We start from the raw sequence: 57,671 nt of genomic DNA on the forward strand, positions 1-57,671 counted from the left end.
TAATCCGGTTCACATGAATCCTTGATAAAAACCAACTAAGCAGAAAGGAAACAACCAGAGCAATAATAATGGTGTACAAGATAAATTGATTGACGCGATGAACCATGGCACTCGAGCCGCTAATCGGCGAGGTTAATAGAATTCCGCCAATAAAGGTGCCGTTATTAAGATACGGTAAAACAACAAAGGTAACCCCTTCTTGACCGAACCTTTTAAAATCACTATTTACCACAAGAGTTCTACCTTTAGAAATCCGGTCCCAATCCTTGTCAGACAAACCTCCAATAGCTGGACCCTGTTTTCCAACAGCATATAGTTTTCCATCTTGATCAAACATACTAAAACTCATTTTTCTTGTTGAAAGCACTGAACTATAGCGATTAATAATTTCCCCAGAAGCCTGTGGAGTTTCATCAATTTCGGAGAGAATCGCCTTCCCATAGGATATAAGTTCGTTTGCTTTATTCTCATAGACCAAATTCTCTACATAATGAGCAAACAAAAGACTTAATACTAAAAACGCCACAATAATAATACTGATATGACTGAAAAACTGTTGATAAATGTATCTAAACTTCATCCGTTTTGATTGACTCATCAAACTTATACCCTACTCCCCATATAGTATGGAAGAATGGCTGTGCGGTTGTTTCAACTTTTTTCCGTAGACGTTTAATATGAACATCTACAGTCCGTTCGTCCCCATAAAACTGATAGCCCCACACCCTTTCCAGCAATTGCTCCCTTGAGAATACTTGGCGGGGATGTTCAACCATATAGTAAAGTAAATCAAACTCTTTCGGTGTTAAGTTTGTGACTGGGGAACCGTCGACAATCACTTCACGAGTATTTTTACTAATTTTAAAATGTTCAGTCTGAAGGAAATCGTCACTTTCCTTTGGTACTTGGGGTTGGAACCGCCGTGTTACTGCCTTAATTCTTGCCATCAATGTTAACGGACTGAATGGCTTGGTCACATAATCATCCGCACCCATTTCGAGACCAAGCACCTGGTCGGACTCACTGTCTTTGGCTGTTAACATGATGATTGGAACTGTGTAATTTTCTTGGCGAATTTTACGGCAGATGGTTACCCCGTCCATACTAGGGAGCATCCAATCGATAATTAACGCATCCCAAGTTCCTTCTTTAATACGGTTGTAGCCTTCGAGACCGTCATTCACAAACTCTCCTTCTATCCCTTCTTTGGCAAAAAACATTTCAATCATGGAGCAGACACTTTTATTATCTTCGATCACTAATATTCTCAAAATAATTCAACTCCTACTGATACCTAAAGTGTTCTTTTTATTAAGTTTATCTCAAATTTTAAGCATATCAACAATAAATACAATTCTTCTTTACTAATTAATAGTTTGTTCATAGTTTATTAATATATTTCTCCACAAAAAAGAGGCTTGAATTAAATTCAAGTCCTCTTCATTGTTTTAGTTCACTTTAACAGGTTCGCCCGCGAATAATGAGATGGCGTTCACACCAAGCATTTTGTCGATTTGCTTTTCGGTGATACCATTTTCACGCAACGTTGGTAAGATGTTTTTAAAAATATGGGCGGGATGCCAGTTTTCCATGATTTGTGTGACTTGCTCGTTCATGACTGGAGGCCTGCCCAGCCAAATATTGACCGAATCATGGGCTAATAAAATTTGATTTTCATAACCCTCATCAATTAAGGTCATCAAGGTCGCTACTCTTTCTTGGTCAAAAGGAGCACCGACCAAAACCTGAATCCCAAAACGGTCAAAACCAATTCTTACGCCTTGTCCCAAGACTTCTTTATGATAGTCAGGATTGGTGTTACCGCACATATGGCCAATGATAATTTTGCTAGGGTCGGCACCTTGCTCAATTAACAGCTTCGCCTGCTCAGGTCCCATCGTTCCCTCCTGGGTATGTGTCAGAATAACAATCCCTGTTTCCTTCTGGACTCTAGCGGCAGAACGGAAGAACATTTTCTCGTATTCAGAAATCTCATCCTTACTGGAAGCTAGTTTAATAATTCCCGGTTTAATTCCCGTTCCAGCAATCCCTTCGGTAATCTCTATTTTAAACATTTCATAGATTTCCTCTTCTGCAGAACCTAAGCCCTGTCTCATCTTGAAGTATGGAGGGGCTCCTTCACCTTCATAGTAATATCCAGTGGCACAAATAATCTGCAACCCTGTGGCTTCGGAAATTTTCTTTAAAAATAATGGATTCCTGCCGCACTCGTTTGGAGTCGGGTCAACCACCGTCTCTACACCATAACTTTGCATGAGGCGGGCTACACCAATGGCTGCTTCAAGTGCTTCTTCTTCATTGAACGGACCAAGAGTAACATCCCCTTGGTATCCTGGATAACCAAAAATAAAGTGTTCATGAATAAGTGTTTTCCCTAATTGTTCAACTGGAATTGGACCTGTTACTGTTTCAACTGTTTTCATCATTTGTTCACCCTTTCAAATTGTTAACTAAAATTTGAAAATGAGTTGCCCAGGTGCAATTTCACGAGTTGATTTTCAGCTATTTATGGTTCAAGAATTAACTTCCCATGTGTTTTCCGGGATTGCAGAAGGGTATGAACCTTTGCAGCCTCCTCTAAAGGGAATACCCCGCCAATGGTGAGCTTTAATTGTCCCGCACCGAGGTATGTAAGTAACTCCACTAAACTTGGCTGCAACAATTCTTGCTTTCTCATAATCTGTGGCAAGAAAAAGCCAATCACTGATTGATTTCTAGCCATCAGTGATGACGGATAAAATTTGCTTTGTTCACCGCTTGCAGCTCCAAACACAACAAGACGTCCAAAAGTGGCAAGGCATTTCACTGTTTTATTAAAAACATCTCCTCCCACCATTTCAAGGGCAACATTTACCCCTTTCCCGCCTGTTGCTTCCAGAACCTGCTGTTCCCAATCCGGCTCTGTATAGTTAATTAGGACATCTGCACCCATTTCCTCTGCCAACGCTAACTTATCATCTGAACTTGCTGTAGCAATGACCTTACCAGCACCAAACAACTTGGCGAGTTGGACAGCAATTGTTCCTACTCCGCCTGCAGCTGCATGCACCAGCACGCTTTCACCTTTTTCCAACCTGCCCATTGTTTTTAAAATATGGTAAGCACTCAAGCCTTGAAGCGGCAGAGCAACAGCGGTATGGAAATCTAATTGTTCTGGCAGTGGAATCAGTGCCCGCTCATCGGCTAATGCATAATCAGCATAGCCTCCTGATTCAATTAATGTCACAATTCTTGTCCCTGGTTTCACTTTCGTCACTTGCTCACCTACGGCAGCAACAACTCCAGCAATTTCTGCTCCTGGAATGAAAGGCAGCGGTGTTTTAACAACATACTGCCCCTCTCTCCTTGCCGTATCAGCATAGTTGACACCTATTGCTTTGATTTCAATTAAAACTTCATGACCAGCTGGGACTGGCTTTTCAATATCGACTACATGTAATACTTCGGGTCCACCAAATTCTGTTAATCGGATTGCTTTCATGACTGTCATCTCCTATTTTCCTTTAAAAGCTGGTTTTCTTTTTTCTTTAAAAGCGGTAATTCCTTCTTTGTGGTCATCGGTTTGCACCATTATTGTCTGGATCAAGCGCTCTTGCTCAAGGATATCCTCAAGTGAAGAGGTAAAAGATTGGTCAATTAATTTCTTTTGTTTTCCGTAAGCTTTTCCAGGACCATGGGCCAATTTTAGCGCAAACTTTGTTGTTTCTTCCTGAAGGTTTTCTAATGGAACTAAATAATTTATCACTCCTAGTTGATAGAGTCGCTCTGCAGGAATCGGCTCTGCCGTAAAGAAGAATTGTTTTGCTAAATACGGGCCAATTAATCTTGGAAGTAAATAAGAGCCACCACCATCGGAGATTAAACCTACTTGGGAAAAGCTAAGGGCGAACTTGCTATCTTCCGCAGCAACGATTAAGTCACAGGCTAAGACTAAATTAAACCCTGCCCCGGCAGCAAATCCGTGGACAGCGGCGATAATCGGCTTTTCTATGTCTTTCATTAACAGAATGAGTTCATTTAGTTTTCCGATATGGTCATAAACTTGGCCAGAATCGGCTTGCCCCATGGTTTTCACGTCACCACCAGCACTAAAGGACCGGCCGGCTCCTGATAACACAATTACTTGAATGTCTTCATCTGTTTGGGCATTAGTAAGCGCATCCTTTAATCCAATAATCATCTCAGGGCTAAACGCATTAAGACTTTCTGGACGGTTTAATGTCAAAGACAAGACCGGACCTAATTTTTCAACTAACAAATGTCCTTGGCTCATATTCATCTTCCTTTCAACTTAACTTTCATAATCGATTTACACAGAAATTGTTTCGACCACAACTTTTCCATCTTTTAAAATAGGGACAATCTCAGTTATGCCTTTGGAAGCAGCAATCCTAATATCCTGCTGCTGTTCATATTTAGCAAGCAGTTTGCCAACATAGGAATCTAGTAAAATTTCATATGCATCTGTTTGGCCCCGGTAGAAGTATAGGGCCGTTTTAGCCGCATCTGTCAATTCATATACATTATTTTTCACTAAACAATCAATTAAGTGTCCTGCCCCATAAAAGTCTTCTAAACTGGTTTCTCCTGAATTACCAGAGCATATGATCAGAATGGTCTGTTCCGACGTTACTTTTTGAATAGCGGCGGCAATCGCTGGATTATTAAGCATGGAGGCAACGTAAACCTTATTCGCTGCAGATGATTTTCTTAATGCAACTGTACCATTCGTCGTCGATAAAATTAATGTTTTACCGTTAATCGATTCCCGGATTAACGTGGGACTAGGATAAACAAATCCGTCAATTGGTTTGGCGTCCAGTTCTCCAGCCAGAATAAATTCACCCTGTTGGTACAATTTTGCCTGTTCTATGGCTTCATTGCTGTGCAAGACCGGAATCACTTCTTTTGCACCATCTTTTAAAGCCGAAACGATTGTCGTAGTAGCCAGTAGAATATCTAAGACCACCGCTATTTTATTTCCATCCGCCATTTTCTCTTCGCAGACTTCCTCTTTCTTCATGAGAAGGTGAATCTTCGTCATTCACACCCAGCTCCCTTTTAAAACCTCTTATCTGCAACATTTGCTGCATGCTGAATTAAATTTTTCACGAAATAATTAAAATTGGCAAAACGGATGTCAGTTGTTTGACCTTTCTTATAGCGATAATAGATTTGTTGACCGATAACTGCCAATTTAAAATAAGCAAACGTTAAGTAAAAATTGAGATTAGTAACATCCCTGCCGCTCTTTTTCGCATAAAGTTCGATGAATTCTTTCCTTGTAAAAAATCCTTCATGGACGGCCGTAACCGGTGCCTGCCCTAACCCATTTATTAACAATTCCGAATCATCGCTTTGATTCCAATACCCCATCGCTACACCAAGGTCTGCAAGAGGGTCGCCGACGGTGGTCATTTCCCAATCAAACAAACCAACCATTTCCGTTAGGTTTTGATTAAACATGGCATTGTTGAATTTATAATCGTAATGAATAATTGTAGACTCATGGATTTTGGGTGTATGATCCACCAGCCATTTCTTCAATGGTTCAAGACAATCGATTTCATCCGTTTTTGCCCGTTCATAGCGCCCTATCCAGCCATGTACCTGTCTTTCCATAAACCCTTCCGGCTTGCTGATTGCAGCCAGGCCCGTCTGCTTGTAATCAATTGCATGTAATTCTACTAGCTGTTCGACCATTACTTCCGATAACCTTCTACAGATATCATCCGATACAGTAATCCCCTCAGGAAAGGATGTATCGATTACGATTCCATTTTTTCTTTCCATTAAGAAAAATGGGCTTCCAACAATTTTTTCATTATTACAAAACAAATAGGGATTTGGAGCAACGGGAAAGATCGGGTGCAAATCAGATAGAATTTTATATTCCCTCTCCATATCGTGCGCTTTTGGTGCTACAGGACCTAGAGGCGGACGTCGTAATACCGCTTCCCACTTTCCTTTTTTTATTTGATATGTCAGATTAGAATGACCGGCGGAAAACTGTAATATTTCAAGTGGTCCACCGGGTAAATTTTCGATGGTTTCTTGTAAATACGTATCAAGAACAGACAGGTTTAATTCCTCCCCTTGACGGACAGGGATGGTATCTTTACTCATTTGATGGGGCACCGTATTCCTCCTCTCACATTAAAAAATCCGAAACCATACTAACCGGTTAGTATCTACACTTAATAAAAGGGGAACTAATAATCCAAAATCCCCCTCTATACCTTTTTTCTTCAATTGTCTTGAATTCCCTTTAAGATCATTTCGACAAAAATCTCCGCAACTTCCTCGTCAGTGCATTTTCCATTTGGATTAAACCATTGGTAACTCCAATTGGTAATACCAAGAATCCCCATGGTGATAATCGGGGCATTTAAATCGGGCCGCAGCTCCCCTTTTTCTATTCCAGAGCGAATTAGTCCTTCAATGTTAAGTCGGAATTGGTCTCTTTTTTGTTCAATTAATTTAAGATGCTCGGGACTTAAATTATTCATTTCCCGAAAGAAAATTTTAGCAGCTGCACCTTGGGTTGTTATGTTCGTAATTAACATATAAACATTCGCAGATAATTTTTCCTTGAATGATTTTGAAGTGTCATTTAATATATGTTCCTGGTTATAGAGTAATTCATCGATATAACCAAGGTGGATATCCATTAGCAATTCTTCCTTACTCGAAAAGTAATAGTAGAATGTACCCTTTGTTACACCAAGTGAATCAACAACGTCTTGAATGGACGTTTCAGTAAAACCCTTTTTTTCAAATAGGCTGATGCTTTGTGCTGTAATTTTTTCCTTCACATTATGTCCTCGCATTCTCTAATATGTCTAATGAGAATTATATCATATTCTATAATGCCCCTTTAAGCACTTACGAGGATTTCGACCATCTAAATTGTTTTCCGTAATCATTCTCAACGAACGAAAAGACCTTACATATTTTTTACTTCATCCCTTAAAGCACGGCGGAGAATTTTTCCTACATTGGTTTTCGGGAGCTGATCGCGGAATTCCACGAGTCGCGGAACTTTATAGGCTGCCAGGCTTTGTCTGCAATATTGGATGATTTCATCATCTGTAACTGTATTGGCTGCTTTAAGGACTATTACTGCTTTAATATCTTCCCCTCTATAAGGATCTGGAACTCCAATACAAACTGCCTCTTGAACAGCTGGATGTTCGTACAGCACCTCTTCAATATCACGCGGATAAACATTAAAGCCACTTGCAATAATTAAATCTTTTTTCCGGTCAACGATATACAAATAACCATCCTCGTCCACCTTAGCAATATCGCCTGTAAATAACCATCCGTCACGGAGAGTATTGGCCGTTTCTTCCGGCATATTCCAATATCCTTTCATTATCTGCGGTCCTTTAATGATGACCTCCCCTAATTCACCAACAGGTACTTCTATCGTCCCTGTTGCGATGTCTACAATTTTGTATTCAGTCGAAGGGACGCCAATCCCTACACTTCCCGGTTTCCGTTCTGAAAATGGCGGGTTGCAATGAGTGGTTGGGGAGGCTTCTGATAACCCATAACCTTCTAATATCATTGAACCAGTTTTCTTTTCAAAGCTGCGGAGCAGTTCTAGCGGCATCGGCGCACTGCCGCTGTTGCATGTTTTAATACTATTAATCCCGTATTCTTCCGCACGAGGATGATTAGTGATGGCAACATACATCGTTGGAACACCCGGAAAAACAGTTGGTTGTTCGTTTTTAATCGTGCTTAATACTTCCTCCAATTCAAATCGAGGCAGCATAATAGACTCAGAAGCTGTATAAATCGAGAGATTCATACAAGAACTCATCCCGAAAACATGGAAGAGTGGAATGACTGTTAAATAACGTTCTTTCCCAATTTCCATTTCTTCTTTAAAGAATTCATAACTCTGAATGACGTTTGCTAATACATTTCGATGCGTTAGCATCGCTCCTTTCGATCTTCCGGTGGTGCCACCCGTATATTGCAGGACGGCTACATCGTGCTCAGGGTCTATCTCGATTGGAAGGACATTTCCGCTGCTTTCAGATAAGAAACCTTCAAAACTTCGATCCGGTGCAAATTCATTTTCTGAGGGCTGCAGGCTGACGACAATAATATTCCTTAGCTTGGTCATTGCTTGAACACTTTTCACCCTTGGATATAAGGCATCGAGAACAACAATGGTTTCCGCACCGGAGTCATTCAGAATATATTCTAGTTCTCGTTCCACTGACATCGGGTTCACCTGGGTCACAATTGCTCCAGCTGTTAGAATTCCGTAATAGGAAACGACGTATTGAGGACAGTTAGGAAGCATGATTGCCACACGGTCACCTCTTTGAACTTGATTACGCTGCAGGGCAGAGGTAAAGGTTTGGACCAGTGCGTTTAATTGTTGATAACTAAACTTTCTTCCATAGAACGAGAGCGCAGAATTGTTAGGATATTTATCAGTCGTTTCTTGAAGGATTTGACTTAATGGTTTATTTGGAATGGTAACATTTGTATTAATATTATCCGGATAATGAGCCAACCAGGCTTTCATTTCACTCATCAATTTTCCTCCCAAAATGTTTGATAAAACTAGATACGTCTAAAAAGTTAAGCCGCCGCCATCGACAGATAGAGTTGTACCGGTAATAAATGAAGCCTCATCGGATGCTAAAAATAATACTGCATTGGCGACCTCGTCCGGTGTTCCTATTCTCCCAAGGGCATTTGCTCGCGAAATAATTGGCCATTTCCGCTCATTTTGTTTCCAATGATCAATAATCGGGGTGTCAATCACTCCCGGTGCAATCGCATTGACCCTTATGTTGAATTTCCCGTATTCAAGTGCCGCATTTTGTGTCAGTGTAACAACCCCTGCTTTAGAGGCATTATAGGCAGACGTATATTTTTGCCCTTTTAATCCTAGTAAACTGGAAGTGTTAATAATGGCTCCACCTCCTGCTTTAATTAATTCTGGTATGGCATATTTTATGCCAAGGAAAACACCCTTCAAATTAATATCAATGACTCGATCCCATTCTTCTTCAGCCAAATCAATACTTCGTACTTCGGAATTTCCCACGCCAGCATTGTTGAACAAAATATGTAAAGCACCAAACGTGCTTGTCGTGGTGTCGATTAAAGCTTTTAATTGCTCTGAATCAGTTACGTCTGTTTTTATAAAAATCGCTTCGCCGCCATCTCTTTTTATTAAACTAACGGTTTCTTCACCAATAACTGCGTCAATATCTGCTACAGCAACCTTTGCTCCTTCTTTCGCAAATCGGATAGCAGTCGAACGGCCAATACCACCTCCACCCCCGGTAATAATCGCTGTTTTTCCTTCTAATTTCATATTTCCTCCACAGCCCTTCATCACTGTCTTGATTCTATTGATACTTCCTCAATTCAAGTCTAGCTAACTGTGCACGGTGTACTTCATCAGGTCCATCAGCTAATCGTAATGTTCTTGCATTTGCCCATTGTGCCGCGAGTGTAAAGTCGTTAGATACTCCAGCGGCCCCAAAAGCTTGAATGGCCCGGTCAATAACTCGTAATGCCATTGAAGGAGCAACGACCTTAATCATCGCGATCTCTGTCTTTGCTTCCTTATTTCCAACTGTATCCATCATATAGGCAGCCTTTAAGGTGAGCAGTCTTGCTTGCTCAATTTCAATTCTGGAATCAGCAATCCATTCTTGTATGACTCCTTGGCTTGCTAATGTTTTTCCAAATGCCGTCCGACTCTGAACACGCTTACATAATTCTTCTAAAGCTCGTTCTGCAGCACCTATCAATCTCATGCAATGATGTATTCTTCCCGGGCCTAACCTGCCTTGGGCGATCGCGAACCCTCTTCCTTCTCCCCATAGAATGTTTTCAGCAGGTACGCGTACATTTTCATACGTAATTTCTCCATGTCCATGCGGGGCATGATCATATCCAAAAACCGGGAGCATTCGGTCGATTTTCACACCTGGAGAATCTAGTGGAACGAGGATCATGGATTGCTGTTCATGACGGTTCGCCGAAGGATCTGTTTTTCCCATAACAATCGCTATCTTACATCGAGGATCACCTGCACCTGATGACCACCACTTCCGACCATTAATGATGTATTCGTCCCCATCTCTTTCAATTCTGGCTTCTATATTGGTCGCATCGGCAGAAGCCACAGCAGGTTCGGTCATCGAAAAACACGAACGAATCTCACCAGCTAATAAAGGCTTTAACCATTGTTCTTTATGTCTTTCTGTCCCATAGCGGACGATAACTTCCATATTACCGGTATCAGGGGCACTACAATTAAATACCTCTGGTCCTATTAACGACCTTCCCATGATTTCACATAATGGGGCATATTCTTGATTCGTTAACCCTGCCCCGTATTCACTTTCTGGTAAAAATAAATTCCAGAGACCTTCTGCTTTTGCCTTTTCTTTGAGTTCCTCCATGATGGGTGGAACGGCACTCCAACGGCTTTCTTGTTCGTTTAATTGTTGCTCGTAAATACGCTCATTAGGATAAACATTTGCTTCCATAAAGGCAGTTAATTTTTCCTGCAACTCTTTCACTCTTTGAGAATATGAAAAATCCACTATTTCCACTCCCTTTCTCATACTAACCAGTTGGTATGTTATTCACCTAATTATACCTGTAAATATTAAATATTCAAATCAAATTCTAAATATTCTTTTAATTATTTGTTGATTGGGATTTAAAATGTTGGTGGATTATAAGAAGAGGGGGGCTGGCCAGAAAGGTTCATTCGTTTCCATCATGCTGATAACTAACAATTCCTGGCCTTAGAAGTTAAAACCTTTTTGTAAAGGATCGCTTTTGCTTGTTCATTACTTCATATGACTTTTCAATGATATCTGTTAGTACATCTCCTTTATAAATTCGGCCGAGCTTCAATCCTTGTTGGTAATATTCGACAATTTCATCTAGCAACTTCGAGGTTTCTTTTGTAATCCTTACATTTAATTGGATTCTTTCGTTTTCAGACATGTTATTCACTCCTATGTATTCATTAGCAATTTGCTAGCACTTTTCTATCCTTCTGTTATCATCTATTAATATACTATATTTCAACAAATTTTTCAGTAGAATCAAAAAAAATGGTCATCAAATTGACGACCATTTAAGACTGTCGACAAATCCGAAGGATTTCGGGTTTAAAATCGACAATCTTTTTTGTTTGTCTACATTAAAATAGTTTGTTGATTTCCGTTCCAGGCGGCTTCGCTTTCCGCGGGCGGTTCGGGGAGACCCCGCTGGAGTCTTCACCGCCTGGAACGATGGTCAACTTGTACCTACTGATCATTTTTCCGAACTTTTCTTTCTCTCAGGAATCACGATTGTAGCTACTGTCCTTCTCCTCCTCCCCTCTTTTGGTTCGTTATTTATTACTTTTAAATAAACAGCTGAAAGTTCGTTTATAAATTCTACATACTCCTCTTCATTTAAGTGGATGGATGCCTGTCGGAACGTGACACCATCCGAAACTAGATCGATTCTGTCCTGATCTAGATATCGATCATATTCTCCCATTAAATTTGCCATAAATTTAATAAAAAGGCTCATATGTTCATCCCTTGAAAGTTTATTTAAGTCTTCGGGACTAAAGGTTACCTTGTTTGGATTATGGATGGAATAGACTTTTTCGACAGTTCCTCTGATTGGAATTTCATCAACAATATGAATGACTCCAGTTTCAACTAATTTTTTTAGGTTGCGATACAATGAAGCTTGTGGGATATCTGGAAGAAATTCTTTTAATTGCTGCGCTGTAAGTTGTTGATTAATTAAATACTGGATGATTCTCATACGAACGGGATGTAATATAACGTCCACGGCTGATTCATTTATCATTTTAATATTAGCTCCTAATTTTATTATCATTCTCAATAACGAGAATATTATATTCTTTGATTATTGTAAAGAAAAAAACTGGAAATTACTTTTATTATTTTTCAAAAATGTATGAATCTGTTTTATGGTTACATGAATTAGCCTACTTCTACCAATATTATAGTGAGGGGGTTGCTGAGTATGATTTTATCTTTGTTAATGGGATATTTCCTTTTAACCCAACCGGTGACTGCAGTGCCAGATCGTTTAACTATTACAAAGGATGGCCATACAGTTACCACCATTAATCGTGATGATTTTACCATTTCCCAAACGGGCCTGCCCTTATTAAATTCTAAAAAGTACTATGAATTTTTAGATAACTTAGATAAACAATTTTCAATTGCACCGGAAAATGCCCACTTGGATCAAAATGGTGGTATTATTCCAGAAAAGGCAGGGTCCCAAATCCATCGTCAAACATTTACAGAGCAATTCTATGCCTATATTTTTAGTACTAGACAAACGAAGGTCATGGAATTACCTTTCCTTACAGTTTATCCAAAGGTGGATAGTGAATTACTAAGTGATATTCGCAGTATGAGAATTGGACGTTATGTTACGTCTTTTAATCCAAGTAATAAAAAAAGATCTACCAATATAGAACTGGCAACAAAAGCAATTAACAATCAGGTGGTTTTTCCGGGTGAAACATTCTCTTTTAACAGAGTAGTCGGTAAACGGACAGCTGCGAAGGGGTATTTACGTGCCAAAGTCATCGTGAGAGGGGAATTCTCAGAAGACATTGGCGGCGGAATTTGCCAAGTATCCTCAACCCTTTATAATGCCGTTGACAATGCAGGCATCAAGATTGTGGAACGTTTTTCTCATTCAAGAAAGGTTCCTTATATTCCACCAGGCAGAGACGCAACGGTTAGTTGGTATGGGCCCGATTTTGAGTTTAAGAATACCTATAATCAACCAGTATTAATTAGAGCAAGAACATTAGGCCATTTGTTAATTATAAGTGTTTACTCTTCTGAAAATATTAATTACATACCGAAAAAAGTCCCAACTCCACCATATTAAAAAGTCCGCAGCCAATGTGCGGACTTTTTTCTTATTGTTTTTTATTATTTAGTGCACTCATTAATAGTTCCTCTGAAAACTCGGTTAATGCAGCATTATCCATTAGACTAAGATTTGTTTTAGGTGTAAAATTTTTCATCATATTTTGAATAGGAAGTGCAAGGTCCCTACGTTTTCCCTTTGTCACTCCAAAAACAGCAGCACTTAAACCAATGCCTAATAGAGACGCCCACATGGCTCCTCTACTTTTACGTTTTCTTGCAAACATTTTGAGAAACGGTTGAGCTTTAACTTTTTTCATCCAAAGCACTCCTTCAAATTGAAATGGAAAGGATTCTTCCTTCCATTTCTTTATTTTCTCTCTTTAGACAGAGGATATAGCAAGAAAATAAGAACTTAATTAGTTATTTACTGGTATGTTAGATCCTTTACCGTTTACATAATAAATTTAATTACACCGCCCTAATCAAGACGAATTCGAACGCACCACTTACCTATATTTCACATAAACTGCTACAAGATAATTGAGGTGGTGTCTTTATTTATGGGAGGTTTAACTTATTTTGACTTCTTAGCCAAATTTGGTGTGGGTGGAGCACATCCCGGTGGAATTCCATTAACAAAATACATTTTGTCGAATGAAGATATAACAAATAAATCACGTATTCTAGATGCTGGATGCGGCACTGGCCAAACAGCTGCATTTTTATATCAGCATTATTTTGCAAAAGTAGTTGGCGTGGAGATTAACCCTATCATGATTGAAAAAGCAAAAAAGCGATTTCAGGCATTAAATTTACCAATCAAGTTGGTTCAAGGGTCGATTGAGAAACTGCCCTTTAACGATGCTACTTTTGATTTTATTTTGTCTGAATCTGTTTTAGCCTTTGTTAACAAACCCGCTGCCATTAGTGAATTTTTTCGAGTCTTAAAAAAAGGCGGACGTCTAATAGCCAACGAAATGACCATTAACTCCAAACTTAGTCCGATCGAAGAATCCGAAATAATGAAGTTTTATGCTCTGGATTCTTTATTGTTGGAAGAAGATTGGCGAAATTTATTTAATCAGGCAGGATTCCAAGATATTGTTTTAAAAACAGAAAATACGAATATAAGTCATGGCAATCATTCCACTGATTTTCATTTCTCGAACAATTTCGAACCTGAGTTATTTCAAATTTTAAATGAACATGGGAATATCGTCTTAAAGTATCAAGATATTTTAAGTTACCGAATAATAACCTGCACCAAACAGTAATACGATAGGGCCTCTCTCCTCAATAGGTGAAGTGGCTTTTTTCTTTTTATACTTTTTTCCGATGAATATAAATAAGGTTTGGCCCCAAAAATATTAAATGAAAGGAGTGTTGAAACAATGGATAAGACGTTGGGTTACTTAAGAGAAATCTTGTCAAATTATACAGATGATCATTCTGAAGGCGGTCATATATACCGTAAATTATCGGAAGGCCACTATACCTCTGAAGGGTCCTTTGTTCGAGATTTAAACCAAAAAGAAATCAATTTTCTAAATAAAATACTCCCGAAAGAAATTAATTATGCTAAAGAGGAGCAGGATGAAAAAAGAGCGAATGAATTGAACGAGGTTTTCGAGCTTTTATTCTAAAACAAGAAAGAAAGCGCTTTCCAAACGAAAAGATGGCAGATATTCTGCCATCTTTTCTGGAAATAATTCATATTTTGTAATTTTATTTCCTAGGTAAGCGCAAGGTACGACAAATTGCCATCTAACCGTCCCGTTGATTCCACATTAACCGACATGTTTCCAAAAGATACTACATGCATCGTCACAAATAAGTCCTCATAACGATAAAATATTTCTTTATTCTTTATTCCATTGATTATTCTAACTAATGGATATCTTTTTTCTTAAATCTTCCACCACGGACCTCCGCAATATCTGCTACAGCTAAAAAGGCACTGTCATCATTTTCAGTCACAATTTCCTTTAATTTTGCTTCCTCAAGACGATTGATCACGCAAAAGATAACTTTTTTATCATCTCCTGAATATGCACCCTCACCATTTATATAAGTGACGCCACGACCGAGACGATTCATAATTGCATCACCGATCTGCTTTGCATTATCACTAATAATCCACACCGATTTGGATTCATCAAGCCCTGTAATGGTAATATCAATCGTTTTGTAAGCTACAAAATAGGCAATAAGCGAATACATCGCACGGTCCCAAGTGAATACAAAACCTGCACACGCTAGAATAAAGAGGTTAAAAAACATTATGATTTCCCCAACAGAAAAAGGAAGCTTTTTATTAAAAAGAATAGCTAGAATCTCGGTACCATCCAATGAGCCACCATACCGAATGACTAAACCGACTCCGATCCCAAGAACAATACCCCCAAATACCGTTGCAAGGAGAATATCTTGTGTAAAAGCTGGCACTGGATGCAGTAAGGTGGTTCCAATCGAAAGTATAATGATTCCATAGAGAGTGGATAAGGCGAAGGTTTTCCCTATTTGTTTATAACCAATAAAGAAAAAAGGTATATTTAGAATAAAGAGGAACATCCCTAATTTCCAGCCTGTTACGTACGAAAGCATAATAGAAATTCCTGTGATACCACCATCAATAACATTATTAGGGACAAGGAATATTTCTAGTCCTACAGCCATTAAGGCTGCACCTAGTGTTATTAATAGAATTCTTTGAAGGATTTTTCTCTTCGTTAATCTACGATGCTGAATCTTCGCCATAATTTCTGCCTGCTGTTCGATTAAAGTCAATTCTTGCGTTCCTGACATTATCTGGCCCCTTTCAAAAATAATTTCCTAATTATATTATATCGGATTCATCCTGCTTATTATAATCAAATGCTTTTATTTCCTTACAAAAAAGTAAAAAGGAGCTACCTCAGTGTATGAAGTAACTCCTTAGTTTTATTTACATCTTAGGAGACCCAACCATGCATTAGCCTATCGTGTTTCAACTATCAATCCCCCTAGCCTTTTTCAAACTTAAAATGGAGGTGTTCATTGAACAATGAGCTAATGTGTGTTTGTTCCGTTGAAGGAATTAATTCACATGGAATTAATGGAATTCAAATTCCTAAAAGAAACAAATTTTTCGGTATTACCGATAGAGACTCATTACTTCACCATTTGGGTTCTTCAGCTTCTTGGCAATTATCCTTTTTGGTTGGCTTCAATCTAATTCACATTGATAAATCTTAAACATTTTCCTTTGATATGGTTTTCTATGGATAACATAGGTACCAATAATAAAAGGATTTTGTTTTTCGATTTCGCCTTTCCATAGAGGGAAAACAATCGCTCCACTTGCCAAATGATTGTTAAGGATTGACCTTACTACTCGTTCACAAAACGGAACGAACACGTATGGTTGAGCCTCCTAAGAGGTTAATGTTTATTCCATCTTTTACAATTAAATTATAACACGGAATTTTTTGAATTTACGGACTGTATGTGTCAAATATGTGAATTATTGGATATTTAAGTGCTTGTAGAGAGGGGTAAATTATCTTTAAGTATGATGGAAAGGATGCGTAACATCTTATGCTTAAAGCTATTAATAAATACGCGAAGCCTTTTAACACAACTGATGATCTCGATCCATTAATCGATGCAATTGGTGATGCAAAATATGTGCTCCTAGGGGAATCTTCTCACGGAACCTCAGAGTTTTATTCACTCCGAGCAGAGCTATCCAAAAGATTAATTAAAGAAAAAGGATTCTCTTTTATTGCAGTTGAGGGTGATTGGCCCTCATGCCAGAGTATCAATCAATACATTAAGGGCTTTAACCATTCGACGAACGACGTTCGGAGAGTATTGGAAAGCTTTAATCGCTGGCCTACTTGGATGTGGGCAAACCAAGAAATGATCGGACTTATTGAGTGGCTGAAGGATTATAATCAACAAACTAATCTTTCTCAAACAGTTGGTTTTTATGGTTTGGATGTCTATAGTCTTTGGGAAAGTATGGATGAAATAATTCGCTATTTAGAAAAAACGAATTCCAGGAGTCTTCAAGCCGCGAAAAAAGCTTTTTCGTGTTTTGAACCCTTCAACCGCAATCATGAATCATACGCTGTTTCGGCTGGATATCTCTCTGAAGACTGTACGAGAGAAGCACTCGAACTTCTAGCCTCCATCCAGAAAAATAAATGGAAGTTTGCAGACAATCAGGAAAGCAGCCTGAATATGGAGGTAAACGCCCTTGTCACCGCAAATGCTGAAGAATATTACAGGACAATGGTTAAAAGTGACTCGAAATCATGGAATGTCCGTGACCACCACATGGTTGAAGCCCTCAACTCCGTGATGAATTTTTATGGAGATCATGCGAAAGCAATCATCTGGGAGCATAATACCCATGTCGGTGATGCCAGAGCAACCGACATGAAAGAAGAAGGAATGGTAAATGTCGGCCAGATTATTAGAGAACAAAATGGTATGGAAAATGTATTTATCGTCGGATTCGGGACCTATACTGGTACGGTGGTTGCATCTTCTGAATGGGGTAAAGACGTTCAAATCATGCAGGTACCTCCTGCTCAATTCGGCAGTTGGGAATCCCTAATGCATAAGACCAGTCCGACTAATAAATATTTACTTTTTACCGATCAGAACCGTGATGAGTTTTCGACCACCATTGGTCATCGTGCAATAGGTGTGGTTTATAGGCCAGAATATGAACATTTCGGTAATTATGTTCCCTCAAAGATGGGTCAGCGGTACGACAGTTTTATCTTCTTTGATCAAACAAAAGCATTGCAGCCACTTATTTTAGAACATGTACTTACATGAAAAAAAGTCTTCCTTCAGAGGTTTTGAAGGAAGACTTTTTTATTAATCCACTATTGGATCTTTAAAATTATCAGTAGTAGGAATTTTGTTTTCTTTTATTTTATTTTCCACTCGCCATTTATGTTCAACCAATTTATCATTACTAGGAATCGTTATTTCACTGCCATCTGGCATCTCAAATCGATATTGATAAAAACTGGTTGTACCTTGGTGGTTTCTGTATAGAATATATACTTTTGAAATATGATCCCATCTATATTCCTTTTCTTTTAGGCTTTTCAATGTATTATAATGAATACCCTCGTTATCCAAATAATAATAGTTGGTAACGCTTAAGATAAACGCGGGGATACTAGCTAGAATCATTACCCCCAAAACCACTTTAAACCAAATACCTTCCCATTGCTGTCTAAAAATTAGGTAGAGAGTTAAAATGACTGCGATATAAATCATCCCACCCATAAAAGTGATATATGCAGAAAATGGCGTCGAAAAAAACCATTGCGATCGAGAATAATAAACCATACTTTGGTATGATGGCACCACAATAAATGGCACAAAAATGCTGCATATGTACAAAATAATCGTATACGCAATCAGTTTTACATGATTGTCCTCAGTCGACTCTTTTTTCTTTATTAATAGCAATAATATCCCTCCATGAGTCCCCAGTATACATTTGACGAAGACTACAAAAAAAGGTTTCTCGAATATTCGGAATTTTCCTTACCTTAATATCTTGATAATTGGGATTTTTATCCGATTGTTTTAATACATAACCACCGAAAATATCCGCATACTATTTTTGTATTTCAAATATATAACGAAAGAAGGATTACTTATGACAGTTGGAACACAAGTAAAACAAGCATTGGCAGGACTAAAAAGTGCTCAGGCAAGTTTTGAAACCTTTGCACTAGCAACTGATAACCAAAATGCAAAGCAACTTTATCAACAAGCGGCACAACAGACTCAATCTGTTCTTGATAGCCTTGAACCGCGCCTTCAAGAAATTCTCAATGAAGAGCCTCAATATAATCAATAAAATGCAGTTTTAGGTTGGCATTTTTGCCAACCCCTTTTTGATATATAGATTCCCTTATGAAAGGAAGTTTACTTGTGACCATCGCTTCAAATGTTAAGCAATGTCTAGCTACTATGAAAGGAATCGAAGCACAACTGGCTTCCTTCGCGCTAAACTCTTTAGACACTGAAGCACAAGCTACATTTAATCAAGCCATGTTAACGGTTGGAGAAGTAAAGAAGGATCTCCAGTACCGTGTATTAGAACTTGAACGACATGAACCCCAATACAAAGGGTCATAAATCTTGAGGTGAGAAATGATGCCAGATTGGGTTTTTATAATAGTCCGTTCGTTAGTCTTCTTGGTACTCTTATTTATTACCACCAAAGTACTAGGTAAGAAACAAATATCTGAACTGTCATTCTTTGAATATGTTGCAGGTATTACCATTGGAAGTATTGCCGGAGAAGTCGTAACGGGTTTGGAAGGTAATATGTTCCATGGTGCACTGGCACTTATTGTTTTTGGATTCGTAACTTTTCTAGTGAATTTTTTAGCTATAAAAAGTAAAAAGTTTAGTGATTTTGCTGAGGGAAAAAGTACTGTCGTTATTAAGGACGGAAAAATTTTAGAAGAAAACTTAAAAAAAGAAAAATATACCATCGATGAATTATCGGCTCTTCTTAGACAGAAGAATATTTTTAAATTTGCTGATGTAGAATTCGCAGTGTTGGAACCGCGAGGAAATTTAAGTGCATTATTAAAAAAAGAAAACCAACCACTTACGCCCAAAGATTTAAAAATGAAAATGCCGAATGAGAAAGAACCACAAACGGTTATCATGGATGGAAATATTGTTGATGAATCGTTAAGATGTGCAGGACAAGGCAGAGGCTGGTTATATTCAGAGTTAGAAAAACTAGATGTAACACTTGATAATGTATTCCTAGGACAAGTGGATTCATACGGAGAACTCACGGTAGATCTATATGATGATAAAATTCAAGTTCCAGCTCCCGCACAACGTCCACTACTACTTGCTACCTTAAAAAAAATTCAGGCTGATTTAGAGATCTTTTCGCTTGAGACCGATTGTGAAAAATCAAAAGCAATGTATAAGCGTAATGCAGAGAAGATTCAAGAAACCATAGATGTCTTAAGTCCTTATTTAAACGGTTAATTTCACTAAAAGCAGCAATATAAAATCCTTATCAAGCTTATTTGATAAGGATTAATCATTTCTAACTATTCATTTTTAGCGATTGTTCATTCTGAATATTTTTCTGGTTACTTTTATGTGAAAAAAAGCTGTGCAGGATCATACCAACCATGACCAATCCCATACCCCACCAAGATAGAAGCGTCGGGAAGGTGCTGTTTAGTAATAATATTTCTCCAAGAACTGCAAATAATACCTCCACAGATTGTGTCGCCTCAACGGCCGCAAGTTTCTGCATATTTCCTCTAACAAGATCGGTTGCTTTAAAAAATAAAATGGTGGCAACGACTCCTGAGGTTACAGCAACAAGTCCGGATTGGATTATTTGCCCTTTGCTTGGTGTGCCAATCGTAAATAGCCCATAAATCGATAAAACAATCCATAATGGAAGACTAGCTAAGGTCATCCCTAATACACGTTGGAAGACATCCAGCCGTCCGCCACATATATCCATCATTTTTCGGTTTCCTAGTGGATAAGCAAATGAAGCAATCAGCACAGGAAGAACACCCAGGGAAATCGCACCAATTGATATTTGATTGGCCTGTTCCATTTGGATCAAGATAATTCCTAATAGGATTATCACTGACATCCCCAAGCCCTTAAATGGGATTTTTCCCTTTTGCTGGATTGGACCTTTTTCAGTCATAACCCGTTCGTAAAAAAATGGCGCCAGCAAAGACCCTGAGATAATCGTTACCTGCCAAGTAGCTGCAATGAGCCACCCTGGGGCATATGCTGCAGAAAAACAAATAGGGCCATAAAATAATCCAAAACCAACCGAACTCCATAATAGCCAACTACCTGGATTTTTTTTCATATCCCAAAGCAAGGGTTTAAGATTTTTTCTTCCAATGACAATAATAAGTAAAAAAGGGACCATAAAGAAATACCTTAAAGATGCACTCCAAATCCAGCTGCCCCCTGCCTGGTCCATCGATCTGTTGAGGATAAATGTAAATGCAAAAAAGAAAGCCGCTAAGATACCTAAAATAATCGGCCGCAATAATCTCTACTCCTTCTATTACATTTTTAATATGTATATAGTGTATTTTCCATTATAATAGGGGAACTATCAAGTTGTAATTTTTATTGAGTTCATATGTATACAAACTTTTTTTACGCATAAAGTTTTTTGGATACAGATGAAACTTTCTTATCCCCCATTCGTAAAAAGAAAAGATTACTAAAAAAAGTGAGGTTGAGATCCATGTTTGGAAAAGTAGCTGCCGATATTTTAGGTTTAAGTGATGTGGGTGCTGTTATTAAACCAGAGAATTATGACAAGGTAGACGCAGACGATTATGTCATGCATGAAGACAATGAAAAAATTTATTTTCTTATCAAATCCAAATCAGATGAATATTGCTTTACCAACAATGCTCTTATCCATTTAAATGGAACAAGTGCAACCAGCAAAAAGCGGATGCTCCATCGTTATAGTTATGCTACCAACCGAATCTCAGACGTTTATCTTGAAACAGCTGGAACAGTTGACCTTGACGTCGAAATTAAATTTAAAATTGGTTCTGTACCTTTCTCCATTGATGTACATAAAAAACATATTGAGGAAATTAAGGATTTATATAAAGCCCTAATTAAAATTTCAGAAATATCACATGAAAATGAAATTTCCCTTCAGTTTGCTAAACAAAGCTTAGATGTTGCCTCCACTACTTTAGGTCGTGTTACAAGTGCAGACAGTAATTTGGTTGTACAATTCAAAATGCTTAATCAAGCAGCTTTTCAATGGTTAGAAGACAGTAAAAAGCAATATATAGTCAAAGACTTCGGCTATGTATTCGAAAAGTATATTAACAACTAATAAACAAAAAGGCTTGCATCTATTTAATAGATGCAAGCCTTTTTTATGGACTTGGCCGATGAAACAGCCCCATCACTTCAATCGTTTCTGTAATATTAACAAAGGCACGTGAATCGACTTCCGTGATTAAGTTTTTCACTTCATTCAGTTCATATCTGGAAATGACTGTTATCAATACATTCCGCTGGCTATTTGAGTATCCGCCAACACCGTCCAAAACAGTTAAGCCTCGATACAAATTTTTTAGTAAATGATTCCTCATCTCTTCACCTTTATCAGTAATGATCATTAGAGTTAATTTTGCATGATCCGTATAGATTGCATCGACTACTTTACCGGTCACAAAAATAGATACTAAGGTATAAAGTGCAGAATCCCAATCGAACAAAAATCCACTGATCATAATAACTACCGCATTCATGCCTGAAAGTAACGTACCAATTGGAAAATCCCTTTTTCTGGCTACGATCATGCCAATAATGTCAAATCCCCCAGTCGATCCGGAACAACGGAAAACTATTCCTACACCTAAGCCCGTTAACGCACCACCAAAAATAGATGAAAGAATTCTATCATCTGCGATAGCAAATACGGGAATTACATACAGTCCTATCGAGATAACAATAACCGAAAAGATCGAATTCACGATAAATCTTTTTCCTAACATTTTATATCCAATAATTAACAAAGGAAAATTTAGCAGGAAATTTGCCACTCCAGTATTCACCGGTGAGATCATCCCTAATATCATTGAAATTCCACTTAATCCACTGCTCAATACTTCATGTGGGATTAAGAAAAGGTTAAACGCAACCACAATAATTAGAGATCCCAACATCATTCCAACAATCTGCATGGTAAAAATCCTCCTAATACGAACAGGCGTCAATTCTAATTCAAAATAATACCGATACTCTCACTTAAAGTAAAATAAAAAAATTAATTTAAAAAAAACAAATTATCTGATAAATACTGATTAGAAAATTACATATTGACAATTCTATAAAAACTCATTTACTATATTAATATATTTAATTTCATATAATAAATCCTCATCAAACCGATGAGGTAGAGGTCGCGGTTTTTATTAGTAAAGTGGACGAGATGTGAGAGACATTCATGACTCTACTTAAAAGGAAAAACTGCCGAAGTGTGCTTTTACTCTTCAAAAAGCATGCTGGGTCTGTCTTCAAATAGGAACAGAACTGTCACGATTATTTCTACCAGCTAATCGTGTTGAGCTATCTTTCGGAAGGTATGATGCGGGGTATTGACAATGCCATCGATTATTCCTCGATGGCATTTTTTGTATTCCAAACTCCTTCTCGAAAAAAAGAAGAAAAGAGGAGTCAAGACTATGCAAACTGCTAGAGTATTAAAAGAGTCTGAATATACAAGTGATTTAACAATACAAAAAGCTCCATCGGAATTAAAAAGAGGGTTAAAATCTCGTCACCTCACTATGATTTCCCTTGGCGGAACGATTGGAACAGGACTTTTTCTTGCCAGCGGCGGCGCCATCCATAGTGCAGGACCTGGCGGAGCCATTCTATCCTATCTTGTTATTGGTGTCATGGTTTTCTTTTTGATGCAAGGTTTAGCTGAAATGGGTGCCTATATGCCCGTTGCAGGAAGCTTTAGTACGTATGCCACCAAATTTGTCGACCCATCCCTTGGCTTTGCACTAGGCTGGAACTATTGGTATAACTGGGCCATTACCATTGCTGCAGAATTAGCTGCTGTAACGATGATCATGAAATTTTGGTTTCCAGATACACCGTCATTTATTTGGAGTGGTATCTTTTTAGTGATTATGTTTCTCTTAAACTACCTTTCTGTCAAAGGTTTTGGAGAGGCAGAATATTGGTTTTCCTTAATCAAAGTGGTAACAGTTATTATTTTTGTTGTTACTGGGACGTTAATGATTATTGGTATCATGGGTAACGAAGCACCTGGCTTCAAAAACTTCACGATTGGTGATGCACCGTTCCACGGTGGGTTTTTGTCGATGCTAGGCATCTTTATGGCTGCAGGCTTTTCCTTTCAAGGAACAGAACTTTTGGGTGTGGCAGCAGGTGAAACAGAGGATCCAAAGAAAGCCATCCCACGTGCAGTAAAACAAGTGTTTTGGCGTATTTTATTATTTTATATATTGGCGATTTTGGTCATCGGTCTTCTTATACCTTATACAAACGACAATTTAGCAAATGGCGATGTTACTGTGAGCCCATTTACTTTGGTTTTCCAAAAGGCAGGAATCGCTTTCGCTGCATCAATCATGAATGCAGTAATCTTAACTGCCGTTTTATCAGCAGGAAATTCAGGCATGTATGCATCAACCCGTATGCTTTGGGATTTAGCCCGTCAAGGTAAAGCCCCAAAATTCCTTGGTAAATTAAACAAAAGAGGCGTTCCAGTTAACGCCTTAATCGCAACAACTTTAGTGGGCACACTCGCTTTCCTTGCATCATTCTTTGGTGACGGAACAGTATATGTCTGGTTATTAAATGCATCAGGGATGTCTGGCTTTATTGCTTGGCTTGGGATTGCTGTATGTCATTATCGTTTCCGAAAGGCATTTATTGCCCAAGGTAAAGATTTAAGCTTATTACCATATAAATCCAAACTCTTCCCATTTGGTCCAATCTTTGCTTTTCTTGTATGTGGATTTGTTGTCTTAGGACAAAACTATTCAGCATTTATGGGTGATCAAATTGATTGGAATGGAGTATTAGTCTCGTATATCGGCCTGCCATTATTCTTACTTGTATGGTTAGGATATAAATTCACTAAAAAAACCAAAGTAATTCCTTTAAAGGAATGTGACTTAAACCAATAATTCTAATTGAAATAGTACGCAAAAATGCGTACTATTTTTTTCAAAGAAAAAACAGACTCTATGTTTGAGTCTGTTTTTATGCTTCTATGCTTTCTTCTCCTCTGAAGACCAAATATATAAATCTTCAATGCGGCAATTCAATTCTTTGGAAATGGTCATCGCAGTATTTAAGCTCATTACTTTCTTTGACAAGTAGTCGTTGAGTTGAGTTTGTGGAATATTTGTATTCCTTTCCAAACTTTCCAAGTCCATACCGTTTTTGGATAGTAATTCTTTGAGGTTACTTTTTCTTGCCTTATAATTTGTCAATATGACACCTCACTTTCTTTAAAGCATAACACATTACGTTTTGTTTTGAAAGGAAGTGGGCTTTAAGAATTCCATTTGGGTTTAATTATCCAATAAGATAGCAATGGGTTAAGGATTTTATGATATACTAACTAAGGAATAGGTAAAGGGGTGTTAAAGTGAAAAACTCAACCAATCTATACAAAAACGGACAATCTGTAAATATTATTGAAACTGGCGAAGTCGTCACCATTCTAAAATCACAATATGTAAAAAACATGAAAAGATATTCTTATATCGTTAAAGAACACCCAGAAACATTCTTTTTCGAAGAGGAATTAAAGGACCAATAATATCAAAAAAGAGAAGACCAGTTTTTAAACTGGTCTTCTCTTTTAAATTGGCTGTGTTAAACTTGTCTGTTGATTTCCGTTCCAGGCACTTCGCTTTCCGCGGGCGTGCCGGGGAGCCTCCTCGTCGCTTTGCTCCTGCGGGGTCTCCCCTGCCCCGTACTCCCGCAGGAGTCTTCGTGCCTGAAACGAAGAGCAACAGAGTGCTAAAAACAACATTAACCTTTAACACAGCCTTTTAATTAAAACTCAGCATTCCCTGTTGTTCTTGGGAACGGAATAACGTCTCTAATATTAGTCATTCCTGTTAGATACATAATTAAACGCTCAAAACCAATACCATAACCTGAATGTTTTGTGCCGCCATACTTCCTTAATTCCAGGTACCACCAGTAATCTTCTTCAGTCATGCCAAGTTCATTTATTTTACCTGCTAAGATTTCTTCACGTTCTTCACGCTGACTGCCGCCTATCAATTCACCAATTCCTGGTACTAATAAATCTGTTGCCGCAACTGTTTTGTTGTCTTCATTTAGTCTCATATAGAAAGCTTTGATTTCTTTTGGATAATCAGTAACAAATACAGGTCGTTTAAATACCTTTTCGCTTAAATAGCGTTCATGCTCGGTTTGCAAGTCAAGGCCCCATTCAACTGGATACGCAAACGTTTCACCGGACTCCCGTAAAATATCAATAGCTTCCGTATAGGTCACACGGCCAAAGTCCGCCGTATAGGCATTATTTAAACGGTCTAGTAAACCTTTTTCAATAAAGCTGTTAAAGAAATTCATTTCTTCAGGAGCCTGTTCTAATACATAGCCAATTACGTATTTCACCATTTCTTCAGCTAAATCCATAATATCTGGCAGTTCAGCAAAGGCAACTTCAGGCTCAACCATCCAAAATTCTGCCGCATGTCTTGCAGTATTAGAGTTTTCTGCTCTAAATGTTGGGCCAAAGGTATAGACATTCCGGAATGCCAAAGCAAACGCCTCAGCCGACAACTGCCCGCTTACGGTCAAATTGGTTTCTTTATTAAAGAAATCCTTGCTAAGATCTGTTTTGCCCTCTTCATTTTTTGGAAGATTGTCCATATCTAAGGTAGTTACTCGGAACATTTCCCCCGCACCTTCAGTGTCACTGCCGGTAATGATTGGTGAATGAACGTACACAAACCCTTTATCTTGGAAAAATTTATGAAGCGCATAGGATGCAAGCGATCTTACACGAAAAACGGCTGAAAACGTATTTGTCCTTGGTCGTAAATGAGCAATTGTTCGTAAGTATTCAAACGAATGCTTTTTCTTTTGCAATGGATAATCCACATTAGACGTACCTTCAATCACAATGTCAGTTGCTTTAATTTCAAAAGGCTGCTTTGCTTGTGGAGTATGAATAAAATCCCCTTTCACCCTAATAGAGGAGCTGATTGGGAGTTTGGCAATTTCCTTAAAGTTCGCTAACTGTTCATCAAATACAATTTGTACACCTTTAAAAAAGCTGCCATCATTTAATTCAATGAACCCAAAAGTTTTGGAATCACGAATGGTACGAATCCAGCCGGATAATTCTACCTTTTGATCAACATAGCTTTCGGTATTTCTGTATAAGTCCTTAATTAAGGCCTGTTTCATTGATTTTCCTCCTAAATCTTATGTAAAAAAGTAAAAAACCTTCCATCCCAATTGGGACGAAAGGTAATATTCCACAATACTATCATCGTTTTTCTTTTATCCCTTCAATATTATATAAAAATCATATCAAATTAGCAATATTCAACAAGATTTCCGTTTTAAAAGTAATTTTTTAATTCGTTGTCGACTCTTTTGATAAGATAGTATTCTGTCCAGTAAATAGGACATTCAGCCATTTTATCCGGTCATAAAGTGCATCTTCACAGTTGGAAAATAAATGATTCGTATCATACCAACTGATTTTTTTAGGAGAGCTGGCGATTGAATAAAAAGAGCTAGCTTGGTCTCGATCGATGTATTCGTCATTTTCGGCAAATTGGAAAAATATTGATGCTGGCGAAGCATTTTTAACATAATGAATCGCATCCAATTTCTTAAGACTCGATATAAAATATTCGAATCGTTCAGGAGGTAAAAAGCCACGAATTAGCATGGCTAATGGATGCTCACTTGTCATTTGCATCTCTGACACTTGCCCATATCCAGAGATCAGAATAAAAGTTTTTATGCGAGGATCAATACCTGAAAGAATTCCACCCCACGCTGCCCCTATGCCTTGACCGACAAAAGCAATCTTGGATTTATCCACATGCCCTAGCTCACTAAGCAATGTGATTCCCCTTTTTATATCCATTACTGTTTGAATGTATTTTTGAATATCTGCTATTTCTTCAATGGTTTTTGAAAACTCGTTCTTTCCTTGTAACTTTTGATTTCCATTCCCTCTTAAGTATTGGGCTTCAATAAGCAGGGTAATATAGCCCTTGGTAGCTAGAATTTGGGCTTCACAGAAAAATGTTTTTCTATCTCCTTGACTTGGGTGCATATAAATGACTGCAGGAAGAGGGCCGAGTTTATCAGGTATGAATAGAAAGGCAGAAACCTTGCCTTTGAAAGGGCTTTCATATTTGACATCATTAATGTGAAAACCATTTTTGGCAATTGATTTAACCACCTCAAATCCAGAAAGTTTTTCTTCCTTAAATTCAAACATTAACAACCGCCCCCGCGAAGATTCTTTATTATAATTTATTTGAATTTTCTGATTAATAGACCATATATCCAAGATTCTTATAAAAAAAACATAATCTCCAAAGTTTTTGATGAATTTTCAGAATATTAGCAGGAAAAACGTTGCTTCTCGTCGAAATAGTAAAAAAATGTTATTTTTGATTATAGAGGAGTGTTAATTGTGGATAAGGTAACATGCATTGCCTACCTATTATACAAATCATCTAAGAATCAAGACATTAAAGAAAAAGCAATCCTTTTATTAAACGGAGATGTGTCCATACGGGATTTAAAAAGAAATGCGTCTATTCAGGCAAATGTGGTCATCGCAGAATCACTACTGAAAAAGAACCAAATCGACAAAGACCAAGTTCAACTCTTTGCGGAGCAATTTATGTATTTGGAAGTATAACCTTTCAAGTTGGAAGTTATTGTCCAATTTGTTTTTCATAACAAAAAATACCACTTCCATTTTTCATGGTTGCTGAATTATAATAGGTAAATCCTAATGCTTCCCAAAAGCGTTGCGCTCGGATGTTCTCTTTTAAAACACCAATTCTAACGGCTTTCTTACCTCGTTTTAGCATTTCATTTTCGTAGACTGCAAATGCCTGTGCACCGAACCCATATCCTTGATAATCTCCATGCAGCAGTAATAGACCCAGCCACGGGTAATGGTCTTTCGGATTTTCTATCAAGTAATCAATTATTCCAATGTACGTATCATCAAGCTTAATAAAGACACTGTTTGTATTAGGATTTAAGAACTCTTCTTCCATGTCAGCAAGTGTTCTGGCCTCTCTACCATTTTCAAAAATATTATATTCGGGATTCGAGTTAATCATCTCGAGTGCAATATATAACGTTTCTTTTTTAACCTCTTCAAAATACATTGAAATTAGAAACCTCCATTTTATAATTTTTCTAATATGATTATATCAAAACTTAATACTTTAGAAATGTTTGTCGAACAATTCATGTCATAATTTTTTAAATTGTTAAATACGTTTAATCGTTGTGTAATTTTATAACATTACAAAACCAATTATTTTATTTATAGAAAAGGAGATTTTATTTATGGTACAAGTAGAAGTAACAGTAACTTTTGAGGGAAAAAGCTATTTAACAAATGTTATCGCCAATCGTGAAACTTCAGAGGATGAAATATTCCAACTTGCATTAGAACAAGTTCAAAAGCAATGGAAGAAATAATAAAAACCCAGCAGATGTGATTCTGCTGGGTTTTTATTTGTTTAGATTTAATCACTCGTTACAATTTTTTGAAGCTGGCGTGAATGAATGCTACGTAAAGTAATGTAAGAAATAAGACTACCAATTAAGGCTAATAGCATGTCCCATTGGGTATCCCAGACATCCCCTTGAGTGCCAAGGAAGGCCTCAGCTGCTTCTCCTGTCAACAAAGCCACAGTGAATTCGACTAATTCATAGGTTGCACTAATGGCTAAACATATGCAGATCACCGTGACGGGCAGCCATTTGGATTCGCGCAACGGAGAAGTTCTTATCAATAATTCACGGATAATAATCGCAGGAATAAACCCTTGAGCAAAATGGCCAAGACGGTCATAATAATTGCGGTCCAAGTCCCAAATATCTCTAAACCAATTAAACAACGGCATTTCAGCATATGTATAGTGACCGCCAATAAATAAGATTGAAGCATGAACAAGGACTAAAAAATAAACAAGTATTGTAAATTGAAAGAAACGATAGGTTAACAATAAGATAAATACACCAATTAGTGCCGGAATCACTTCTAGCCACCACGTAAAACGATCATGCGGATGAATCGCCGACCAAATAAGAACAGTAGAGAAAAGAAGGAGAAAAATAATAAGACTTCGATGTTCCTTTAGCAAGCGAATACCTCGTTTCCAAGTTTGTTGGTAGAAAGCATGTATAAAGGTGCTTACAAAATACTTTCTTTTATGAACTAAAGAAACTGTATGTTTCTACGATGAGACATACAGTTTCTTTTTTGTTAGATTACACTTGTTTTTTCGAGGGAGTAGGTATCGTTTGGCGTTTCTTCCATTAGCGGACTAATCCCTGATGTGGTAAGCAAATGCAGCTCATGCATGGCTCTTGTACAGACAGTATAAAATAATTTCCGTTCACTTTCTTCCTTGTATTGGGAACAATCATACAAAATAACTGCATCGAATTCAATCCCTTTCGCCAGGTACGAAGGAATGACAAGAATCCCTTTTTCATAGGAGATTGTTCCCTTCTCAATTAGATGCAATGGAATCTCGTTCTTAAGCTCACGATAGGCCTTTATGCTTTCATCAGAGGTCCTGCAGATGACTGCAATAGTACGATGTCCTTCATTTTGAAAATCTTTTATTTTCCTTATAATTAATCCTGTTCTGCCATCCTCATCAATGACTGAAACTAACGGCTTCCTGCCCCTGCGATTAAAGGGTTCAATCTTTTCCCCGCCCTCAATCAACGTACTGGTAAAGTCGACAATTTCCTTTGTCGATCGATAGGTTTTGGTAAGGACAAACGATTCGACCTCCTCCCCTGCTTTGACTTGGTTAGTTAGAACAGTTTCCGCACCCGTAGCACCAGAAAATATTGCTTGATTAAAATCCCCAAGCAATGTCATTTTGCTATAAGGAAATAGAGTTTGAATAAAAGCAAACTGAAATGGTGAATAATCTTGTGCTTCATCAATAAAAATATGCCGAATCGCCGTATTAGACTTACGCCCCTCAATTAAATCCTGGAGATACACATATGGCGTGGCATCCTCATATGGAATGATCTTTTCATTTAATTTATCCATTGTCTGACTGCAAATTTTATTCCATTCAACCGGCAGGCTTTTATCTATATATTCAGCTTGCTTAAATAACTGGCAATAAACGCGGGGAGCATCAACAAACCGTAAACTTTTTACGCGTGTAAATAATGGCTTGAACTTCTCTTTTACGACCATTTCTGCAAGAAACTTTTGCTCCTGCTCAAAATCATCAAATGAATTCCCGGAAAATTGATTCTTTTCCTGAAGCTTTTTGAAAGCCTCCATAAAATCTTCTTTTTCGAGGTATTGGATTTCATCCTCCACCCAACTCCTTGATCGCTCTTGTCTAACTTTTCGCTTTAGGTCTCTTAACAACCATTCTTTAACAAGCTTCATTCGATTAGGAATGGTAATGTGATCCTCTAAGGAATAAAAATAATCATGAATCTCCTTTTTAGAAATTAATACATCGCCTCTAAATTTTAAATCCCTAAAAATTAGGCCCTTCTGAGATAAACCCTTCGCGTACTGATCGATAATATTCTTAAAGTCCAAACTTGCTTTAAAGCGAATCCCCTCAACTCTTTCATGATAATCCTTTTCATCCTTTCCACTTAGCAAATACTCCATCTGGGTAAAAGGATCTTCCACATCAAATTCCTTCCCTAATCGAGAATTTAGGTATTCCTGAAAAGTGGATTGCTGCATATTTTCTTCCCCAAGCTCAGGTAAAACTGTGGCAACATAGCTATTAAAAAGCGGGTTAGGCGAAAATAACATAATATTTTCTGAATTTAAAGTCCCACGATAACGATAGAGCAGGTAGGCAACCCGTTGCAGGGCTGCAGACGTTTTCCCACTCCCCGCAACTCCTTGAACGATCAGTATTTTTGCACGTTCATTGCGAATAATTTCATTTTGCTCTCGTTGAATAGTAGCAACAATGCTTTTCATTTGAGTACTCGCATTGTTTCCAAGGACCTCCTGAAGCATTTCATCTCCAATCGTTACCCCTGTATCAAACATCCCTTTAATCTCGGAGGCTTTAATAATAAATTGACGCTTTAAGCTCATCTCCCCTTCAATTATTCCTTCTGGGATTTTATATTGAGCTGTGCCTGGTGAGTAGTCATAATAGAGGCTTGATATGGGTGCGCGCCAATCATAAATTAAGAAGTTTTCATCATGTTCGTCCATCAAGGATGCAATTCCAAGGTATACCTGGTCCATGGCGGCTTCCCCTTTTTCTAAAAAATCGATCCGGCCAAAGTATGGGGAATACTTTAATCTTGACAGGGTGTTAAGCTGTTTATCCAGCTGTTTATGTGTCCGCTCACGTTCAGAGAGGAGTTCAACCTGCTGTTTGATACTCGCTGCTGTTTCAATTACATCATCAGGTTCATCTAAATTGACGGTTACATCTTCCCAAAATTCCTTTCGAATCTCAAGGACATCTGCACCTACTTTTCCTGCATTTGATTTTAATTTATTTATTTTTTTATCAATTTCATTTACCACTGAAGTGACTCTTGTTTGTTCCATTTGCCAATCTTTGCTTAGTAAATCGCTCATCCAACCACTCTCCAGGTAAGTTTTGGTCAATTGTTGACAATTGAATCTAATTGTGTTAATGTTATAATAGGTATTTTTTAAACAATTACATAATAAATAATTTATGCCAACTGTCATTTTATCATGCTGCCCCGACATTTTCAAGAAGATTATCACTACGAATCAAAAACGCCTTTTGGGCGTTTTTTTATTGTCAATTTTCCTTTACAGCACCCGATAAATCTATAACCTTTCCCTTATAGAAAATTCAATCTGCCATTTTAACTTATAAAGATAGTATTGGAAAAATCTAAAAAAAAATTAATAAAATCTAATTGACAATAAGTTTGTCAGCAACATATAATTTATCTTGAATTAAGTTATTTTGATTTCGAGATAAAATGATTAAAAACAAACATACTGGAGGAATTTAAGAATGACTAAAACAAAATGGGCTCTTGATGCATCACACAGCAGTGTAGATTTTTCTGTTCGCCATATGATGATTGCAAATGTGAAAGGTACTTTCAACAAATTTGATGCGACAATCGAAGCAGATCCAACAGATTTAACAACAGCAAATATTGAATTTTCCGTTGATACAGCAAGTGTTAATACAAGAAATCAGGATCGTGACGGACATTTAGTTTCAGCAGATTTCTTTGATGCAGCAAATCATCCAGCGATGACATTTCGCTCCACAAAAATTGAAAAAACTGACGATGGTGAATACAACGTTACAGGTGATTTAACACTTCGCGGAGTGACAAAACCAGAAACCTTTGCGGTTACTTTTGAAGGTCAAGGAAAAGATCCATGGGGGAATGAAAAAGTTGGTTTCAGTGCAGAAGGTACGATTAATCGTTCTGAATATGGCCTAGTTTGGAATGCTGCCCTTGAAACTGGCGGCGTCCTAGTAGCTGATAAAGTAAAAATCAACCTTCAAATTCAAGCAGCAAAAGCTGAATAATTAAGGTTAATACAATAGGCATCAGGCGTGAATCCACTAAAGAGTTCACGCCTGATATTTGTATTTGAATAATATAAAAAACTAAACTATCAATCGATCTAGCTCTTCTTTCAAAAACTTAGCAAGCTCCAACATTCCAAATTTACCTGCCTTTGTTTCCGCCTCTGAATTATAATTCGTATTTGTATTGATGTCATACGTATAAATTTCGCCTGCTCCACTACGAATAAATTCAATGCCGGCAACTTGAATATGGTTTGCAGCAAGTACATGCTCATACTTTTTAATAATCGGGGCTGAAAAATCAGTAATGATTTCAAATTTTGGTTTCTCTTCCTTTTCTTCACCAACTGGACAAAATAAATCACCAATCTGGCAGGCATCTGCCGGGCATAATTGAAATCCATCAGACGTATCTACTTTAACTGCATATACGAATTTCCCACCAATAAATTCACAGCGCGTAATTAAACTCTCTGGTGCTTGTATGTAATCTTGAATTAATGTTACGCCGTCCACTGGTTCTTCGAAAGAAGGTCCTTCTACATAATTTTTTAATCCCTCTAAGGATTGAAAAAGCTGAACACCCAACCCTTTTCCGGCTCGGTTATGTTTTGTGATAAAAGGTTTATTTATAAATTCAACTGCCGCCTCAAGGATTTGCTCCTTTCCTACGGCTGCGATGGTTCGAGGTGTTTGGATTCCGTATTTATTTAGTTCTAAGTATTGAATAACCTTACTAACTTCCAGCTGAAGGGCTCGTGTTCCGTTAATAACTTTTCTGCCGTGCGCTTCAAGCCAGGCGAGGACTTGTCCAGCAAATTCGGGAGCAAACCGATGACCTCTTGTATGTGAGGACGCACTCATCCGGTTATAAAAAACTCCTTCTGGTGGTTCTTTTGAAAGGTCCAGACGTCCACTGTCTAAATGCCATTCTTCATAAGGCACACCTAATTCGTCTAACCGCTTTGTAAGATGAATGGTCCAGTCGCTATTTTCATGGATGATATATACTTTTTTCAAAAGAAAAGACCCCCTCGTACTGATAATATTCTATTAACTTTGCGGGCTTAATTTGCAGAAATCTATCATATTATAAAGTTTCATACTACTATAATTTTAGAATTCTATTAACGATTTGTGAAGTAGCAAATCGGTTTCCGAATTATTTTTCCTTAGGATTCGATAAAATTCAACAAAAATAATACATTTGCCGTCGGTATATATACGAACTAATATACAAATTGTCAGAATAAATAGAAAAACAAAGAGAAATCCCTATTGTTTTGTTTCAATTTTCGAAATATTATTTACTAGCAAGCTAAAAAAATTAGGAGGAGTTTTATGAAGAAACTATTAAAAACAGGTCTATCAACCGCAATCATGGCTGGTACATTGTTTGGTGGATTCCCGGGCAACTATGCAAGTACATCAGGTGGATCTCTACCAAAAAGTCCGACTACTTTTTCAAAATCTTATGGATCACTAGACTTATCGGTAGTAAATGAAGATAAATTGATAGAGTTACTAATTAGAGATGGTGTTATCTCTCCGGATGCAACTCAAGCCGAGAAAGAAAAAGCACTACATAATTACCTAGTACAAAAAGGTAAAGAAGATACCGTAAAAACGAATGACCCAATCGCTGCAAAAGTAAAAGCTGGTGACGCGAAAAAGCAAAAAAAGTTTAAAGAATACAATAATGGGATGATGAAAGGAAACGGTAACAAATACGGGCAAGACGTAAAAGAAGGAAAATCTCCTGGAGTCGTTAAACAAGGTAAACTTTTAACGCTTGTAGTAGAGTACTCGGATTTTGCTCACAACCAAATTCAGCCAAGTCAAACAGATAACTATTACAAGGATTATACGATTGATCACTTTGAAGAAATGATTTTTGGCGCTAACGGAGTAACAGGTCCAAAAGGAGAAAACTTCATTTCTCAAAAGCAATTTTATGAACAGCAATCTGGTGGTACCTACACAATTAATGGTAAGGCATATGGGTGGTTAAAAGTACCTGGAACTGCTAAGTTTTACGGTGCCGATAAAGGTACTGGACACGATAACGTAACACCAGGTGGTGCCGCACAATTAGTAAGAGACACATACAAAGCTGCTATCGATGCTGGAATACCGTTACAAGATTATGATTTGGAGGATCCGCATGATTTAGATGGAGACGGTAATTTCTGGGAGCCAGATGGATTAGTCGATCACCTTCAAATCATCCACGCTGGTATGGGACAAGAAGCTGGCGGCGGTTCCCTTGGTAATAACGCAATCTGGTCACATCGTTCAGCAGTATTCAATGATCCAGATGGTCTTGGCAAAGGATTGCCAGGATTCTATGACTATACTGTAATGCCAGAAGACGGTGCTACTGGCGTATTCGCTCACGAATATGGTCATGACTTAGGCCTTCCTGATGAATATGATACAAACTACTCTGGTGCTGACGAGCCAAATCAATATTGGTCCATTATGTCAAGCGGATCATGGGCTGGAAAGGTTCCTGGAACAGAACCAACAGGTTTCTCCCCTTATGCCAAGCAGTACTTCCAAGCAACACTTGGAGGAAAATGGACTGATCCAACAGTTGTTAATTTAGAGGATGTTACTTCAAAAGGAACACAGTTTTTACTTGATCAAGCAAATTCACCACTAGGAAAAAATAACCAGGCGATTCGAGTAAATTTACCACAAAAGAAAAAACACCTATTAGATCCGTTTGCTGGCAAATTCTCTTTCTGGGGTGGCACTGGCGATGAGTCTGACAACAACATGATAACTTCTGTTGATTTAACGGGTAAGACTTCTGCTACATTGGATTTCGACGCTTTCTATAAAATTGAAAATGAATGGGATTATGCTTTCGTACAAGTTTCTGAAGATAACGGAACAACTTGGAAGTCTCTTTCAAACGCGAACACGACTTCCCGTGTAGTATCTGGTGTTTATCCAACAATTCCGGCAAATCTTCCAGGCTTCACTGGGGACTCCAATGGCTGGACTAAACAATCATTTGATTTATCTGCTTATACTGGCAAAAAGATCCAAGTTAAGTTCCGTTACATTACTGACTGGGGATACAACGACACTGGTTTCTTTGTTGATAATGTAAAGGTTACTGCTGACGGAACAAGTGTATTAAATGAAGACGGTGAAGGATCAACTTCAGCTTTCACACATAATGGCTTCAACAAGTTCGACGGCAATGTCTACGCAGATCACTACTACTTACTTGAATGGCGTAATCATCAAGGAGTAGATCAAGGTCTTGCTCATATTAAACGCGGAAGTTCTTTAATGAGCTATGATGGTGGGTTAGTAGTTTGGTATGTTGATAATAGCTACACTGATAACTGGACAGGTACTCACCCTGGAAATGGATTCCTAGGTGTAGTAGACTCCCATCTAGACAAGGACTTACAATGGATTCTAGCTAATGGGAAAACTGCAAAAGCAAGTACTCGTTTCCAAATCGCAGATGCAGCATTTGGCTTAGATCCTACTTCAGAATTAAATATAACTTATCCGGGTATTCAAACATTGAATGTACCTAGTCAACCAGCTGTATCTACATTTGATGACAGCAAATCATACTTAAATGAATTCTTACCAGATGCTGGTCGCGATATCCCGCACTATGGACTAAAAGTCCGTGTAAACGGTCAATCTAAAGACAAATCTGTTGGATCTATCGTAATCTATAAGTAATGAAATGAGTCCCACCTTCTTACTCTAGAAGGTGGGACTTTTTTAGGGAAGAATTGTAACTCTCGTGCCATTTGGTACTATATCTGCCAGCTGCATAACATCACGATTATACATTCTTACACAGCCATGAGAGACCGCTTTCCCTATCGAACTTGGGTTGTTGGTACCATGAATACCATAGCCCTGTTTTGATAACGACAGCCACAATACGCCGAAGGGTCCCCCAGGATTATATTGCCGATTAACAATCACGAAATCCCCAGTTGGTGTATTTGTCAACATCTTCCCTACGGCGATGGGAAAAATTTTCACTAGTCTGCCATTATTGTATAATGAAAGTCTTCGTTTACCAACAGAGATTTGAATGGAATATGGAATCGTAGAAGGCTCTGGCAGACCTGGAATTTGAATTTTTTGTCCCACATGTAAATGCCCGACCCCAGGATTAGCTGCATAAAGGCTTTGGAGACTTACGCGATAATTTGCAGAGATAATCCCCAGCGTTTCCCCTGGCTTAACTGTGTGAATCATAAGACCCCACCTTTCTCTTGACAGCATATGCCCAAACAAGTTTGTGGGTAACCTTATTCATTATTCAAATCGAAATAGCGGAGCCATGTCCTCTCTTTGGTGATGGACATAAAAGTAATCATTACTTGCCTTATCATAAAGATAATCATTCTTCCATTCATTAATGTTTAAGGTAATTTCTCTTATCGCATTTACAAACAACATAATTTCTTCATTGGTCATAATCGGATGGATTGAGAACCGGACCCATCCTGGTTTCTGCGACAAGTCCCCCTGGTTAATTTTCTCAGTAATTTGCAAAGAGGATTCTTTATCAATATGAAGGAGATGATGCCCATAGGTCCCTGCACAAGAGCATCCTCCTCTTACTTGAATTCCAAACCGGTCATTGAGCAGTCGGACAATTAAATTGTAATGAATATTTTCAATATAAAACGAAATAATCCCGAGACGTTTGCTTTTATGTCCCGCCAATAAATGAACACCAGGTATTTCAACTAATTTAGGTAGGAGAATACTTAACAGCTCCTTCTCTCGTTCCAATATATTGTCGACACCCATTTGATCTTTCAAATTCAGGCATAGGGCGGTCCGAATTGCTTGTAGGATTCCTGGCGTTCCTCCATCTTCCCGCAGCTCGACATTAGAATAATATTGATGCCCTCCCCATGGATTCGTCCATGTCACCGTCCCCCCCCCTGGATGGTCTGGAACGTGATTTGAATATAGTCGAGTATCAAAAACCAAAACCCCACTAGTGCCCGGTCCTCCTAAAAACTTATGCGGAGAGAAAAAGATGGCATCAAGTTTTTCCAAGGGATCCTCAGGGTGCATATTAATCGTTACATACGGAGCTGATGCTGCGAAATCCACTAAACAGATTCCGCCATGTTGATGCATGATTTTAGCTAATTGATGATATGGGGTTTGCAGCCCTGTTACATTGGAGCATGCTGTAAACGAACCAATCTTCATTCTTCTATTCTTATAATGCTGAAGCATCCGGACTAACTGATTACAGTCCACATTACCATCCTGATCCGGAGGCAAAATAACAACATCGCCTAATGTTTCAAGCCACGATGTTTGGTTGGAATGATGTTCCATATGCGTAATAAAAATAATGGGCCGCTCACTCTTAGGAAGTGCCAGCCGCGTTTTCCACTTTTCATGTACTCTAATTCCTAATAGTCTTTGAAACTTATTCATAACTGATGTCATCCCAAAGCCATCGAGTATCAGGGCATCATGTTCATCGGCATTTACATGGTCCTTAATAATTTGTTTGGATTGATTATATATTCCCGTCATCATTAAGCTGGTTATATTCGATTCTGTATGCGTATTGGCCATAAATGGGCCAAATACCTCTGAAATCTTTTGTTCGATGGGGCGATAAAGACGCCCGCTGGCTGTCCAATCCGCATAAACAATTTTCTTTTTTCCAAGAGGAGATTCAAATTCCTGGTTTATCCCAATTACTTGTGAGCGAAACGGTTGAAAATATTCCTCAAGGTTATCTGGGATTCGAAAGGTTTTGCTGCCAATCGTAGCGGTAATCATTTGTTTCACACCTCACAATTATACTCTTGCTTCAATATATGCATGACATGGATGCACTGGTCCTTTAACTAGATCCAAATAAAAAAGCAGCCTAATCAAAATGATCAGGCTGCTAAGTATGTTTTTGATGGATGTAGGTATTGTTAATAAGTAGTAATTTTCGATGATTCTTTTTTGGTTACTTCCTCAATCTTTTGAATAAACATTTGAAAAACACGCCTTTTTTCCTCTAAGTCCTTTATGTATTCCTTAAGCTGATTGTAGCTTTCTTCAAAAGGTTTATGGTACATATCGCGGATTTTTTCGATGATTTCTTCATTTACTGTCGATTGAATTACTTGCTTGGTAATCCCATATTTGTAGGAATATACTTTTAATTCCTGTGCTACCTCATCGTACTCATTTGCAATCTCATTTAAAACTAATGAAATATCATCCTTCCACTCGTCAAGTGACTTTTGTAAGTAGGATTTTGCCATTGTCTCTTCCATATAAACACCCGCCCTAATAGAGTCTACATTATGTTTTCACTATTATAACGTTATTTGATTACATAGAGATTTCGCACAGTTTACAGTGTCTTTTCATTCTCTATTTACTCTACCTTAACCGCTTGTTCAAAATCATTTAGAGTAGTTGAATATTTTATATAAATCCGCGGTAAATAGTAGAGTTCGTTTTTAAAGCCCGTCAGAGAAAATGGACCTGGCGTGGTTGTGAGACCAAATTGATAATATTTTTTTGTTTCTTCCACCACATGTTCATTGGTATTCCCAAACGGGTATGCGATTGCAATTACCGGTTTCCCTGTTATTTTCTGAATTTTTTCTTTCGATTCCTTAAGTTCGTATTTTAGGTTATTCTCTTTGGTTAAATCTGGATGTGTCGATGTATGTGACTGTACTGAGATTAATCCTGAATTTACAACCATTCTTAGATCCGAATTTGTTAAGCGGTTTGTTTTACCGATGAAATCAGAAATCACAAAAAAGGTAGCAGTCGGACGAAAATTTCTATTTGTCAGCTTTTGTAAAATTGAAAACGCTTGAAGATTATTTTTATACCCATCATCTAGGGTAATAAATATTGGCTTTGGGACTGATTTTATATCCTGCCAACGCTCAAAAGTTAATAAGGTATATCCCTGATCTCTTAAATAGGTCATTTGTTTCTCAAAGTTTTCTGGTGTCACATATAGCTCCTTGGACCCAGTACCACTATATTGGTCGATGGAGTGATAGACTAGAATCGGAACTTTTTGCTTTGCTGCCACATTTTTTGGAAGTCCTAAAATGAGAAGAGACAGAACTAGCAGGAACATCTTTTTCATAATTTTTTGCCTCACTTTTTCATATTGATGCCTATCCCCATTATTATTCCTCAAAGCTTTGTAAAACAACACAATTAAATGGATGTACTTCCTTTATCGAAAAGTGGTAGAATAAACCCAACATTTTTTGAAGAAGGAGCTGCGGACGTGACCGATTACAAAGTTTTATTTTTAGATATCGATGGAACCTTATTGAAACCGGATGATACAATTGAGGATTCCACAAAAGAAGCTATTTCCCAAGTTCAAGCAAAAGGGGTGGAGGTTTTCTTAGCAACCGGCCGACCACTTCATGAAATAGATGAGCTTAGCAAGGAGTTGAATATCCACTCATTCATTGGTTATAACGGAGCCTATGCCATTTTTAAAGGTAAGGACCTATACCAGAAACCAATGAACAGCTCAACCGTTAAGAAATTCTTAGAAATTGCAAAAGAGAACCATCATGAAGTGGTCCTTTATACAAATAGTAAAAACGTTTTTACCAATATAGAAACGGAGAGTATCATTGACTTTATGCACAAATTTCACTTACATAAAAATGAACCGTATTCACCTTCAGTCAATAGCGCTGTCTTAGGGATGACGCTGGTGAATCTAAAAAAAGAGGATCCTTCCCTTTATCAGAAAAATGAAGAAGGAATCCATTTATCCCAAGTTAATGTAGATGGAATGCGCCATTGTTATGATGTCATCCAAGATAGTGTGAACAAAGGTTTTGGAGTTCAAGTAGTATTAGAGAGACTTGGAATCGATAAGGAAAGTTCGATTGCCTTTGGAGATGGAATGAACGATAAGGAAATGCTTCAAAATGTTGGGGAAGGCTTTGCAATGGGAAACGGACATCCCGATCTTTTTCAATATGCCAAACATAAAACGACAGAGGTCACTGATTCTGGTATTTTTAATGGATTGAAAATGCTTGGTCTCATTAACTAATGTTTGAGCTAGATAAAAAAAGTGTAGAACCTTTCAATTAAACTGAAAGGCTCTGCATTTTTTATAATTTCGTAAAAATGATCCCAAGTATAGCAGTAAGAACTCCAATAACTTGATACCTTTTTAGTTTTTCTTTATAGAGCAGAAATCCAGCTAGAACAACGACCAGACAATTTAAACTTACTACTGGAAAGACGATACTTGCAGTCCCTGATTTAAGCGCATAGAAATAACAACTATAGCCCAATATACTAATTAGACCTACAATCGAACCTACATTGACTTCTGCTCTCTGCCATTTTTCCTTCGTCAGGACACTACAAATGATTAAATAGATACTTCCGCCACCATACATAGAAATGAGGATATTTAATGAATTGAGATGCAAATACGAGGTTGTTTTCATTAATATTCCTAATATTCCAAAGGATACAATAGCTAGACACACACGAATCATCCAAGGAAGATAATTGATCCTTCGTTTTTTTTCATTTGAGTACTGAATGGCCATGGCAGATCCCAACATAAATACTATTCCTAACCACTGAATCAGTGTAATTTGTTCATGAAATACAAAGGCTGCACAAACAATTGGAAATATAGTATTCGTGCCTATTAATGGCGAGGTCAAACTTGCAGGCCCTTTTTCAAAAGCCTTAGACATTTGGATATTGCCGTTTGCATTTAATATACCAATCAAGGCTCCCAGCAGAATAGTCATTACGTTTAGATGGACGGTTTCATTTACAATCGCAAATCCTAATGTTAATACAAAGGCTACAAAATAAAAAAAGAATTGTATATGAACCTTCGAGACTCTCATCCCCGTACTCCACTTAAAAATAGTATTATTTGCCCCGAAGCAAACCATAGTAATAAAGGCCGCTGCTATCCACATGTTGCTCCTTCTCTCTTTTTCTTTTTCACTTCATATAATAAACCTCCATTTCGTTACTCTCAATTGTTTTTTTTTGCAAATATTTTTCTATGGGATGTTTTTCGCAAAAAAAATGTTGTTATTTCATGTTTTCCGTCTTGTTTTGATAGCTTTTGTCATCTTGCAGGAAAAAGTAATACCAAATGGTGAATAACTTACACAAGATGAATTATTTCCTAGATAAATAGAAAGGAATGACTGTTTTAATGAAGACCTATACCTTAAAAGAAGCAGCAAAAAAAATAAATATTAAACCAGGCGTTGTCCGTCAGTGGGAAAAAGATTTAGAGGAATTACTCGAGATACCCCGTTCAAAGCAAGGAGCAAGGATTTATACAGAATTAGAGATTGACAAACTAGTTGAAATAAAAAAAATGTATGAGAATAAATTAAATATGGAAGAAATCAAGGGAATGCTGCACAAAAAATTGCATCCTGAAAGTGAATTAGTGCAAGAATTAACGGAAGTTTCACTTGAGGTCCTTTCAGAACCATCCGCGCCATATACCATACAGGATGCTATTGATGCGCATCAGTTTTTCGAAGCGATGGATACGTACAAGGAAAATTTCTTAAGCGAAGTAAAAAATGAAATTCGTAATGTTGTGCGAAAAGAAGTAGTGGAAGAAGTAAAAAAGGAAATAAACAAAGGAACCTATACAACGGTTAAGTCCCTTTCTGACTCTATTTATAAATCGTCTGCCAACACACAGGCTGAAATCCAAGATTTATCAAAGACCCTAGAAAAAGCATCTGAACTCTCGGCAGACTCTTTACAATACCTTTCTAACAACATTGCCAACGTGTCGATCGAAACTTCTCAAGAAATTTATACACTCTCCAAGCAGTTATCAGAAACTTCAGAGGAATTATCCCACTACGTAGATGTGACAAACAACGAGATTTCAAGTTTAACGGAGGCCATGACGAAAGAACGCGAATTCTTCCTTGAAGAGCGTAATCAATACCGACAAGAAATTACTCAACGAGAAATTGCCTTTCAACAAATGTTAAACAGTTATCGAGATGTAGCAGCAGCTAAAGACAAGAAATGGTGGAAATTCTGGTCTTAATATGGGTTAAGATTTAATTAATTCATTGGAGGGATTCGAAATGAATACTAGTGAAGTAGCAAAGTTATTAGGCGTTTCTACAAGTACTGTCCAACGCTGGGTCAAACAGCTCGAGTTACCAATGGAAAGAAATGAGCGCGGACATTATCATTTTAACAGTGAGGATATCGAAGTATTAAAAAAAATCCATGAACAACTCCAAAATGGAACACTAATCCAGGAAATCACTCCAATCAAAGAGAAAAAGGTGCCTAGAAAAGGTGCTGCTAAGGCTGTAGAAAACCATCACGCCTTTGAAGACTTGACTGCAAAAGTTAGTAAACTAGAAATCGAACTCCATTCCAAAGCGGATTCTGTTGCTTCATATCAACTTCTTCAGCACAGGCGTGAAATAGAAGATTTGCAATCTCAAGTAAATGAATTAACTAAGCAACTTGAACAATTTCAAAAGATTCTTAGCAAAGTGAATATACCATCTCAATTAGATGACCCTATTGTATTTGATTCAAGTAAGGGTAAACGAAAAAAGAAAAATATTGTTAGCTCATTATTTGGTTTCTTATAACATTTAAAAGAGCCGAACTAGTATGTTCGGCTCTTTTATTTCCCCTTTATGAATCAAATTTTTAATTCCACGAGAGGACGAGTATATTTTTTAGTGACGTAACTTCCAAGAAGTAAACAAATAACGAAAGATACGATAATCAGTAAAAGATATTGTCCTGAAATATTAAATAAATTTTTGTCAAGAACGGTTACCTCAAGCGATTTGATAATAAAACCGTGGAACAAATAGACATACAACGTTCTTTCACCAATTTCCGATACCTTAAGTGGATTGGAAGGTATAACCGTGAGAAATCCATAGACGACAATTAACGTCAGCATATATTGGAAGCCACGATAAAGTCCATCCACCCATTCTTCTTGTCCCATATTCGCATAGGAAGTGTCTCCCAAGAGCCATGGCACGACGTTATGCGGGAAACTGAACCCTAAAGATAACAGAGTTCCTAGAATAATAACTAATCCAACTGGACGCGAATATTTGGAACGAATCGCTTTTTGCAATTGATCGCCATTGAGTAAAAATCCCAATAAAAAATACGGAAAAAAGACAAACGTTCTAGACAGACTTAAATAACTACCCACATCATCAATAAATCCTATGGCTATTCCCAAACCGATGGAGAAGCAAAATCCTGCCCATCTAAATCTGGCAAAGACATAGAGTAATAAATTCCAACAAAACAAACTCATCAAAAACCAGAGTGACCAATGTGGATGTAAGAAATCGAACTCTAAAATTTCTTCCTGACCATTTAAATAATAATAAACGGAATATATGATTTGGAAAATGAAATAAGGCAATAATATTTTTTTAATTGCCTTTACAATATAGCCTTTCTTTTTAAAACCCTTTGCAAAGTATCCAGAGATAAAGATAAATGCCGGCATGTGAAAGAGAAAAATGATGGTATATAAAGTAAATAGAATCCCGTCTTCCTCTTTTAATGGACTTATTAAGTGCCCAAAGACGACCAGAAAAATCAAAATAAATTTTGCATTGTCAAAATACTTACTCCTTTTTGAAGTTGAAGCCATCCTATCACCCCATTATTTTTAATCAAAAAGGTATTTTAAGATAATGTTAATTTACTTCCAAATTAATCCCTATAACCCAAACATTATAAATTTAGTGTTTATCACTATTATACCGTTTGAATATTACAGGAAGATGTTAGCAAAATTACTTTCTGTTTCACGATAATTACGATATTGAAATAACACTAACAAATACCTACGATTATACTACCATTCACATCTTAACGAAACCTTAATTTGGTTATCTCCTTTTTATCACATAAAGAGAGCTTGGGAATCCCAAGCTCTCTTTTATTCCTTAACTATATCGACTAGGTGATTACTAATAATCTCAGTATGGTTTTCCTTTATTTTATCAATTGGCATCTTTAATGCTGCAGATAACTGATACAGATAATCTTGGTCATATTGAAGCCAAGAAGAATAATTTCTTTTGAGATAACGCTCAGCATCCTCAAATTCTGCGAAGGTTTGATCCAATTTCTTCTTATTGTGCACAATATAATATTCACTATCACCGCTAGGAATGATGTATGAAATATCGCCCATTTGATTTTGAAAAGCGGTCCCAGAATGGCTAGTTTTCACGTTATATTCATTCCGATCTGCATCTGGTTTAAGTGGAAGAACTTCAAACACATCCACTACAAATTGCTTAAACGCTTCACTTGTCATTTCAGACCCAGATGCTTTTGGATGTCCCCCCCCACCGTATCTCTTGGCAAATTTTGCAACATTTACTTCATCATGAATAGTTCGGAAACCCATTTTCTTTCCACTCATATTCAAAAGAATAATCATGTCCATATGCGGATATAAATTATTTAGCGCATTTCCTAACTCCGATAAATATTGCTCTGCATGAACAATACCTACACAATAATCATCAACAAAGGTTTGAACAATTTGTCGGCTTTTTGAATAAATATATCGGTTAATTTTTTGCTCCTCAATATCTAGAAGCATATTCTCCGTTTCAGATAACATAAACGATTCAGTATTTTCCGTTAACCTTCTCAGCATTTCTTCTTCAAACTGCTCTCTGTTCCGTATGTAAAATAAATCATTTAGGCGTTTCGCCGTCACATTATTGTTTTCATCCCATTCCCATGTATCGTATTGGCGTACCAGCTCAATAAATTCCTCAAGAGCCTTATTTCTCTCCATAATTCCATTTGTAATCAGGTGATCATAGAATAATGAGGTTGCACATGTCTTCTTGCCCGTTTCATACTCGGGAATAACACTTCCCCATTTATATTCATTAAAATGTAATGCCGTCACATGGTGATCAATCATTTGAACCGGTTTGCCTTGTTTAAACCGCTCCTCAAGTTTTTTTTCGACCTGTTCGTTTACCGCCAAGTCAGTAATATAAATTTCTACATTATTATTCTCAGGGTTTTTAATAACGGCTTCAACTCGTTGATTTAAATTCCTGTAAGAACAGTAAAATACATTAGCTTTTTCTCCAAAAGCAAGTTTCGCAATCAGACCGCATCCAAGCCCATCAAGGTCTATATCAGTAAAAATTATCATGCAATTACCACCATCCATTTTTAACTTCATATCGTATCGTTTGGTTTCATCAAATATTTTATACAGTAAGTTCTTATGAATTAACCATTATGTTTATTTTAACATATTAGTAAACGATAACCTGCCATTATGACCTGGTGATAGTAATCACAGACACGCCTAAATGGAAGTGGTATGATTCATGAGAAGTTTCTACTAAAAATTATGAAACGGGGTTATAAATTGAACTTTCCACAACTAAAAATAGGTCATATGATGCCTAAGGTTCCCATTATGCAAGGTGGTATGGGTGTAGGTATTTCACTAAGTAAATTGGCATCGGCCGTCGCAAATGCTGGCGGAATTGGGATTATCTCGGGAACAGGGATTTCAACGGACGAATTGCGAGCACATATTAGAAAAGCGAAAAGCCTGATTAAAGATGCCGGATATATTGGTGTTAATGTTCTTTTCGCGATGAATGACTTTGCTGAAAAAATGAAAGCTGCTCTTGAAGAGAAAGTTGATTTTATTATCTCGGGTGCTGGAATTTCTAGAGATATGTATGCCTGGGGAAAACAAGCAGGTATTCCCGTAATTTCAATTGTCTCATCTGCAAAATTAGCAAGAATTTCCGAAAGACTGGGTGCTGCAGCGGTTGTCGTTGAAGGCTTTGAAGCAGGTGGTCATCTTGGAACCGATCGCCCAATGTTCGATATTCTGCCAGAAGTGGTTGGAGCTGTTTCCATCCCGGTCATTGCAGCAGGAGGAATTCTGACTGGCGGAGATATTTCGAGAGCCCTTTCCATGGGTGCCTCTGGTGTCCAAATGGGGACGCGCTTTGTCGCAAGCGAGGAATGCGATGCACCATTAGCATTTAAGCAAAAATATGTTGAGGCAACGAAAGAAGATTTGGTCTTAGTTAAAACGACTGTAGGACTTCAAGGCAGGGCGATTAATAATCAATTTGCAAAATTAATCAGTGGACCTGACAAATTAAAAATCGCTAAATGCATTGATTGCTTAAAAAATTGTTCCTACCGCTTTTGTACAATGGATTCTCTATTGGTTTCAATGAATGGTGATGTCGACAATGGACTTGTTTTTGCAGGTGCACGAGTGGGCGAAATTCAAGATATTCTCTCTGTTCAACAAATCATCGACAAGCTTACATTAGAATACTGTGAAGCAATCTAGTTATTTAAAAGAGCCAACCGACTTGTTCGGTTGGCTCTTTCACTTATGGTAAATTACTTATTTTGTTCTGAATGGGTGTTCGTGGTTTTGGCTCTGGAATTACTTCTGGATAGCCCACTCCCAAAACGCCTATAATATCATAGCCATCCGGAACACGAAGAATTTCTCTGTTTTTTGGTGTAATACCAATGGAAGACCAAAAGGTCCCGACACCCTCTGCCCATGCAGCTAAATTAAAATTTTGGATAAAGCAGGCAGTTGCCATTGCGTTTTCCTCTGTCTCAACAGTGGTTGCACCTTGCTTTGATAAAATCATTAACACAATCGGTGCATTTCCAAAATTCGTTTTATGGTTTAGCTTCTCTCTCGTTTCAGGTCCGATAAAATAAATTTCCCATGGTTCTGTCATTCGGTGATTAGGTGCCATTGTGGCAGCCTCTAACCATGCAAGGATTAAATTTTGCTCAATTTCAATGGATTTGAATTTTTTTATGTTTCTGCGCGTTTTTATCGCATCTATCGTATTCATTTTCATTTGCCTCCTTCTATATTAGCTGCTCACTGTAATATCCTATGCAACAATTCTCAACTTTTTATTAAAAGTGATAAAAAATTCCCTTATAGCCTATCCTCCAAGTTTATAATAACCTCTTTTTAATCCGTTATAACAAAACCATAGTGCCTGAACAAAGAAGAATATCCCCCAGATTGGCGCCGGAATGATCCCTGTAAGCCTAGCAAGATTTGCGGCATCCCCAGCAGACTGTGGCTGTAATACGCTGATATACAAGATTTCATACGCACTTTGGACGGAATCAACTAATAGAATCGAAGCAATTAACAGTAATAAGTTATCCCTAAAGTTTTGACTCCCTTTAATGAGTAAGTAAAGAAAAGCAAACGCAAATGAGCAAAGCCAAAACAAACCATAAGGATTCCGTACCCAAAAAATAAGATTCAAGCCAATAAAACCTAACAATATGTCAATTAGTAAATTCTGCTTTTTCTTACCAATTAAAAAAAAGGACAGAAATGCCATAAATGATGCAAAGGTGTATCCCCCAAGACTAGTTAAAAAGCTGCCAATCCATGTTGATTGATTACTATATGTTGCCCCTTCGGAATTCATGAATAACGATATTTTTTCGACATTCCCTCCAAAAAGAGCGATTAAAGCATGACCCGATTCATGGATAAGCGTATTGATGACTTTCACATAGTTTCCTAGGAACGGCACATGGATCAACAGAAAAGCAAACACGAGGAAAAGGAAAAACTTCGCACTGAATTTGTCACGAACAAAGCTCATAATAAATGCCCCTCTTTTGATATTTATCTCCATTTTAACATCTTTTGTTAATTCTTTTACATAATTCAACTTTAAATCTAAAAAGCTAGCAATCCCTCAGATTGCTAGCACTTTTCATTTAATCTCAGTTTCCTTGCTCAATAAGTTGCCCATCCTTCATTACGTAAATCCGATCACATAGCGGGAGAATCTGTTCATCGTGAGTAACAATAATAGCAGATTTATTTTGCTCCTTAACGATTTTTGAGATTAACTCAATAATGGCCATGCTTCGATTCGAATCTAAACTGGCTGTTGGTTCATCAGCTAAGATGATTTCAGGATCATTAATAAATGCTCTAGCAATGGCAACACGTTGCTTTTCTCCACCCGATAACTGATGTGGATAAAATTTTGATCGTTGCACCATCCCAACGGCAACTAACATCTCGTTAATCTTTCTTTTACTTTCCTTGGTCCACTGATTCGCCATTTTTAAAACCAGACTCAATTGCTCTTCTACCTTCAAATAAGGGACTAAGTTCGAAGTTTGGAAAATATAACCTAGGTGATTTAATCTAATGTTCGCTTTATCAACATCGCTAAAGGTTGCAATGTCGGTACCATTTATAATGACTTTTCCTTTATCAGGTGATTGCAAGGCACCTGCAATCGATAAAAACGTGGACTTTCCCGACCCTGATGGACCAATAATTGCAACCACTTCGCCCGTTTTTAGACCGAAGGATAAGTTTTTCACGACTTGATTTTCCTTATCGCCGTCTTTAAATGTTTTTTCAACCTGCTCTAAAATTAACGGTTCAATCATCATATTATTCTACTCTCCCCATTGCTTGAATTGGATCGGCCTTCACAATATTAAATACCGATAATAATGAACCAAATATCGATACAAGAAATAAAATCCCTGAGAATTTGGCAATTTGCACCAAATCGAAGATAAACGGGATATTATTGGGAAGAATCGCCATAAACCCCTTTGTAAAGATAACTGCAGCAGCAATACTTACAACGGTTAACATAATAACCTGAAAGATAGTTGATTTGACCAATTGACTCGATTTAGCACCGATGGCTTTCAAGATGCCAAACTGTGCCGTCTTTTGTATGGTCATAATATAAAAGAATGCGGCTAAAACAAAAACAGCAATCACTATTAAAAAGGCTAACATCATATAAAGCGAATTTTGTTCAGCCGAATACCCAGGAATACCTTTGACCACCTGATCCTTTTCTACCCATTCCCCACTTTTAATTAAGCTAGAAATGTTTTTTTCCAATCCTATATCAGATTTCTTTATGGCGATGCCGTTATATTCACTTTTGTTTGGGCCGCCAGCGAGTTTCTCCCAAGTGTCAAGGGAAATAAGCGCAACTGGAGTATGGCTAAAAGTTTGATCATCAAGGAACCCAACTACCTTTAAACTTATACCGCTTCGTGCATCTTTTACGATCATCCCAATCTTAATTGTTCCAGATAACGAGCGGTCTAGTAAGACAGAATTTCCCCCGCCTCTTTCTAAACCCTTTCCATCCTTTCTATCCGGTTCTAAGAAGCTGCCAGGCTGTACGGCGATAAAGGTAACATCTAGTCTGTCCTCTGAATTCACTCTAGAAATGGCTCCCATTTGAACTCCAATTGGCTGAGCCTCACTTCTTGCTGTCAATTCCTCTATATCCACCGTTAAATGCGATCGATCAATGCGCCCCTCTGCACTTTTTTGTAGGTAAAAAGAGTGTGCCGGCATGTTAATGATCGAAGAAGCATTGTTCATCGACAAGCCATTGGCAAGTCCACTAATGACAAAAACTAGTATCGCTACAAAAAAGAGAATAAAACTGATTAACAAATATTTCACCTTAAAAAATGTCATTTCCTTAAATGGTAATGAGAACATAAAAAATTCACCTTCCCTTTCATTTCACAAACAGAATACTGTTCGAATATGAACGGAAGATGAACGTTACTTTACAATTTAGGAAGGAGCACAGTAAAAGTAGTCCCTTTCCCTTCTATGCTTTCTAAATCAATTTTTCCATGGTGCAAATCAACGATGGATTTAACGATTGATAAGCCTAATCCTGTCCCTTCCACTGACCGTGCTCTAGAGGCATCCGCCCGGTAAAAACGGTCAAAAATTCTTTCTATTTCCTTTTGACTTAATCCCACCCCTGTATCTTTAATAACCACGACAACTTCTACATCCGTTTCAGCCAATTCAATATCAATTGTACCGTTTTCACGATTATACTTAATCGCATTCGTCAGCAGATTTTCCCAGACAGAATATAACAATGCCGGGTCCCCTTTAACCGTGGTATCAGAGAGTGAGTAACTCATCATTATACCTTTTTCTAAGGTGCTCCATTCGTATTGATGAATAACAGCTTTGAGCTGTCCTGCAATATCTACGGGACTAACCTCCATTAAATCCTTTTTACTTTCAATAGTGGTTAAAAGTAATAGCTGTTTGGTCATCCTAGAGAGTCGGTCTACCTCGAATTGAACCACTCGTAAGTATTGTTGCTCTTCTTGCTCACTTTTGTTGTTATTTTCCAATAAGTTTAAATACCCTTTAATATTGGTTAGTGGTGATTGGATATCATGAGAAATATTAGAAATTAGTTCTTTTCTTAACGAATCTACTTTTGCTAATTTTTCCGTCATCCTCATAAAACTGCCGGCTAAATTTCCAAGTTCATCGCTTCGAGTAATATCCAACTTGATGGAGAAATTTCCTTCCGAAATTGCTTTCGTTGCGTTATTAAGCTTTCTAATCGGATTGACTAAATATTTGGTACTAATAAGTACCAATATAATGCTTAATAAAATCGAAATGATTAACAGCCAGCCAAAAAGAATATGCATCTCGTTAAACATAAGCTTAATATCTGGCCTGATAAAAATGGCATATTCTTCACCTTTATACTCAAAAGGGACACCGACTGAGTTTTTTAATTCGTTGGCAAAAAATCCGGTTACAAAGGTTTTATGGGGAAAATTCCGAATCCCATGATAAACCTCGCCATCTAATACTTCTTCTGGAATATGTGCGGGTAAATTCTTTTCTCTAAACGACGAGCCAAAATAATGCTTGGCGCCTTCATTATTGACCAAAAGTATTTGGTAACCAATCGTACCTATATGGTCAAAATAGTCCTGTAGACTTATCAAAGGGTGCTTACTAGCAAAGTCAGCTATTTCAAAGGCAAAATTCATGATTTTCTCATCATTTTGCTGTTTCAATTTGATTTGGTAATAAGCATTGGAAAGAAAAAAAGAAATAACCCCACTGAAAACCATAATCATAATCGTAATAAAAGCGAATTTACTATACAAAGATTTCATGATCATTAGTTAAAGAACCTCCAGGGAATATCCTACCCCTCTAATTGTTTTAATGGTAAAATCCTTGTCAATATCCGCGAACCTTTCGCGTAACCGTTTGATATGGACATCTATGGTTCTTTCATCCCCTTCAAAATCATGACCCCATATTTTTTCAATCAAGTGACCACGGCTAAACACTTGATTAGGATGTGTGGCTAGAAAGGTTAAAAGCTCAAATTCCTTTAACGGGAGCATAAAGGTCTTATTATTGATTTTAACCTCATAGCTTTTTTTGTTTATGTATAAGGTACCTACTTTAATATTCGCTTCACCAGATTTTCCATATCTTCTTAAAAGTGCATTGACCCTAAATATTAATTCTTTGGGTTCAAAGGGTTTTATTAAGTAATCATCCGTGCCTGATTCAAATCCCTTTTCCTTATCATCAATCTGGCTTTTGGCCGTTAATAAGATAATTGGAATATCATACTCTTTTCGGATTTCAGTTGTTAATAGGTACCCATTCATGACTGGCATCATGATATCTATGATTGCCAAATCACAAAGCTCTTTTTGTAATAAATCAAGTGCAACTAACCCATTTTCCGCTGCAATTGTTTTAAATCCTTCTTTCATCAGGAGACTTGTTACAAGATTGCGGATATATTCATCATCATCAACAATTAAAATTTTTTTCATCCCAACACCTGCTTACTCATAGCGCTATTTTCCTCACCTCATTGTACTTAATGGCTCTCTAATTGGAAAGAAGCAAAATGGATCTTGATTAGACAAAGAAACAACTTTTGTGTTACCATTAAGTTGTTGCATTTAATCAGCACCAATTTATTACAAGGGGGAATGAAATTGATAGAGTTTAAAAATATAGTTAAGAAGTATCGAACCAAAACGATTATTAAGCCTTTTTCATTGGAAATTGAGGCTGGTCAATTGGTTGTTTTTATCGGACCCAGCGGCTGTGGGAAAACGACCTTACTGAAGATGATAAACAAATTGACACAACCAACCTCGGGCAAAATTTTTGTCAACGGGACAGATATCTCTACGATGAATCCAATTGAACTGCGTCGGAATATTGGTTATGTCATCCAAAATACTGGTTTATTTCCACATATGTCCATTAAAGAAAATTTAGAGTTAATTCCAAAACTTAAAGGAGAAGACCCTGCTTCCATTTCCACTAAAACGGGAGAACTGCTTGAATTGGTCGGTTTAGACCCTAAGGAATACTTGCATCGGTATCCCAAAGAATTAAGCGGTGGACAGCAGCAAAGAATTGGTGTCGCAAGAGCTTTTTCAACCAACTCCGATATCATTTTAATGGATGAACCATTTAGTGCTTTAGATCCTGTCACCAGAAGCTCTCTTCAAGATGAACTCTTCCAAATGCAAAAGGAACTTAACAAAACGATTATCTTTGTCACCCATGATATGGACGAAGCTATTAAAATAGCAGATAAGATTTGTATTTTAAAAGACGGGGATATTCTCCAATATGATACGCCTGAAAACATTCTTAAAAATCCAGCCAATGACTTTGTTGAGGACTTTATTGGCAAAAGACGGGTTTGGAACAACCCAGAATTATTAATGGCTGAGGATATTATGATCCCCAATCCTGTTAAAATCACCTCAATGCGCACGGTGCTGCAGGCAATTGAAATAATGAAGGATCAAAAAGTCGATAGCCTAATGGTTACAGATAAAAATAATGTCCTTAAAGGTTTAGTGACATTAAAGGGTATACAACTGCTTAATCGAACAATCTCAATCGAACAGGTAATGGAACAAAATGTCCTTTCGGTATCACAGGATGCCAATTTGATATCGGTTTTAGCAACAATGAATGAGCATAAAATTGGTTATGTCCCTGTTGTGAACAGTCATAGCCAGTTAATTGGACTTATTACTAGAAGTAGCATTCTTTCTGCATTAAGCAGCCAGTTAATCGATTTGGAGGTGGCCTTTTAATGAGTGGATTTATGAATTATTTCACCACAAACTATGAGCAGATTTTCAGTCTACTTGGCCAACATCTTTACTTAAGTGTAATTTCTGTCCTAGTAGCGATTATTATCGGGATCCCGCTCGGTATATTAATCTCAAGAGAGCAAAAGCTTGCAAAACCGATAATTGGAACAACCAATGTGATTCAAGCAGTACCTAGTTTGGCATTACTTGGATTTCTTATTCCATTCGTTGGGATTGGCAGTACTCCAGCGATTATTATGGTCGTTCTTTATTCATTGCTTCCTATCGTCAAAAACACGTATACAGGTTTAACGAATATTGATGGAGATATTCTGGAAGCCGCCAGAGGTATCGGTCTGACCAAGAGTCAAACGATGAGAAAGGTTCAGTTACCACTAGCCTTCCCGATGATTATGGCGGGTATCAGAATTTCAGCGGTTACCGCTGTTGGATTAATGACAATTGCTGCCTTCATTGGTGCTGGCGGACTAGGATATCTCGTTTTCTCCGGTGTGCAAACGGTCGATAATTATATGATTTTAGCTGGGGCTATTCCTGCCTGTATTCTTGCCCTAGTTATTGATTTTATCGTAGGAAAACTTGAATCATCACTTTCCTATACAAGCAAACAGACTTCAGCAAAAAAGACAGGGAAAACCACTAAAAAATTGATGATTAGTTTTGCAAGTATTGTCATCATCATTGCCGGTGCTTTTACTGTATATTCAAAGGTAAACGCTGAGGATAAAATTGTGATCGGTTCTAAAAATTTCAGTGAACAATTGATATTAGGGAATATGCTTGCGGATTTAATAGAAAATAAGACTGATATTCAAGTAGAGAGAAAACTAAATCTTGGCGGCAGTCAGGTTGCCTTCGGTGCCCTTAAAAACGGAGACATTGATATGTATGTAGAATATACTGGGACAGGACTAGTCAATATTTTAAATCAGCCGCCACAAAGTGACCCTGACAAAGTCTACAATATTGTCCAAAAGGAATTCAAACAAAAATATGGTTTTGAATTATTAAAACCGATTGGATTTAATAACACATACGCCTTAGCCGTTCGTCAAGATACCGCAAAAGAATTTGGTTTAAAGACGATATCTGATTTAGCCAAGGTCAGCAACGGATTAACCATGGGTCCTACCATCGAATTTCCAAATCGGGAGGATGGATTAATCGGACTTTCAAAAACGTATAATATGAAATTTAATGAGGTGAAACCCGTTGATGGCGGGTTGCGCTATACGGCATTATCCAACCATAAGAGTGATGTCATCGATGCCTTTTCAACGGATGGCTTACTTGAAGCGTTCCACTTAAAGGTATTAGAGGACGATAAAAATTTCTTCCCGCCTTATTATGCGGTACCGATGTTAAAAGAGGAAACGTTAAAGGAACATCCAGAACTAGAAAAAGTGATAAACTCCTTGGCAGGTAAGTTAACTGATGAAAAGATGCGAAAACTGAATTATAAGGTCGACAGCCTTAAACAGTCTCCAGCCAAAGTTGCAAAGGAATTTTTAGAAAGTGAAGGTTTATTAGAAAAATAGTGCATGAAGAAAAAGCCGGTCCTAAAAAAACCGGCTTTTTTGCAACTTCAAAACTCTTCTTACTCCTCCATAAAATGAAGGACTCGGTCATATGTTTCATCAGCACCAATGACAAGCAGGACATCCCCTTCTTGTATTAATGCATAGGGGCCTGGTGAAATAATTAATTCTCCTTTTCGTTTCATCCCGATAACAGTTCCACCGGTATTTTGCCAAAACTTCACTTCCGAAATGGTTTTTCCAATATGGATACAATCCGAAAATACCTCTACCTCGATGGGTGCCAGTGGGTTCGTATGACGTAGCTTTCCTGAGTAGTCCATAATTTTTCGGAGTGTATCAAAGAGCTGTTCATCGAGCTTATCTCTCTCAGAAATAAGAGAGTTCATTTGCTTTTCTAGGTCTTTAATGCTTGCGAGATTTGAAAACCGTTGAATATATTTATAAGCATTCTCACGAGAAGAAATAACAATTCCACTACCTTTTGTCGATTGAACAATCTCTACATCTTCTAAAATCTTTATTGCTCTTCGGATAGTTTCAGGAGAAACCTTATATTCACTTGCTAAGGTTGATCTCCCATGAATTTTTTCTCCCACCTTAAATTTCCCATCATATATTCTATTTGCTAAATCTATAGCAATTCGCTCGTAAGTCGGTATTTGTACCTTTTGCATAACATCCTCCGCTACCATCTTTATCTTGGTCTATTCCAACATTGTATTACCTTTCCAATATACTCTTTTGTATGTGCCTATGCGAGTTTTCCATACAAAATTTTCTGAGTGATTTCATTTATTTTTATTGGATATAATTGTAATGAACCATGATTAATGAGGTGAGTCATTGAAACGGAAAATACTTATTATTATAGGCAGTATATTTGTGTTATTTATGATTGTCTTATTTATTTTTTTCCTTGTTAAAGGGCAACCTTCAAAATGGCAAGTAGCTCTCGGAGGGATAATCGTGTGTGGGTTGCCCGTTTTGTTAATCTTAAAGAACAACATACCATTTAACCTGCCTAGCATCGTTGGTTTTTATCTATTTATCTTTTGTACCACGTATTTAGGGTCTATAGGGGATTTTTATCTTAAATATAAATGGTGGGATTCGACCATTCATTTTTATAAAGGTGTATATGTCGCTTGTGTTGGTATAACATTATATAAATTAATGATTCCTGAAGAAGTAAGAAAGGATACCTCTAGTTGGATTATTTCTATTTTCGTTCTTTCCCTCGCTGTCCTAGCAAGTGTACTTTGGGAGATTTATGAGTTTGCAGGGGATCAAACCTTCACGCATATCATGCAGCTTGGGGGAAATAAAGATACCATGTATGACTTATTATGTGGCTTTGCTGGAGGACTCTTAATTGCCATTTACGCCTACTTTCGAAAACAAAAAGTTTAAAGAGGTGAATATTGTTGAATCGAAAACTTGTCATAACTTTAAGTGCCATCTATGTCCTTTTCATGGCTGTTTTAGCGGTCTATTACTATTCAAAGGGGGAATCCTTTGAAGGATCCGTCGCAATTGGCGGTATTGTATGCGGTGCGATTCCGTTATTTTTGGCATTATTCACCAAACTACAATTTAATTTACCAATTGTTATTTCTTATTTAATTTTCTTAGTTGGCTCTCAATATTTAGGTTCAATCCTAGGCTGGTATGGTCTTGGTTGGTGGGACACTTTTATGCATTTGATCAGTGGAGCCATTTTAGCTTTTTCTGGGATTGCTCTATATGAA

At 37.5% G+C, this 57,671-nt stretch carries 62 protein-coding genes and 1 riboswitch (2 of these 63 running past the window's edge); of the genes, 23 read left to right on the forward strand and 39 right to left on the reverse strand.

What is annotated here, in order from left to right; all coding sequences use genetic code 11:
* The 13 genes from QNH17_RS19240 to QNH17_RS19300 form a co-directional block, all read right to left on the reverse strand.
* Positions 1-598, reverse strand: partial view of a sensor histidine kinase gene (locus QNH17_RS19240; RefSeq protein WP_283874412.1) — the beginning only. It extends 821 nt beyond the left edge of the window; the window shows 598 of its 1,419 coding nt (coding positions 1-598); its start codon is at positions 596-598; its stop codon lies off the left edge, out of view.
* Complete coding sequence (locus tag QNH17_RS19245; RefSeq protein WP_283874413.1) at positions 570-1,271, reverse strand: response regulator transcription factor; 702 nt, start codon at positions 1,269-1,271, stop codon at positions 570-572. The genes QNH17_RS19240 and QNH17_RS19245 overlap by 29 nt, the downstream gene beginning before the upstream one ends.
* A gap of 177 nt (positions 1,272-1,448) precedes the next feature.
* The gene (locus QNH17_RS19250) at positions 1,449-2,447 is read right to left on the reverse strand and encodes a phosphotriesterase family protein (RefSeq protein ID WP_283874414.1); all 999 of its coding nucleotides are present in this window, start codon (positions 2,445-2,447) and stop codon (positions 1,449-1,451) included.
* Positions 2,448-2,527: 80 nt separating this feature from the next.
* On the reverse strand, positions 2,528-3,502 hold the full coding sequence (locus tag QNH17_RS19255) for a quinone oxidoreductase family protein (protein WP_283874415.1): 975 nt from the start codon (positions 3,500-3,502) through the stop codon (positions 2,528-2,530).
* A gap of 12 nt (positions 3,503-3,514) precedes the next feature.
* The gene (locus QNH17_RS19260) at positions 3,515-4,294 is read right to left on the reverse strand and encodes an enoyl-CoA hydratase/isomerase family protein (protein ID WP_283874417.1); all 780 of its coding nucleotides are present in this window, start codon (positions 4,292-4,294) and stop codon (positions 3,515-3,517) included.
* Between the two features lie 36 nt (positions 4,295-4,330).
* The gene (locus QNH17_RS19265; protein WP_283874418.1) at positions 4,331-5,065 is read right to left on the reverse strand and encodes a 2-phosphosulfolactate phosphatase; all 735 of its coding nucleotides are present in this window, start codon (positions 5,063-5,065) and stop codon (positions 4,331-4,333) included.
* Between the two features lie 17 nt (positions 5,066-5,082).
* Positions 5,083-6,147 carry a phosphotransferase family protein gene (locus QNH17_RS19270; RefSeq protein WP_283879549.1) on the reverse strand — a complete coding sequence of 355 codons (1,065 nt, stop codon included), beginning with the start codon at positions 6,145-6,147 and terminating at the stop codon, positions 5,083-5,085.
* A 122-nt stretch (positions 6,148-6,269) separates the two neighbouring features.
* Positions 6,270-6,836 (reverse strand): TetR/AcrR family transcriptional regulator, encoded by a 567-nt coding sequence (locus QNH17_RS19275; protein ID WP_283874420.1) that lies wholly within the window; start codon positions 6,834-6,836, stop codon positions 6,270-6,272.
* A 131-nt stretch (positions 6,837-6,967) separates the two neighbouring features.
* On the reverse strand, positions 6,968-8,581 hold the full coding sequence (locus tag QNH17_RS19280; RefSeq protein WP_283874421.1) for a long-chain-fatty-acid--CoA ligase: 1,614 nt from the start codon (positions 8,579-8,581) through the stop codon (positions 6,968-6,970).
* 39 nt (positions 8,582-8,620) lie between these two features.
* Positions 8,621-9,373, reverse strand: a complete 753-nt coding sequence (locus QNH17_RS19285) for an SDR family NAD(P)-dependent oxidoreductase (protein ID WP_283874423.1) — start codon at positions 9,371-9,373, stop codon at positions 8,621-8,623.
* Between the two features lie 34 nt (positions 9,374-9,407).
* Entirely contained in the window at positions 9,408-10,616 is a 1,209-nt protein-coding gene (locus tag QNH17_RS19290) for an acyl-CoA dehydrogenase (RefSeq protein ID WP_283874425.1), read from the reverse strand.
* 214 nt (positions 10,617-10,830) lie between these two features.
* Entirely contained in the window at positions 10,831-11,028 is a 198-nt protein-coding gene (locus QNH17_RS19295) for a hypothetical protein (protein WP_283874427.1), read from the reverse strand.
* Positions 11,029-11,340: 312 nt separating this feature from the next.
* Positions 11,341-11,892, reverse strand: coding sequence for a helix-turn-helix domain-containing protein (locus QNH17_RS19300; RefSeq protein ID WP_283874429.1), 552 nt, complete (start codon positions 11,890-11,892; stop codon positions 11,341-11,343).
* A gap of 180 nt (positions 11,893-12,072) precedes the next feature.
* Between QNH17_RS19300 and QNH17_RS19305 the strand changes: the two genes are divergently transcribed.
* Entirely contained in the window at positions 12,073-12,960 is an 888-nt protein-coding gene (locus tag QNH17_RS19305) for a VanW family protein (protein WP_283874431.1), read from the forward strand.
* Positions 12,961-12,991: 31 nt separating this feature from the next.
* On the opposite strand, the gene QNH17_RS19310 is transcribed toward QNH17_RS19305, so the two are convergent.
* On the reverse strand, positions 12,992-13,261 hold the full coding sequence (locus QNH17_RS19310; protein ID WP_283874433.1) for a hypothetical protein: 270 nt from the start codon (positions 13,259-13,261) through the stop codon (positions 12,992-12,994).
* A gap of 243 nt (positions 13,262-13,504) precedes the next feature.
* On the opposite strand from QNH17_RS19310, the gene QNH17_RS19315 reads away from it, so the two are divergent.
* Complete coding sequence (locus tag QNH17_RS19315; protein WP_283874435.1) at positions 13,505-14,218, forward strand: class I SAM-dependent methyltransferase; 714 nt, start codon at positions 13,505-13,507, stop codon at positions 14,216-14,218.
* 117 nt (positions 14,219-14,335) lie between these two features.
* Complete coding sequence (locus tag QNH17_RS19320; RefSeq protein ID WP_283874437.1) at positions 14,336-14,587, forward strand: sigma-G-dependent sporulation-specific acid-soluble spore protein CsgA; 252 nt, start codon at positions 14,336-14,338, stop codon at positions 14,585-14,587.
* Positions 14,588-14,831: 244 nt separating this feature from the next.
* Here the strand turns inward: QNH17_RS19320 and QNH17_RS19325 are convergent, their stop codons facing one another.
* Positions 14,832-15,701, reverse strand: a complete 870-nt coding sequence (locus QNH17_RS19325) for a YitT family protein (protein WP_481858632.1) — start codon at positions 15,699-15,701, stop codon at positions 14,832-14,834.
* 279 nt (positions 15,702-15,980) lie between these two features.
* Here QNH17_RS19325 and QNH17_RS19330 point away from each other — a divergent pair, with 279 nt between their 5' ends.
* The gene (locus QNH17_RS19330; protein WP_283874441.1) at positions 15,981-16,178 is read left to right on the forward strand and encodes a hypothetical protein; all 198 of its coding nucleotides are present in this window, start codon (positions 15,981-15,983) and stop codon (positions 16,176-16,178) included.
* A gap of 342 nt (positions 16,179-16,520) precedes the next feature.
* Complete coding sequence (locus QNH17_RS19335) at positions 16,521-17,774, forward strand: erythromycin esterase family protein (protein WP_283874443.1); 1,254 nt, start codon at positions 16,521-16,523, stop codon at positions 17,772-17,774.
* Positions 17,775-17,816: 42 nt separating this feature from the next.
* On the opposite strand, the gene QNH17_RS19340 is transcribed toward QNH17_RS19335, so the two are convergent.
* Complete coding sequence (locus tag QNH17_RS19340) at positions 17,817-18,422, reverse strand: hypothetical protein (RefSeq protein WP_283874445.1); 606 nt, start codon at positions 18,420-18,422, stop codon at positions 17,817-17,819.
* Positions 18,423-18,615: 193 nt separating this feature from the next.
* Here QNH17_RS19340 and QNH17_RS19345 point away from each other — a divergent pair, with 193 nt between their 5' ends.
* From QNH17_RS19345 to QNH17_RS19355, 3 genes are all read left to right on the forward strand, one after another.
* Complete coding sequence (locus QNH17_RS19345) at positions 18,616-18,819, forward strand: DUF1657 domain-containing protein (RefSeq protein WP_026563681.1); 204 nt, start codon at positions 18,616-18,618, stop codon at positions 18,817-18,819.
* A 74-nt stretch (positions 18,820-18,893) separates the two neighbouring features.
* On the forward strand, positions 18,894-19,100 hold the full coding sequence (locus QNH17_RS19350; RefSeq protein ID WP_283874448.1) for a DUF1657 domain-containing protein: 207 nt from the start codon (positions 18,894-18,896) through the stop codon (positions 19,098-19,100).
* A gap of 18 nt (positions 19,101-19,118) precedes the next feature.
* Positions 19,119-19,979: a DUF421 domain-containing protein gene (locus tag QNH17_RS19355; RefSeq protein WP_283879550.1), complete on the forward strand. Its 861-nt coding sequence runs from the start codon at positions 19,119-19,121 to the stop codon at positions 19,977-19,979.
* A gap of 61 nt (positions 19,980-20,040) precedes the next feature.
* On the opposite strand, the gene QNH17_RS19360 is transcribed toward QNH17_RS19355, so the two are convergent.
* Positions 20,041-21,024 carry a DMT family transporter gene (locus tag QNH17_RS19360; protein WP_283874450.1) on the reverse strand — a complete coding sequence of 328 codons (984 nt, stop codon included), beginning with the start codon at positions 21,022-21,024 and terminating at the stop codon, positions 20,041-20,043.
* 204 nt (positions 21,025-21,228) lie between these two features.
* On the opposite strand from QNH17_RS19360, the gene QNH17_RS19365 reads away from it, so the two are divergent.
* Positions 21,229-21,843 carry a PH domain-containing protein gene (locus QNH17_RS19365; protein WP_283874452.1) on the forward strand — a complete coding sequence of 205 codons (615 nt, stop codon included), beginning with the start codon at positions 21,229-21,231 and terminating at the stop codon, positions 21,841-21,843.
* Positions 21,844-21,886: 43 nt separating this feature from the next.
* On the opposite strand, the gene QNH17_RS19370 is transcribed toward QNH17_RS19365, so the two are convergent.
* Positions 21,887-22,699: a YitT family protein gene (locus QNH17_RS19370; RefSeq protein WP_283874453.1), complete on the reverse strand. Its 813-nt coding sequence runs from the start codon at positions 22,697-22,699 to the stop codon at positions 21,887-21,889.
* Positions 22,700-22,904: 205 nt separating this feature from the next.
* Positions 22,905-23,095: riboswitch (Lysine riboswitch) on the forward strand.
* Positions 23,096-23,200: 105 nt separating this feature from the next.
* Between QNH17_RS19370 and QNH17_RS19375 the strand changes: the two genes are divergently transcribed.
* Entirely contained in the window at positions 23,201-24,682 is a 1,482-nt protein-coding gene (locus tag QNH17_RS19375; RefSeq protein WP_283874454.1) for an amino acid permease, read from the forward strand.
* A gap of 84 nt (positions 24,683-24,766) precedes the next feature.
* On the opposite strand, the gene QNH17_RS19380 is transcribed toward QNH17_RS19375, so the two are convergent.
* Positions 24,767-24,991 carry a helix-turn-helix domain-containing protein gene (locus QNH17_RS19380; protein ID WP_283874456.1) on the reverse strand — a complete coding sequence of 75 codons (225 nt, stop codon included), beginning with the start codon at positions 24,989-24,991 and terminating at the stop codon, positions 24,767-24,769.
* A 158-nt stretch (positions 24,992-25,149) separates the two neighbouring features.
* Between QNH17_RS19380 and QNH17_RS19385 the strand changes: the two genes are divergently transcribed.
* On the forward strand, positions 25,150-25,323 hold the full coding sequence (locus tag QNH17_RS19385) for a hypothetical protein (RefSeq protein ID WP_180230150.1): 174 nt from the start codon (positions 25,150-25,152) through the stop codon (positions 25,321-25,323).
* 239 nt (positions 25,324-25,562) lie between these two features.
* Here QNH17_RS19385 and asnS read toward each other — a convergent pair whose 3' ends face one another.
* Together asnS and QNH17_RS19395 are read right to left on the reverse strand one after the other, a co-directional pair.
* Positions 25,563-26,954 carry an asparagine--tRNA ligase gene (asnS, locus tag QNH17_RS19390; protein WP_283874460.1) on the reverse strand — a complete coding sequence of 464 codons (1,392 nt, stop codon included), beginning with the start codon at positions 26,952-26,954 and terminating at the stop codon, positions 25,563-25,565.
* Between the two features lie 172 nt (positions 26,955-27,126).
* Positions 27,127-28,008: an alpha/beta hydrolase gene (locus QNH17_RS19395; protein WP_283874461.1), complete on the reverse strand. Its 882-nt coding sequence runs from the start codon at positions 28,006-28,008 to the stop codon at positions 27,127-27,129.
* A gap of 198 nt (positions 28,009-28,206) precedes the next feature.
* Between QNH17_RS19395 and QNH17_RS19400 the strand changes: the two genes are divergently transcribed.
* Positions 28,207-28,437, forward strand: a complete 231-nt coding sequence (locus QNH17_RS19400; RefSeq protein WP_283874462.1) for a hypothetical protein — start codon at positions 28,207-28,209, stop codon at positions 28,435-28,437.
* Between the two features lie 16 nt (positions 28,438-28,453).
* Here the strand turns inward: QNH17_RS19400 and QNH17_RS19405 are convergent, their stop codons facing one another.
* Positions 28,454-28,918 (reverse strand): GNAT family N-acetyltransferase, encoded by a 465-nt coding sequence (locus tag QNH17_RS19405; RefSeq protein ID WP_283874463.1) that lies wholly within the window; start codon positions 28,916-28,918, stop codon positions 28,454-28,456.
* A gap of 184 nt (positions 28,919-29,102) precedes the next feature.
* Here QNH17_RS19405 and QNH17_RS19410 point away from each other — a divergent pair, with 184 nt between their 5' ends.
* Entirely contained in the window at positions 29,103-29,237 is a 135-nt protein-coding gene (locus QNH17_RS19410; RefSeq protein WP_066256449.1) for a BA3454 family stress response protein, read from the forward strand.
* Between the two features lie 47 nt (positions 29,238-29,284).
* Here QNH17_RS19410 and QNH17_RS19415 read toward each other — a convergent pair whose 3' ends face one another.
* Both QNH17_RS19415 and helD read right to left on the reverse strand, forming a co-directional pair.
* On the reverse strand, positions 29,285-29,905 hold the full coding sequence (locus QNH17_RS19415; RefSeq protein ID WP_283874467.1) for a DUF2238 domain-containing protein: 621 nt from the start codon (positions 29,903-29,905) through the stop codon (positions 29,285-29,287).
* Positions 29,906-30,027: 122 nt separating this feature from the next.
* On the reverse strand, positions 30,028-32,367 hold the full coding sequence (gene helD / locus QNH17_RS19420; protein WP_283874469.1) for an RNA polymerase recycling motor HelD: 2,340 nt from the start codon (positions 32,365-32,367) through the stop codon (positions 30,028-30,030).
* Between the two features lie 415 nt (positions 32,368-32,782).
* On the opposite strand from helD, the gene QNH17_RS19425 reads away from it, so the two are divergent.
* Positions 32,783-33,316 (forward strand): YceI family protein, encoded by a 534-nt coding sequence (locus QNH17_RS19425; protein WP_283874471.1) that lies wholly within the window; start codon positions 32,783-32,785, stop codon positions 33,314-33,316.
* A gap of 81 nt (positions 33,317-33,397) precedes the next feature.
* Here the strand turns inward: QNH17_RS19425 and QNH17_RS19430 are convergent, their stop codons facing one another.
* Positions 33,398-34,339 carry an ATP-grasp domain-containing protein gene (locus QNH17_RS19430; protein WP_283874473.1) on the reverse strand — a complete coding sequence of 314 codons (942 nt, stop codon included), beginning with the start codon at positions 34,337-34,339 and terminating at the stop codon, positions 33,398-33,400.
* Between the two features lie 321 nt (positions 34,340-34,660).
* On the opposite strand from QNH17_RS19430, the gene QNH17_RS19435 reads away from it, so the two are divergent.
* Positions 34,661-37,036: an immune inhibitor A domain-containing protein gene (locus QNH17_RS19435; protein ID WP_283874475.1), complete on the forward strand. Its 2,376-nt coding sequence runs from the start codon at positions 34,661-34,663 to the stop codon at positions 37,034-37,036.
* 42 nt (positions 37,037-37,078) lie between these two features.
* Here QNH17_RS19435 and QNH17_RS19440 read toward each other — a convergent pair whose 3' ends face one another.
* From QNH17_RS19440 to QNH17_RS19455, 4 genes are all read right to left on the reverse strand, one after another.
* Positions 37,079-37,567: a L,D-transpeptidase family protein gene (locus QNH17_RS19440; protein WP_283874477.1), complete on the reverse strand. Its 489-nt coding sequence runs from the start codon at positions 37,565-37,567 to the stop codon at positions 37,079-37,081.
* Positions 37,568-37,627: 60 nt separating this feature from the next.
* Entirely contained in the window at positions 37,628-39,130 is a 1,503-nt protein-coding gene (locus QNH17_RS19445; RefSeq protein ID WP_283874479.1) for an aminotransferase class V-fold PLP-dependent enzyme, read from the reverse strand.
* Between the two features lie 143 nt (positions 39,131-39,273).
* Positions 39,274-39,621, reverse strand: a complete 348-nt coding sequence (locus QNH17_RS19450) for a hypothetical protein (protein ID WP_144547045.1) — start codon at positions 39,619-39,621, stop codon at positions 39,274-39,276.
* Positions 39,622-39,725: 104 nt separating this feature from the next.
* Positions 39,726-40,460, reverse strand: coding sequence for a polysaccharide deacetylase family protein (locus tag QNH17_RS19455; protein ID WP_283874485.1), 735 nt, complete (start codon positions 40,458-40,460; stop codon positions 39,726-39,728).
* 147 nt (positions 40,461-40,607) lie between these two features.
* Between QNH17_RS19455 and QNH17_RS19460 the strand changes: the two genes are divergently transcribed.
* Complete coding sequence (locus QNH17_RS19460; RefSeq protein WP_283874487.1) at positions 40,608-41,399, forward strand: Cof-type HAD-IIB family hydrolase; 792 nt, start codon at positions 40,608-40,610, stop codon at positions 41,397-41,399.
* Positions 41,400-41,460: 61 nt separating this feature from the next.
* Here the strand turns inward: QNH17_RS19460 and QNH17_RS19465 are convergent, their stop codons facing one another.
* The gene (locus QNH17_RS19465; RefSeq protein WP_283874488.1) at positions 41,461-42,297 is read right to left on the reverse strand and encodes a DMT family transporter; all 837 of its coding nucleotides are present in this window, start codon (positions 42,295-42,297) and stop codon (positions 41,461-41,463) included.
* A gap of 245 nt (positions 42,298-42,542) precedes the next feature.
* Between QNH17_RS19465 and QNH17_RS19470 the strand changes: the two genes are divergently transcribed.
* Both QNH17_RS19470 and QNH17_RS19475 read left to right on the forward strand, forming a co-directional pair.
* Positions 42,543-43,409 carry a MerR family transcriptional regulator gene (locus QNH17_RS19470; RefSeq protein WP_283874489.1) on the forward strand — a complete coding sequence of 289 codons (867 nt, stop codon included), beginning with the start codon at positions 42,543-42,545 and terminating at the stop codon, positions 43,407-43,409.
* Between the two features lie 40 nt (positions 43,410-43,449).
* Positions 43,450-43,974 carry a MerR family transcriptional regulator gene (locus tag QNH17_RS19475; protein WP_283874490.1) on the forward strand — a complete coding sequence of 175 codons (525 nt, stop codon included), beginning with the start codon at positions 43,450-43,452 and terminating at the stop codon, positions 43,972-43,974.
* A gap of 53 nt (positions 43,975-44,027) precedes the next feature.
* Here QNH17_RS19475 and QNH17_RS19480 read toward each other — a convergent pair whose 3' ends face one another.
* Positions 44,028-45,014, reverse strand: a complete 987-nt coding sequence (locus QNH17_RS19480; RefSeq protein WP_283874491.1) for an acyltransferase family protein — start codon at positions 45,012-45,014, stop codon at positions 44,028-44,030.
* Positions 45,015-45,305: 291 nt separating this feature from the next.
* Positions 45,306-46,553, reverse strand: coding sequence for a DHH family phosphoesterase (locus QNH17_RS19485; protein ID WP_283874492.1), 1,248 nt, complete (start codon positions 46,551-46,553; stop codon positions 45,306-45,308).
* A 204-nt stretch (positions 46,554-46,757) separates the two neighbouring features.
* On the opposite strand from QNH17_RS19485, the gene QNH17_RS19490 reads away from it, so the two are divergent.
* Positions 46,758-47,729 carry an NAD(P)H-dependent flavin oxidoreductase gene (locus QNH17_RS19490; RefSeq protein WP_283879551.1) on the forward strand — a complete coding sequence of 324 codons (972 nt, stop codon included), beginning with the start codon at positions 46,758-46,760 and terminating at the stop codon, positions 47,727-47,729.
* Between the two features lie 43 nt (positions 47,730-47,772).
* Here QNH17_RS19490 and QNH17_RS19495 read toward each other — a convergent pair whose 3' ends face one another.
* The 6 genes from QNH17_RS19495 to QNH17_RS19520 form a co-directional block, all read right to left on the reverse strand.
* Positions 47,773-48,258: a nitroreductase family protein gene (locus QNH17_RS19495; protein ID WP_283874493.1), complete on the reverse strand. Its 486-nt coding sequence runs from the start codon at positions 48,256-48,258 to the stop codon at positions 47,773-47,775.
* Positions 48,259-48,354: 96 nt separating this feature from the next.
* Positions 48,355-49,038 (reverse strand): M50 family metallopeptidase, encoded by a 684-nt coding sequence (locus QNH17_RS19500; protein ID WP_283874495.1) that lies wholly within the window; start codon positions 49,036-49,038, stop codon positions 48,355-48,357.
* A 124-nt stretch (positions 49,039-49,162) separates the two neighbouring features.
* A complete protein-coding gene (locus QNH17_RS19505) occupies positions 49,163-49,849 on the reverse strand; it encodes an ABC transporter ATP-binding protein (RefSeq protein WP_481858536.1) in 687 nt (228 codons plus the stop codon).
* Position 49,850: 1 nt separating this feature from the next.
* Positions 49,851-50,936: an ABC transporter permease gene (locus QNH17_RS19510; protein ID WP_283874496.1), complete on the reverse strand. Its 1,086-nt coding sequence runs from the start codon at positions 50,934-50,936 to the stop codon at positions 49,851-49,853.
* Between the two features lie 71 nt (positions 50,937-51,007).
* Entirely contained in the window at positions 51,008-52,393 is a 1,386-nt protein-coding gene (locus QNH17_RS19515) for a sensor histidine kinase (protein WP_349632548.1), read from the reverse strand.
* 3 nt (positions 52,394-52,396) lie between these two features.
* Complete coding sequence (locus QNH17_RS19520; RefSeq protein WP_283874497.1) at positions 52,397-53,068, reverse strand: response regulator transcription factor; 672 nt, start codon at positions 53,066-53,068, stop codon at positions 52,397-52,399.
* A gap of 168 nt (positions 53,069-53,236) precedes the next feature.
* Between QNH17_RS19520 and QNH17_RS19525 the strand changes: the two genes are divergently transcribed.
* Positions 53,237-54,361, forward strand: a complete 1,125-nt coding sequence (locus QNH17_RS19525) for an ABC transporter ATP-binding protein (RefSeq protein WP_283874498.1) — start codon at positions 53,237-53,239, stop codon at positions 54,359-54,361.
* On the forward strand, positions 54,361-55,920 hold the full coding sequence (locus QNH17_RS19530) for an ABC transporter permease/substrate-binding protein (RefSeq protein WP_283874500.1): 1,560 nt from the start codon (positions 54,361-54,363) through the stop codon (positions 55,918-55,920). Before QNH17_RS19525 ends, QNH17_RS19530 begins: the two co-directional genes overlap by 1 nt.
* Before the next feature lie 59 nt (positions 55,921-55,979).
* Here QNH17_RS19530 and QNH17_RS19535 read toward each other — a convergent pair whose 3' ends face one another.
* On the reverse strand, positions 55,980-56,597 hold the full coding sequence (locus QNH17_RS19535) for a GntR family transcriptional regulator (RefSeq protein ID WP_283874502.1): 618 nt from the start codon (positions 56,595-56,597) through the stop codon (positions 55,980-55,982).
* 169 nt (positions 56,598-56,766) lie between these two features.
* Between QNH17_RS19535 and QNH17_RS19540 the strand changes: the two genes are divergently transcribed.
* Entirely contained in the window at positions 56,767-57,333 is a 567-nt protein-coding gene (locus QNH17_RS19540; RefSeq protein ID WP_283874503.1) for a DUF2238 domain-containing protein, read from the forward strand.
* Between the two features lie 14 nt (positions 57,334-57,347).
* On the forward strand, positions 57,348-57,671 hold the 5' portion of the coding sequence (locus QNH17_RS19545; protein WP_283874505.1) for a DUF2238 domain-containing protein. Its footprint extends 252 nt past the window's final position; the window shows 324 of its 576 coding nt (coding positions 1-324); it begins with the start codon at positions 57,348-57,350; its stop codon lies beyond the right edge, outside the window.

Source organism: Neobacillus sp. SuZ13 (assembly GCF_030123365.1).
GTDB lineage: Bacteria > Bacillota > Bacilli > Bacillales > Cytobacillaceae > Neobacillus.

Coding starts and splice junctions, on each gene's coding strand:
- QNH17_RS19250 (WP_283874414.1), bottom strand. CDS start 2,447: ATGATGAAAACAGTTGAAACAGTAACAGGTCCAATTCCAGTTGAACAA.
- QNH17_RS19255 (WP_283874415.1), bottom strand. CDS start 3,502: ATGAAAGCAATCCGATTAACAGAATTTGGTGGACCCGAAGTATTACAT.
- QNH17_RS19260 (WP_283874417.1), bottom strand. CDS start 4,294: ATGAGCCAAGGACATTTGTTAGTTGAAAAATTAGGTCCGGTCTTGTCT.
- QNH17_RS19265 (WP_283874418.1), bottom strand. CDS start 5,065: ATGACGAAGATTCACCTTCTCATGAAGAAAGAGGAAGTCTGCGAAGAG.
- QNH17_RS19270 (WP_283879549.1), bottom strand. CDS start 6,147: ATGAGTAAAGATACCATCCCTGTCCGTCAAGGGGAGGAATTAAACCTG.
- QNH17_RS19280 (WP_283874421.1), bottom strand. CDS start 8,581: ATGAGTGAAATGAAAGCCTGGTTGGCTCATTATCCGGATAATATTAAT.
- QNH17_RS19285 (WP_283874423.1), bottom strand. CDS start 9,373: ATGAAATTAGAAGGAAAAACAGCGATTATTACCGGGGGTGGAGGTGGT.
- QNH17_RS19295 (WP_283874427.1), bottom strand. CDS start 11,028: ATGTCTGAAAACGAAAGAATCCAATTAAATGTAAGGATTACAAAAGAA.
- QNH17_RS19300 (WP_283874429.1), bottom strand. CDS start 11,892: ATGATAAATGAATCAGCCGTGGACGTTATATTACATCCCGTTCGTATG.
- QNH17_RS19305 (WP_283874431.1), top strand. CDS start 12,073: ATGATTTTATCTTTGTTAATGGGATATTTCCTTTTAACCCAACCGGTG.
- QNH17_RS19310 (WP_283874433.1), bottom strand. CDS start 13,261: ATGAAAAAAGTTAAAGCTCAACCGTTTCTCAAAATGTTTGCAAGAAAA.
- QNH17_RS19315 (WP_283874435.1), top strand. CDS start 13,505: ATGGGAGGTTTAACTTATTTTGACTTCTTAGCCAAATTTGGTGTGGGT.
- QNH17_RS19320 (WP_283874437.1), top strand. CDS start 14,336: ATGGATAAGACGTTGGGTTACTTAAGAGAAATCTTGTCAAATTATACA.
- QNH17_RS19325 (WP_481858632.1), bottom strand. CDS start 15,701: ATGGCGAAGATTCAGCATCGTAGATTAACGAAGAGAAAAATCCTTCAA.
- QNH17_RS19335 (WP_283874443.1), top strand. CDS start 16,521: ATGCTTAAAGCTATTAATAAATACGCGAAGCCTTTTAACACAACTGAT.
- QNH17_RS19345 (WP_026563681.1), top strand. CDS start 18,616: ATGACAGTTGGAACACAAGTAAAACAAGCATTGGCAGGACTAAAAAGT.
- QNH17_RS19355 (WP_283879550.1), top strand. CDS start 19,119: ATGCCAGATTGGGTTTTTATAATAGTCCGTTCGTTAGTCTTCTTGGTA.
- QNH17_RS19365 (WP_283874452.1), top strand. CDS start 21,229: ATGTTTGGAAAAGTAGCTGCCGATATTTTAGGTTTAAGTGATGTGGGT.
- QNH17_RS19370 (WP_283874453.1), bottom strand. CDS start 22,699: ATGCAGATTGTTGGAATGATGTTGGGATCTCTAATTATTGTGGTTGCG.
- QNH17_RS19375 (WP_283874454.1), top strand. CDS start 23,201: ATGCAAACTGCTAGAGTATTAAAAGAGTCTGAATATACAAGTGATTTA.
- asnS (WP_283874460.1), bottom strand. CDS start 26,954: ATGAAACAGGCCTTAATTAAGGACTTATACAGAAATACCGAAAGCTAT.
- QNH17_RS19395 (WP_283874461.1), bottom strand. CDS start 28,008: ATGTTTGAATTTAAGGAAGAAAAACTTTCTGGATTTGAGGTGGTTAAA.
- QNH17_RS19405 (WP_283874463.1), bottom strand. CDS start 28,918: ATGTATTTTGAAGAGGTTAAAAAAGAAACGTTATATATTGCACTCGAG.
- QNH17_RS19410 (WP_066256449.1), top strand. CDS start 29,103: ATGGTACAAGTAGAAGTAACAGTAACTTTTGAGGGAAAAAGCTATTTA.
- helD (WP_283874469.1), bottom strand. CDS start 32,367: ATGAGCGATTTACTAAGCAAAGATTGGCAAATGGAACAAACAAGAGTC.
- QNH17_RS19425 (WP_283874471.1), top strand. CDS start 32,783: ATGACTAAAACAAAATGGGCTCTTGATGCATCACACAGCAGTGTAGAT.
- QNH17_RS19435 (WP_283874475.1), top strand. CDS start 34,661: ATGAAGAAACTATTAAAAACAGGTCTATCAACCGCAATCATGGCTGGT.
- QNH17_RS19440 (WP_283874477.1), bottom strand. CDS start 37,567: ATGATTCACACAGTTAAGCCAGGGGAAACGCTGGGGATTATCTCTGCA.
- QNH17_RS19445 (WP_283874479.1), bottom strand. CDS start 39,130: ATGATTACCGCTACGATTGGCAGCAAAACCTTTCGAATCCCAGATAAC.
- QNH17_RS19450 (WP_144547045.1), bottom strand. CDS start 39,621: ATGGAAGAGACAATGGCAAAATCCTACTTACAAAAGTCACTTGACGAG.
- QNH17_RS19455 (WP_283874485.1), bottom strand. CDS start 40,460: ATGAAAAAGATGTTCCTGCTAGTTCTGTCTCTTCTCATTTTAGGACTT.
- QNH17_RS19465 (WP_283874488.1), bottom strand. CDS start 42,297: ATGTGGATAGCAGCGGCCTTTATTACTATGGTTTGCTTCGGGGCAAAT.
- QNH17_RS19470 (WP_283874489.1), top strand. CDS start 42,543: ATGAAGACCTATACCTTAAAAGAAGCAGCAAAAAAAATAAATATTAAA.
- QNH17_RS19475 (WP_283874490.1), top strand. CDS start 43,450: ATGAATACTAGTGAAGTAGCAAAGTTATTAGGCGTTTCTACAAGTACT.
- QNH17_RS19480 (WP_283874491.1), bottom strand. CDS start 45,014: ATGGCTTCAACTTCAAAAAGGAGTAAGTATTTTGACAATGCAAAATTT.
- QNH17_RS19485 (WP_283874492.1), bottom strand. CDS start 46,553: ATGATAATTTTTACTGATATAGACCTTGATGGGCTTGGATGCGGTCTG.
- QNH17_RS19490 (WP_283879551.1), top strand. CDS start 46,758: ATGAAACGGGGTTATAAATTGAACTTTCCACAACTAAAAATAGGTCAT.
- QNH17_RS19495 (WP_283874493.1), bottom strand. CDS start 48,258: ATGAATACGATAGATGCGATAAAAACGCGCAGAAACATAAAAAAATTC.
- QNH17_RS19500 (WP_283874495.1), bottom strand. CDS start 49,038: ATGAGCTTTGTTCGTGACAAATTCAGTGCGAAGTTTTTCCTTTTCCTC.
- QNH17_RS19505 (WP_481858536.1), bottom strand. CDS start 49,849: ATGATGATTGAACCGTTAATTTTAGAGCAGGTTGAAAAAACATTTAAA.
- QNH17_RS19510 (WP_283874496.1), bottom strand. CDS start 50,936: ATGTTCTCATTACCATTTAAGGAAATGACATTTTTTAAGGTGAAATAT.
- QNH17_RS19515 (WP_349632548.1), bottom strand. CDS start 52,393: ATGATCATGAAATCTTTGTATAGTAAATTCGCTTTTATTACGATTATG.
- QNH17_RS19520 (WP_283874497.1), bottom strand. CDS start 53,068: ATGAAAAAAATTTTAATTGTTGATGATGATGAATATATCCGCAATCTT.
- QNH17_RS19530 (WP_283874500.1), top strand. CDS start 54,361: ATGAGTGGATTTATGAATTATTTCACCACAAACTATGAGCAGATTTTC.
- QNH17_RS19535 (WP_283874502.1), bottom strand. CDS start 56,597: ATGCAAAAGGTACAAATACCGACTTACGAGCGAATTGCTATAGATTTA.